57 protein-coding genes, 3 tRNA genes and 1 pseudogene (1 of these 61 running past the window's edge) are annotated in these 57671 nt (G+C 62.3%); 41 read left to right on the forward strand and 20 right to left on the reverse strand.

The window, feature by feature from the left end:
* Positions 1–452 precede the first annotated feature (452 nt).
* From N415_RS13540 to N415_RS13550, 3 genes are read left to right on the forward strand one after another with little or no spacing between them, the layout of a single operon-like run.
* A complete protein-coding gene (locus N415_RS13540) occupies positions 453–1202 on the forward strand; it encodes a hypothetical protein (RefSeq protein ID WP_068182304.1) in 750 nt (249 codons plus the stop codon).
* Entirely contained in the window at positions 1199–2041 is an 843-nt protein-coding gene (locus tag N415_RS13545) for a uracil-DNA glycosylase family protein (RefSeq protein ID WP_204366823.1), read from the forward strand. Before N415_RS13540 ends, N415_RS13545 begins: the two co-directional genes overlap by 4 nt.
* 27 nt (positions 2042–2068) lie before the next feature.
* On the forward strand, positions 2069–3658 hold the full coding sequence (locus N415_RS13550) for an amidohydrolase family protein (protein WP_068182307.1): 1590 nt from the start codon (positions 2069–2071) through the stop codon (positions 3656–3658).
* A gap of 80 nt (positions 3659–3738) precedes the next feature.
* Here N415_RS13550 and N415_RS13555 read toward each other — a convergent pair.
* Both N415_RS13555 and N415_RS13560 read right to left on the reverse strand, forming a co-directional pair.
* Positions 3739–3811 (reverse strand) — tRNA-Arg (locus tag N415_RS13555).
* 32 nt (positions 3812–3843) lie between these two features.
* Positions 3844–3935 (reverse strand) — tRNA-Ser (locus N415_RS13560).
* 89 nt (positions 3936–4024) lie between these two features.
* Between N415_RS13560 and hisC the strand changes: the two genes are divergently transcribed.
* Positions 4025–5101, forward strand: a complete 1077-nt coding sequence (gene hisC / locus N415_RS13565) for a histidinol-phosphate transaminase (protein ID WP_068182311.1) — start codon at positions 4025–4027, stop codon at positions 5099–5101.
* Positions 5098–5559, forward strand: a complete 462-nt coding sequence (locus tag N415_RS13570; protein WP_068182313.1) for a DUF4334 domain-containing protein — start codon at positions 5098–5100, stop codon at positions 5557–5559. Before hisC ends, N415_RS13570 begins: the two co-directional genes overlap by 4 nt.
* 54 nt (positions 5560–5613) lie before the next feature.
* On the opposite strand, the gene N415_RS13575 is transcribed toward N415_RS13570, so the two are convergent.
* Positions 5614–6198, reverse strand: coding sequence for a TIGR03086 family metal-binding protein (locus N415_RS13575; RefSeq protein ID WP_193376449.1), 585 nt, complete (start codon positions 6196–6198; stop codon positions 5614–5616).
* A gap of 23 nt (positions 6199–6221) precedes the next feature.
* Between N415_RS13575 and N415_RS13580 the strand changes: the two genes are divergently transcribed.
* From N415_RS13580 to N415_RS13600, 6 genes are all read left to right on the forward strand, one after another.
* Complete coding sequence (locus N415_RS13580) at positions 6222–7046, forward strand: crotonase/enoyl-CoA hydratase family protein (protein WP_068182317.1); 825 nt, start codon at positions 6222–6224, stop codon at positions 7044–7046.
* Positions 7047–7071: 25 nt separating this feature from the next.
* Positions 7072–8310, forward strand: coding sequence for a lipase LipE (gene lipE, locus N415_RS13585; protein WP_068182318.1), 1239 nt, complete (start codon positions 7072–7074; stop codon positions 8308–8310).
* A gap of 30 nt (positions 8311–8340) precedes the next feature.
* A complete protein-coding gene (locus N415_RS13590) occupies positions 8341–8532 on the forward strand; it encodes a hypothetical protein (protein WP_068102529.1) in 192 nt (63 codons plus the stop codon).
* 35 nt (positions 8533–8567) lie between these two features.
* Positions 8568–9674: a hypothetical protein gene (locus N415_RS13595; protein WP_068182321.1), complete on the forward strand. Its 1107-nt coding sequence runs from the start codon at positions 8568–8570 to the stop codon at positions 9672–9674.
* 229 nt (positions 9675–9903) lie between these two features.
* Positions 9904–10839: a hypothetical protein gene (locus N415_RS31455; protein WP_152531374.1), complete on the forward strand. Its 936-nt coding sequence runs from the start codon at positions 9904–9906 to the stop codon at positions 10837–10839.
* A 91-nt stretch (positions 10840–10930) separates the two neighbouring features.
* Entirely contained in the window at positions 10931–11629 is a 699-nt protein-coding gene (locus tag N415_RS13600; RefSeq protein ID WP_239645540.1) for a hypothetical protein, read from the forward strand.
* Between the two features lie 503 nt (positions 11630–12132).
* Here N415_RS13600 and N415_RS13605 read toward each other — a convergent pair.
* Complete coding sequence (locus tag N415_RS13605) at positions 12133–12432, reverse strand: MarR family transcriptional regulator (protein WP_068182323.1); 300 nt, start codon at positions 12430–12432, stop codon at positions 12133–12135.
* A gap of 123 nt (positions 12433–12555) precedes the next feature.
* On the opposite strand from N415_RS13605, the gene N415_RS31460 reads away from it, so the two are divergent.
* The 3 genes from N415_RS31460 to N415_RS13615 all read left to right on the forward strand — a co-directional run bounded on the left by N415_RS31460 (position 12556) and on the right by N415_RS13615 (position 14291).
* Entirely contained in the window at positions 12556–13011 is a 456-nt protein-coding gene (locus tag N415_RS31460) for a hypothetical protein (protein ID WP_152531375.1), read from the forward strand.
* A 57-nt stretch (positions 13012–13068) separates the two neighbouring features.
* Positions 13069–13416: a hypothetical protein gene (locus N415_RS13610; protein ID WP_068182327.1), complete on the forward strand. Its 348-nt coding sequence runs from the start codon at positions 13069–13071 to the stop codon at positions 13414–13416.
* Positions 13417–13697: 281 nt separating this feature from the next.
* Complete coding sequence (locus N415_RS13615; protein WP_068182329.1) at positions 13698–14291, forward strand: hypothetical protein; 594 nt, start codon at positions 13698–13700, stop codon at positions 14289–14291.
* A 53-nt stretch (positions 14292–14344) separates the two neighbouring features.
* On the opposite strand, the gene N415_RS13620 is transcribed toward N415_RS13615, so the two are convergent.
* The 6 genes and pseudogenes from N415_RS13620 to N415_RS32675 form a co-directional block, all read right to left on the reverse strand.
* The gene (locus N415_RS13620) at positions 14345–15073 is read right to left on the reverse strand and encodes a GIY-YIG nuclease family protein (protein WP_068182332.1); all 729 of its coding nucleotides are present in this window, start codon (positions 15071–15073) and stop codon (positions 14345–14347) included.
* 17 nt (positions 15074–15090) lie between these two features.
* A complete protein-coding gene (locus N415_RS13625) occupies positions 15091–15348 on the reverse strand; it encodes an AbrB/MazE/SpoVT family DNA-binding domain-containing protein (protein ID WP_068182335.1) in 258 nt (85 codons plus the stop codon).
* A 508-nt stretch (positions 15349–15856) separates the two neighbouring features.
* A complete protein-coding gene (locus tag N415_RS30645; protein WP_081665233.1) occupies positions 15857–17494 on the reverse strand; it encodes an SIR2 family protein in 1638 nt (545 codons plus the stop codon).
* Positions 17495–17778: 284 nt separating this feature from the next.
* Complete coding sequence (locus N415_RS13630) at positions 17779–19488, reverse strand: ATP-dependent helicase (protein WP_068182336.1); 1710 nt, start codon at positions 19486–19488, stop codon at positions 17779–17781.
* Positions 19485–21326, reverse strand: a complete 1842-nt coding sequence (locus N415_RS13635) for an AAA family ATPase (protein WP_068182337.1) — start codon at positions 21324–21326, stop codon at positions 19485–19487. The genes N415_RS13630 and N415_RS13635 overlap by 4 nt, the downstream gene beginning before the upstream one ends.
* 927 nt (positions 21327–22253) lie before the next feature.
* Positions 22254–22391 (reverse strand): annotated as a pseudogene (locus N415_RS32675) (translation initiation factor IF-2 N-terminal domain-containing protein); the annotation flags it as partial.
* 177 nt (positions 22392–22568) lie between these two features.
* Between N415_RS32675 and N415_RS13645 the strand changes: the two are divergent.
* Positions 22569–22868: a hypothetical protein gene (locus tag N415_RS13645; RefSeq protein ID WP_239645542.1), complete on the forward strand. Its 300-nt coding sequence runs from the start codon at positions 22569–22571 to the stop codon at positions 22866–22868.
* 358 nt (positions 22869–23226) lie between these two features.
* On the opposite strand, the gene N415_RS13650 is transcribed toward N415_RS13645, so the two are convergent.
* The 4 genes from N415_RS13650 to N415_RS13665 all read right to left on the reverse strand — a co-directional run bounded on the left by N415_RS13650 (position 23227) and on the right by N415_RS13665 (position 27584).
* The gene (locus tag N415_RS13650; RefSeq protein WP_068182340.1) at positions 23227–24336 is read right to left on the reverse strand and encodes a DUF5925 domain-containing protein; all 1110 of its coding nucleotides are present in this window, start codon (positions 24334–24336) and stop codon (positions 23227–23229) included.
* A 1123-nt stretch (positions 24337–25459) separates the two neighbouring features.
* Positions 25460–26572, reverse strand: a complete 1113-nt coding sequence (gene arsB / locus N415_RS13655; RefSeq protein WP_068182342.1) for an ACR3 family arsenite efflux transporter — start codon at positions 26570–26572, stop codon at positions 25460–25462.
* A gap of 46 nt (positions 26573–26618) precedes the next feature.
* Positions 26619–26993, reverse strand: coding sequence for a metalloregulator ArsR/SmtB family transcription factor (locus tag N415_RS13660; RefSeq protein WP_068182344.1), 375 nt, complete (start codon positions 26991–26993; stop codon positions 26619–26621).
* Positions 26994–27110: 117 nt separating this feature from the next.
* On the reverse strand, positions 27111–27584 hold the full coding sequence (locus N415_RS13665; RefSeq protein ID WP_068182350.1) for an ArsI/CadI family heavy metal resistance metalloenzyme: 474 nt from the start codon (positions 27582–27584) through the stop codon (positions 27111–27113).
* A gap of 104 nt (positions 27585–27688) precedes the next feature.
* Between N415_RS13665 and N415_RS13670 the strand changes: the two genes are divergently transcribed.
* The 6 genes from N415_RS13670 (at position 27689) to dgt (ending at position 34709) form a co-directional block, all read left to right on the forward strand.
* Positions 27689–28048 (forward strand): Rv2640c family ArsR-like transcriptional regulator, encoded by a 360-nt coding sequence (locus tag N415_RS13670; protein ID WP_068182362.1) that lies wholly within the window; start codon positions 27689–27691, stop codon positions 28046–28048.
* A gap of 148 nt (positions 28049–28196) precedes the next feature.
* Positions 28197–28901 carry an ArsR family transcriptional regulator gene (locus tag N415_RS13675; protein WP_068182366.1) on the forward strand — a complete coding sequence of 235 codons (705 nt, stop codon included), beginning with the start codon at positions 28197–28199 and terminating at the stop codon, positions 28899–28901.
* A 43-nt stretch (positions 28902–28944) separates the two neighbouring features.
* Entirely contained in the window at positions 28945–30033 is a 1089-nt protein-coding gene (gene pstS, locus N415_RS13680) for a phosphate ABC transporter substrate-binding protein PstS (RefSeq protein ID WP_068182499.1), read from the forward strand.
* Positions 30034–30104: 71 nt separating this feature from the next.
* Positions 30105–31559 carry an FAD-dependent oxidoreductase gene (locus N415_RS13685; RefSeq protein WP_068182369.1) on the forward strand — a complete coding sequence of 485 codons (1455 nt, stop codon included), beginning with the start codon at positions 30105–30107 and terminating at the stop codon, positions 31557–31559.
* A gap of 238 nt (positions 31560–31797) precedes the next feature.
* On the forward strand, positions 31798–32346 hold the full coding sequence (locus N415_RS30660; protein WP_204366824.1) for a CYTH domain-containing protein: 549 nt from the start codon (positions 31798–31800) through the stop codon (positions 32344–32346).
* An 845-nt stretch (positions 32347–33191) separates the two neighbouring features.
* A complete protein-coding gene (gene dgt / locus N415_RS30665; protein ID WP_081665238.1) occupies positions 33192–34709 on the forward strand; it encodes a dGTP triphosphohydrolase in 1518 nt (505 codons plus the stop codon).
* 68 nt (positions 34710–34777) lie between these two features.
* Here the strand turns inward: dgt and N415_RS13695 are convergent, their stop codons facing one another.
* The gene (locus N415_RS13695; protein WP_152531376.1) at positions 34778–35059 is read right to left on the reverse strand and encodes a hypothetical protein; all 282 of its coding nucleotides are present in this window, start codon (positions 35057–35059) and stop codon (positions 34778–34780) included.
* 452 nt (positions 35060–35511) lie between these two features.
* Positions 35512–36030 (reverse strand): hypothetical protein, encoded by a 519-nt coding sequence (locus tag N415_RS13700; protein WP_068182374.1) that lies wholly within the window; start codon positions 36028–36030, stop codon positions 35512–35514.
* 125 nt (positions 36031–36155) lie between these two features.
* On the opposite strand from N415_RS13700, the gene N415_RS13705 reads away from it, so the two are divergent.
* The 9 genes from N415_RS13705 (at position 36156) to N415_RS30675 (ending at position 43461) form a co-directional block, all read left to right on the forward strand.
* The gene (locus tag N415_RS13705; protein WP_068182375.1) at positions 36156–36524 is read left to right on the forward strand and encodes a hypothetical protein; all 369 of its coding nucleotides are present in this window, start codon (positions 36156–36158) and stop codon (positions 36522–36524) included.
* The gene (locus tag N415_RS13710; protein WP_068182376.1) at positions 36524–36775 is read left to right on the forward strand and encodes a hypothetical protein; all 252 of its coding nucleotides are present in this window, start codon (positions 36524–36526) and stop codon (positions 36773–36775) included. Before N415_RS13705 ends, N415_RS13710 begins: the two co-directional genes overlap by 1 nt.
* Positions 36776–36830: 55 nt before the next feature.
* The gene (locus N415_RS13715; protein ID WP_068182378.1) at positions 36831–37040 is read left to right on the forward strand and encodes a hypothetical protein; all 210 of its coding nucleotides are present in this window, start codon (positions 36831–36833) and stop codon (positions 37038–37040) included.
* A 420-nt stretch (positions 37041–37460) separates the two neighbouring features.
* Positions 37461–39662, forward strand: coding sequence for a type IV secretory system conjugative DNA transfer family protein (locus tag N415_RS13720; protein ID WP_068182380.1), 2202 nt, complete (start codon positions 37461–37463; stop codon positions 39660–39662).
* Positions 39659–40636: a replication-relaxation family protein gene (locus tag N415_RS13725; protein ID WP_068182382.1), complete on the forward strand. Its 978-nt coding sequence runs from the start codon at positions 39659–39661 to the stop codon at positions 40634–40636. Before N415_RS13720 ends, N415_RS13725 begins: the two co-directional genes overlap by 4 nt.
* The gene (locus N415_RS13730; RefSeq protein ID WP_068182384.1) at positions 40633–41661 is read left to right on the forward strand and encodes a site-specific DNA-methyltransferase; all 1029 of its coding nucleotides are present in this window, start codon (positions 40633–40635) and stop codon (positions 41659–41661) included. Before N415_RS13725 ends, N415_RS13730 begins: the two co-directional genes overlap by 4 nt.
* A gap of 86 nt (positions 41662–41747) precedes the next feature.
* The gene (locus N415_RS30670; protein WP_081665239.1) at positions 41748–42101 is read left to right on the forward strand and encodes a hypothetical protein; all 354 of its coding nucleotides are present in this window, start codon (positions 41748–41750) and stop codon (positions 42099–42101) included.
* A gap of 280 nt (positions 42102–42381) precedes the next feature.
* On the forward strand, positions 42382–42771 hold the full coding sequence (locus N415_RS13735) for a helix-turn-helix domain-containing protein (protein WP_068182393.1): 390 nt from the start codon (positions 42382–42384) through the stop codon (positions 42769–42771).
* A gap of 54 nt (positions 42772–42825) precedes the next feature.
* Positions 42826–43461 carry an ImmA/IrrE family metallo-endopeptidase gene (locus tag N415_RS30675; RefSeq protein WP_081665240.1) on the forward strand — a complete coding sequence of 212 codons (636 nt, stop codon included), beginning with the start codon at positions 42826–42828 and terminating at the stop codon, positions 43459–43461.
* A gap of 680 nt (positions 43462–44141) precedes the next feature.
* Here the strand turns inward: N415_RS30675 and N415_RS31905 are convergent.
* Positions 44142–44303: a hypothetical protein gene (locus N415_RS31905; protein ID WP_161630306.1), complete on the reverse strand. Its 162-nt coding sequence runs from the start codon at positions 44301–44303 to the stop codon at positions 44142–44144.
* 997 nt (positions 44304–45300) lie between these two features.
* Positions 45301–45390 (reverse strand) — tRNA-Ser (locus N415_RS13750).
* Between the two features lie 37 nt (positions 45391–45427).
* Between N415_RS13750 and N415_RS13755 the strand changes: the two genes are divergently transcribed.
* Entirely contained in the window at positions 45428–46396 is a 969-nt protein-coding gene (locus N415_RS13755) for an NAD(P)H-quinone oxidoreductase (protein WP_068182402.1), read from the forward strand.
* A gap of 114 nt (positions 46397–46510) precedes the next feature.
* Here the strand turns inward: N415_RS13755 and N415_RS13760 are convergent, their stop codons facing one another.
* On the reverse strand, positions 46511–47707 hold the full coding sequence (locus N415_RS13760) for a cysteine desulfurase-like protein (RefSeq protein WP_068182403.1): 1197 nt from the start codon (positions 47705–47707) through the stop codon (positions 46511–46513).
* A 122-nt stretch (positions 47708–47829) separates the two neighbouring features.
* Between N415_RS13760 and N415_RS13765 the strand changes: the two genes are divergently transcribed.
* Genes N415_RS13765 through N415_RS13790 form a run of 6 tightly spaced genes read left to right on the forward strand, consistent with a single transcriptional unit; the run spans position 47830 to position 53296 of the window.
* A complete protein-coding gene (locus N415_RS13765) occupies positions 47830–49800 on the forward strand; it encodes a DUF6541 family protein (protein WP_068182410.1) in 1971 nt (656 codons plus the stop codon).
* A 12-nt stretch (positions 49801–49812) separates the two neighbouring features.
* Complete coding sequence (locus N415_RS13770) at positions 49813–50358, forward strand: bacterial proteasome activator family protein (protein WP_152531377.1); 546 nt, start codon at positions 49813–49815, stop codon at positions 50356–50358.
* A 4-nt stretch (positions 50359–50362) separates the two neighbouring features.
* Positions 50363–51172, forward strand: coding sequence for an ABC transporter ATP-binding protein (locus tag N415_RS13775; RefSeq protein ID WP_068102519.1), 810 nt, complete (start codon positions 50363–50365; stop codon positions 51170–51172).
* Positions 51169–52095: a glycosyltransferase family 2 protein gene (locus N415_RS13780; protein ID WP_068182414.1), complete on the forward strand. Its 927-nt coding sequence runs from the start codon at positions 51169–51171 to the stop codon at positions 52093–52095. The genes N415_RS13775 and N415_RS13780 overlap by 4 nt, the downstream gene beginning before the upstream one ends.
* The gene (locus tag N415_RS13785) at positions 52092–52922 is read left to right on the forward strand and encodes an ABC transporter permease (RefSeq protein ID WP_068182417.1); all 831 of its coding nucleotides are present in this window, start codon (positions 52092–52094) and stop codon (positions 52920–52922) included. Before N415_RS13780 ends, N415_RS13785 begins: the two co-directional genes overlap by 4 nt.
* Positions 52923–52966: 44 nt before the next feature.
* Positions 52967–53296, forward strand: coding sequence for a hypothetical protein (locus N415_RS13790; protein ID WP_068182420.1), 330 nt, complete (start codon positions 52967–52969; stop codon positions 53294–53296).
* 165 nt (positions 53297–53461) lie between these two features.
* Here N415_RS13790 and N415_RS33220 read toward each other — a convergent pair whose 3' ends face one another.
* Positions 53462–54442 (reverse strand): DivIVA domain-containing protein, encoded by a 981-nt coding sequence (locus N415_RS33220; RefSeq protein WP_275450755.1) that lies wholly within the window; start codon positions 54440–54442, stop codon positions 53462–53464.
* Between the two features lie 470 nt (positions 54443–54912).
* Here N415_RS33220 and N415_RS30695 point away from each other — a divergent pair, with 470 nt between their 5' ends.
* From N415_RS30695 to N415_RS13810, 4 genes are all read left to right on the forward strand, one after another.
* Positions 54913–55452: a 6-carboxytetrahydropterin synthase gene (locus N415_RS30695; protein ID WP_161630307.1), complete on the forward strand. Its 540-nt coding sequence runs from the start codon at positions 54913–54915 to the stop codon at positions 55450–55452.
* A 171-nt stretch (positions 55453–55623) separates the two neighbouring features.
* Positions 55624–56103, forward strand: coding sequence for a GreA/GreB family elongation factor (locus N415_RS13800; protein ID WP_068182422.1), 480 nt, complete (start codon positions 55624–55626; stop codon positions 56101–56103).
* Positions 56104–56205: 102 nt separating this feature from the next.
* Positions 56206–56571: a GtrA family protein gene (locus N415_RS13805; RefSeq protein WP_152531379.1), complete on the forward strand. Its 366-nt coding sequence runs from the start codon at positions 56206–56208 to the stop codon at positions 56569–56571.
* An 88-nt stretch (positions 56572–56659) separates the two neighbouring features.
* Positions 56660–57671: the 5' portion of an FAD-binding oxidoreductase gene (locus tag N415_RS13810; RefSeq protein WP_068182426.1), read on the forward strand. 353 nt of this gene lie beyond the right edge of the window; the window shows 1012 of its 1365 coding nt (coding positions 1–1012); the start codon lies at positions 56660–56662; the stop codon falls past the right edge of the window.

Genomic DNA, 57671 nt, shown 5'->3' on the forward strand with positions numbered 1-57671 from the left:
CGCGCCGCCGCCGAGGCGACCACCCGCGCCACCGCCCACGCGGCCACCCGCGCCACCGCCGAGGCGACCACCCGCACCACCCCCGACACGTCCACCGGCGCCGCCACCCACGAAGCCGCCACCGCCACCACCGATTCGCGCAATGCTGTTAGTCATGTGCGGAAGTTAGCGCCGAAACCCCGCACCCACAAGGAACTGAATGTTAACGATTCAAATCGTTTTGGAAGGTTGAGCGCACCCCGCGACCGCGCCCCCACTCCGCCCAGATGCCGACGGAAGTGGGGTAGCGCACTACGCATGTGCTCCGCGTGACCCCGCGTAATAGTTCTGACACCGCATCGGTGCAACCGAAACGAGCAAATTGTTCGATGGTGTCTCGGTCCGCTCGACGGACCACGACGTGGACGCCTTGCGGTCGCGCCGTTTGCTTTTCAAATTCCAAGGAGAAACTGATGGCAAGCCAGACCCACATCGTCCGCAAGCGACTCGCCGAGACGGTCGTGCAAACTCGGCGCCTGGGACGACACATCGAACACGACCCGCGGTCGCGTGACTTCCCGGCCGAGAGGGCGCAGGCCATAGTCTCGGTCGACCATCGCGCGACCGGCTTGCCACTCGACCAGGGCAAGATCGGCTCCTGCACCGCAAATGCATTGTGCGGGGCGCTAAATTCCGCGCCCGACTACACCGGCGCTAAGTCCTACACCGAATCCGATGCGGTCATGCTCTACGAATTGGAAACCAAACTCGAGGGCCAGCCGTATCCGCCCAATGACCCCGGCGGCTCGGGGCTCATGGTGTGCAAGGCCGCCCAACAGCTTGGCTGGATCTCCTCGTACCGGCACGCATTTGGGCTGCAACACGCTTTGACGGCGCTGGTGATCCAGCCGGTGATCACCGGCTTCAACTGGTACACCAGCTTCGACGAGCCCGACCCGGACACCGGCCTGGTCACGATCACTGACGATGCCACCGTGCGCGGCGGCCACGAGGTGGTGGTCGACGGCATCGACGCCGACAACCAATTGATCTGGTTATGGAATAGCTGGGGGACCAACTTCGGTCGCAGCGGACGGTTCTGCATGTCGTTTGGCACCTGGGAACAACTACTCGCCGAGAGCGGCGACGTCACTGTCCCGGTCACTGCTTCCCAGACGCCCGCGACATCGCCCAACACCCGGCAAGAACGGGGCAACCAGTGACGCTCAGCCTGATGCCCCAGACCTTTGATCCCGGTTACGTCGGCGAGCCGTTCCTGACCCTCTGCGATCAGGCGCCGGCGGCGCCGGTGTATCCCTACGACGCATTCCGCGTCGAATGGGGCCCGATCTTCCATCGCGGCCGGCTCGACGGTACGGCGCGTCTCCTCTGCATCGGCCAGGATCCGGCCCAGCACGAGGCGGTGGTCCGCCGGATCCTGGTCGGCACGGCGGGACATCGCGTCCAGGGCTTTCTGGCGAAGCTCGGCCTCGATCGAAGCTATGTGATGGTCAATACCTTCCTCTACAGCGTCTACGGTCAGAGTGGCGGTAACCAGCATGTCAGCGACCCGCCCATCGTCCAGTACCGCAACCGGTGGCTCTCCGCGCTGCTGGCCCAGGGGGCGATAGAAGCGGTCGTGGCGTTCGGCTCCCTCGCGGATCAAGCCTGGCGTGACTTTCTTCAGGATCCGGCCAATGCGGCCTACAAGGCACTCGCGTATCAGCATGTGCCCCACCCGACCTCGCCGGAGGGCACGGGCGGGACGCCGGCACAGATCGCCGCCGCGACCACGGCCATGCTGGTCCAATGGAACGCGGCGCTGCAGGTTCTCCGCAGCGCCGTCACCCAGCCCGACGCGGCACGCCAGTTCGTTGCCTATGGCGCCACATTCCTTGCGGCCGAACTGCCGCCCATTCCGGCATTCGATCTGCCGGCGGGAACGCCGGCCTGGATGCAGGGCGATAGCGGATGGGCGACGCGTACCGGCACGACGGCGGCGCTGAAGCGGCGCACCATTACCGTCCAGGTCCCCGACGGCATCGTCCCGGCCACCCCTTAAGGCGACCCTCCCGGAGGGAGTAGACCCATGAAATTCATCCTGCACGGCTCTGTGGTCACAATGAACGCTGCCTTCGATACCTGGCCGAACGGTGCGGTCTACATCGACGGCAACCAGATCGTTTCGGCCGGCGACCGTGGCGCCACGGCGCCCCACGGGTTCGCCGGAGCCCCGGTCATCGAGACGGGCGGGTTCATTTTCCCGGGACTGATCGAGCTGCACAATCACCTGAGCTACGACGCCTTGCCGATGTGGCAGGTCCCGAAGCTCTACACGAACCGCGGCCAATGGCAGAACGACAAGGACTATGTCCGCTCGGTGTCCGCCCCGATGACGACAATCGCGAATTCCAAGGACCCGCACCTGCTTGCGGCGGTCGCGCGCTACGCCGAAACCAAGTGCCTGCTCGGGGGTGTCACCACCAGCGAGGGCATCTCGCTCAAGTCCGACCAGTTGCAGGCGTACTACCACGGCGCCCTACGGGCGGTCGACGATCCCAACGACGCCGCGTTTCATCGAGCCACGACGCACATTCCCGACGTGGCAGCGTCGCAATGGGCGCAATTCAAGAAGGAGGTCGACAAGGCCTCCTGTCTGCTGCTCCACCTGAGCGAAGGCCTGGACGACGCAGCGCGCAACGCCTTCCTCGCGCTGAAAAATGGCACGCAATGGGCGATCGGTCCGGCACTGGCCGGCATCCATTGCGCCGCGCTCAAACCAGAGGACTTCGCCGTGCTGGCCCAGAACCAGGCGTCGATGGTGTGGTCGCCATTGAGCAACCTTCTGCTCTACGGCGGCACCGCCAACGTCAAGTCCGCCCGCGCCGCCGGAGTGCCCGTCGCCCTCGGCTCGGACTGGTCGCCCTCGGGCAGCAAGAGCCTGCTGAACGAGCTCAAGGTTGCCAAGATCGTCAATGAGATCGATCAGATAGGACTCTCCGACCGCGACATTGTCGCGATGGCGACGAGCGCACCGGCAGCGATCGTGAAATGGGGCGGTTTGATCGGCAGCATCGAGCCCCCCAAGCGCGCCGACGTCACCGTGATTGCGGCGGCGCCCTCGGCCGATCCTTATGCGGCCTTGATCGACGCCAAGGAAACCGACGTCGTGCTGGTGCTGGTCGACGGGCGCCCGGTCATCGGAACCAAGGACCTCATGTCCGGATTCGGCGTCACCGGCGAGGCGTTGGCGCTCGGGACCGATACGCGCGTGGTGGACTATGGGCCGCCTGATCCGAAGGTCCCGCCCATCACTTTTGCCGACGCCCGGGCCGCATTGACCGACGCGTTGCAGCGGTTGCCGACCCTGCTCGCGGACGAAAACCGCGGGCAGGGTGTCGCCGGGCGAACCCTGACGGCCGCGGCGAAACCCGAGATGCGCCTGGCACTCGATGAGGAGCACTTGAGCGGGTTTGCCCTCCGTCCCAGCCTGCCCCTTGCCGGGCAGCAGACGGGGCCGGACGCGCGGTTGCCGGCGTTGGCGGCAGCGCCACTTCCGCCCAAGTCGCTCAGCCTCGACCCCGTGTGCGTGGCGGTTGACGCCGCGTACGGCGACGGCCTGCAAGGCCAGCTGAATCTGCCCGCTGAGGTCAAGCTGGCTCTGAAGGCCTACTACTGACCCACCGTGGCACAGCGCTGAATTGTGACTGAATGTGAAGGCCACGCGTCGCTTTCACCGGCATCCGATGCGGAAATGGGCGCGCCCGAAGGGATTCGAACCCCTAACCTTCTGATCCGTAGTCAGATGCTCTATCCGTTGAGCTACGGGCGCCTGTCTTCAGTTGTCTCGCCCCCGAAAGGACGTGGCGGAGGCGAGAGGATTTGAACCTCCGGTCCCCTTTGAGGGGGACAACTCATTAGCAGTGAGCCCCATTCGGCCGCTCTGGCACGCCTCCATCGGACTTCCTGAGGGTACCCGAACCCTTACAGCCGTCCCTGAACCGCCGGAGGCATAGCGTACACAGCGCCGACATATGCTGTCGAAGTGACCGCCCGCCTGCGACCCGAGCTGGCGGGGCTTCCCGTCTACGTTCCCGGCAAGACGGTGCCGGGTTCGATCAAACTGGCCAGCAACGAAACGGTGCACGGGCCGCTGCCCAGCGTCCGCGCCGCGATCGAACGGGCCACCGACACCATCCACCGCTACCCGGACAGCGCGAACCTGCAGCTCAAGGCGGCGCTGGCCAAGCACCTCAGCTCGGCAAGCGCCGCGGACTTCGCGCCGGAGCAGATCGCGGTGAGCTGCGGTTCGGTCAGCCTGTGCCAGCAGGTCATCCAGATCACCGCCGCCGCGGGCGACGAGGTGGTGATGGGGTGGCACAGCTTCGAGCTGTATCCGCCCATGGTTCAGGTGGCCGGCGCCGTCGCCGTCAAGGTGCCCTTGACCGACCACACGCACGACCTGTACGCGATGCTTGCCGCGGTCACCGAGCGCACCCGGCTGATCTTCGTGTGCAACCCCAACAATCCGACGTCGACGGTCGTCGAACCGGACGCGTTGGCCCGTTTCGTCGAGGCCGTGCCGCCGCACATCCTGATCGCCATCGACGAGGCCTACGTCGAGTACATCCGCGACGGCATGCTGCCCGACAGCCTGCAGCTGGCCCGCACCCACAGCAATGTGGTTGTGCTGCGGACGTTTTCGAAGGCCTATGGGTTGGCGGGCCTGCGGGTCGGCTACGCCGTCGGGCATCCCGACGTGATCACCGCGCTGGACCAGGTTTATGTGCCGTTCGCGGTGACGAGCATCTCTCAGGCCGCCGCCATCGCCTCGCTGGACGCCGCCGACGAGCTGCTGGCTCGCACCGACGCCGTGGTCGCCGAGCGTGCCCGCGTCAGCGCCGCGTTGCGGGACGCCGGGTTCGCCCTGCCACCCTCACAGGCCAACTTCGTCTGGCTGCCCTTGGGGACACGGACACAGGACTTCGTGACGCGGGCGGCCGAGGCGCGCATCGTCGTCCGCCCGTTCGCGCCGGACGGGGTGCGGGTCACCATCGGGGCGCCGGAGGAAAACGACGCGCTGCTGCGGTTTGCCCGCGACTGGATCAAGGAGAACCAATGAGCCTGGCCCGCAAGAAGTTCACCGAATTCAAGGAACGCGCCGGCGACATCGCCGATGCCGAGCTCGACGACTTCTGGGCGACGCTGGAGCCGGCCGCCGTCGACGAGATGATGGGCGAGTGGAAGGGCGGCGAGTTCGTCACCGGCCACAAGATGAACGGCCAGTTGGAAAAGGCCGGCTGGTACGGCAAGACCTTCAAGTCGGCCAGCGACGTGCAGCCACTGGTGTGCCTGGACGCCGACGGGAACAAGTTCTCCAACAAGGAGATGGGCAAGGGCGAGGCCAGCCTGTGGCTGGAGGAGTTCCGCGGCGAAGTCACCGCGACGATGGTCTATGACGGGCAGCCCGTCCACGACCACTTCAAGAAGATCGACGACGACGCGGTGATGGGCATCATGAACGGCAAGGGCGTGCGGGACGCCGGCCGGTACTACTACTTCTACCTCGAGCGGGTGTAGCTCCTACAGCCTCGATCGTGCGGCTGGCCGCACGCTCGACGTTTCGGCGGAAAGCTAGCGCGCCGGGTCGCGGCCCGTGAACGCGATCAGCTGCTCGAGGGCGCCGGCGTCGGCCGGCACGTCGACGGGCTCGTCGAACCCGGCGCGGCTGCGTTGCTCCGGGCGGATGATCTGGTGCGCCAGGCCCAGCACGTATTCGGCCAACGGCTCCGGGGCGTCGATATCGTGTCCCACGGCCTTGGCGTAATCCCAGGCGTGAACCAGGAATTCGAGCGACAGGATGCCGCACGCGCCCCTGGCCGGCATCTCGCCCTTGCCGAACGGCACGGTGCCGTCCAGGCCGTGGCGATGCCACGCATCCAGGGCCGGGCGCGCGGCGGCGACGACCTGCCGCTCCACCGAATCGCTGGCGTCGCGCTCCGGAAGTTCCGCGCCCACCATGCCGCCGAGTCCCTTGATCGAGGTCAGCAGGTGGTCGGTCAGCCGTGTCACGTCGAATTCGCGGCATGGCGTCTGCCGGGTCAGGTCGTCGGTCGCGATGGGATGCAGGACTCGCTGCAAGACCGCCAGCGTGTTCTCGGCGCTGCGCAGCTCGTCGGTGGGTGGCGAATCAGGGCCGGGTCGCAAGTCAGGAGCCATATTTGCCACGCTACGGTCTCGATATGGGCGAGACATACGAATCCGTCACCATCGAGACCAAAGACAACGTCGCTCAGGTCACGCTGGTCGGCCCCGGCAAGGGCAACGCCATGGGGCCGGCGTTCTGGTCGGAGATGCCCGAGGTGTTCGCGGCGCTGGACGCCGATCCCGACGTGCGGGCCATCGTGATCACCGGATCGGGCAAGAACTTCAGCTATGGCCTGGACGTGCCCGCGATGGGCGGTTCGTTCACCCCGCTTTTGTCGGGCGACGCGCTGGCCGGGCCCCGCGCGGTGTTCCACCGCGAGATCAAGCGCATGCAGGGCGCGATCAGCGCCGTCGCCGACTGCCGCACCCCCACCATCGCGTCGGTACACGGCTGGTGCATCGGCGGCGGGGTCGACCTGATCTCCGCGGTCGACATCCGCTACGCCAGCGCCGACGCCAAGTTCTCGGTGCGGGAGGTCAAGCTGGCGATCGTGGCCGACGTGGGCAGCCTCGCCCGGCTGCCGCTGATCCTCAATGATGGGCACCTGCGCGAGCTCGCGTTGACCGGCAAAGATATCGACGCGGCCCGGGCCGAAAAGATCGGCCTGGTCAACGACGTGTACGACGACGCCGACGCCACGCTGGCGGCCGCCCACGCCACCGCGGCCGAGATCGCCGCCAACCCGCCGCTGACCGTCCACGGCGTCAAGGACGTCCTCGACCAGCAGCGCATCGCCGCCGTCTCGGACAGCCTGCGGTACGTCGCCGCGTGGAACGCCGCCTTCCTGCCGTCCAAGGACCTGACCGAAGGCATCGCCGCGACGTTCGAGAAGCGTCCGCCGCAGTTCACCGGGGAGTAGCGCGCCCTTGGCTACGCTCGCTGAGGTGACCACCACCGACGGAAGAATCCGCGTCCCGGCCGACCTGGACTCCGTGACGGCGATCGGCGCAGAGGATCACTCAGAGATCGACGGCGCGGCGGTCGAACGGATCTGGCAGGCCGCGCGGCACTGGTATGAGGCCGGCCTGCACCCGGCGATCCAGGTGTGCGTCCGCCAGCACGGGCGCGTCGTGCTCAACCGCGCGATCGGCCACGGCTGGGGCAACGCGCCCACCGACCCGCCCGACGCCGAGAAGGTCCCCGTCACCACGGACACACCCTTCTGCGTGTACTCGGCGGCCAAGGGCATCACCGCGACCGTCGTGCACATGCTCGTCGAGCGGGGCGTCTTCTCGCTGGACGACCGGGTCTGCGAATACCTGCCCACCTTCACCAGCCACGGCAAGGACCGCATCACGATCCGGCACGTGATGACCCACAGCGCGGGCCTGCCCTTCCCCACCGGGCCCAGGCCCGACGTCAAGCGCGCCGACGACCACGAGTACGCGCAGCAGAAGCTCGGTGAACTGCGGCCCCTCTACCGCCCCGGCCTGGTGCACATGTATCACGCGCTGACGTGGGGTCCGCTGATGCGCGAGATCATCTACGCGGCCACCGGCAAGGAGATTCGCGAAATCCTCGCCACGGAGATCCTCGACCCGCTGGGCTTCCGGTGGACCAACTTCGGCGTCGCCAAGCAAGACGTTCCGCTGGTAGCACCCAGTCACCCCACCGGCCGCACCCTGCCGCCGGTGATCGCCCAGATCTTCCGCAAGGCGATCGGCGGAACCGTGCACGAGATCATCCCGTACACGAACACCCCGATGTTCCTCACCACGATCGTCCCGTCGTCCAACACCATTTCGACCGCCGACGAGCTGTCTCGGTTCGCCGAAATCTGGCGCCGCGGAGGCGAACTCGACGGCGTGCGGGTGATGAGCCCAGAGACGATGCGGGGCGCGGCCGCCGAATGCCGGCGCTTGCGACCGGATTTCGCGATCGGCCTGATGCCGGCCCGCTGGGGTACCGGATTCATCCTGGGAACCAAGCGGTTCGGACCGTTCGGCCGCAACGCGACGGCTGCGTTCGGTCACCTGGGTCTGACGAACGTCGCCGTCTGGGCCGACCCGGAGCGCGACATGGCCGCTGGCGTGATCAGCAGCGGCAAGCCAGGCCGCGACCCGGAAGTCCGCCGATACACCGCACTGATGGACACCATCGCCGCGGAGATTCGCACCGGTTGAGGCCGCGCGGCGGTGGGAACACTGCCACGCATGGCTACATATCGAGTGCTCAACCCGAAGGGCGAGGTCGTCGCCACCGAGGACATCGAAAGCGCCGACAAGGCGCACGCGTGGTTCGTCGACAACAAAGTCGAGGGCAACGAACTCGGCTGGCGCATGGAAGTCGAGCACGACGGCGAATGGCACTTCTTCGACGACAGCGAGGGTGATCGAAGCTACTAGTTTTGCCTTCCGACGGGCGGGGCAACCAACTACGTATGCAATCTGAACGCTTCCGCAAGCTGCTGGACGCACCGGGGCCGTTCGCCTCGGTCTACTTCGAGGACTCGCACGACACCCACGACGCCGAGGCCCAACTCGAGCTCAAGTGGCGCGCGGCGCGCGAGGAGCTCGAGCAGAAGGGCGCCGCCCAAGCGGTGATCGACGAGATCGAAGCCGCCGTCATGGACCTGCGGCCGCCGATCGGCCGCAGCGGGCGCGCGGTTGTCGCCAGCGCCGACGGCGTGGTGATCAACGAGCATCTGGCGCGGCCCACCGCGACGTCCGTCGTCCGTGTGTCCGAATTACCTTATCTGGTACCGATTCTCGAGCAGAGCTTCGATCACCCGGACTACGTGTTGGTGGTCGTCGACCACAGCGGCGCCGACATCACCACCCAACTCGGCGGCACGCTGCATTCGGAAACGGTCGACGGCGGTGGCCACCCCGTGCACAAGGCCGCCGGCGCCGAGAACGCGGGTTACGGCGACCCGCAGTTGCGCACCGAAGAGGCCGCCCGCAAGAACATGCGCGCGGTCGCCGACCGCGTCGGCGAACTCGTCGATGACAAGGGCATCGACGTGATCTTCGTCGTCGGCGAGGTGCGGTCGCGCTCGGACCTGCTCGCGGCGTTGCCGGAACGGTTGCGCGACCGCGCGGTCCCGCTCGAGGTCGGGGCGCGGCACAGCGGTCATGACTTCGGCGAAATCGAGCAGGCCATTGAGGACGAATTCGTCAACCGCCAGTTGCGCACGATCGACGCCGCCGCGCAGCGGTTCAGCGCCGAGATCGGCCGCGAATCCGGCCTGGCCGCCGAGGGATTGGGCCCGGTCTGCTCCGCGCTGCGCCAGGGCGCGGTCGAGACCCTGATCATCGGCGAAATCGGGGACGCCACCGTCGTCGCCGACGAAGGCCTGACGACGGTCGCCCCCGACGAGAACGTGCTGTCCGAGCAGGGCGCCGCTCCCGACAAAACCTTGCGTGCCGACGAGGCGCTGCCCATGTTCGCGGTTTCGGTCGGGGCGTCGCTGGTGCGCACCGACGAACGGATCACCCCGGCCGACGGCGTCGGCGCCGTGCTGCGCTACGCGCCGACCCTGCACTGATTGGCGGTGGCGGAGGGATTTGAACCCTAGTCAGCCACCTGGTCAGGGCGTGAAAACGCCCTCTAGCTGCTAAAAGACATCACGGTCGTTCACACTAGTTATCTCTGACTGCGCGCGAATTGTGCTCACGGGCGCGCGCAAGGGGTACAGGGCGGCAGGCATTCCATCAACTTCCTAGGTGCCAGCCCTTGATCTCCTTGCGCGAGGTTGACCCAAAATGAGTAGCAACATGACCGACTCATTCGAGGTTTGGGATGTCTCCCGATGGGAGGTAGCCGCATACGAGACGGGTGGCCAAGAAGAAAAGCTATGGCTCATCGAGCCCGATACCGAGGTGAGGTGGCTTTTCAAACCCCCAACCGTCAAGAACGGATTTCGGCACGGAGAGGATTGGGCGGAAAAAGTCAGCAGCCATCTCGCGCAACTGATCGGCGTGCCATGTGCCGAAGTGCAGTTCGCAGCCCGCTATCAAGAACAGCGGGGAAGCTTGTCGCGCAACCTGTTGCCCCCAGATTGGGAGATGCAATCAGGAGCTTTGCTGCTGGCCGCGGCCGACCCTTCCTATCGGCCCGGGTACATGAAGGTAAGAGGCCGGCCGGGCCACTCACTCGAGCGCATCGCTCTCGTGCTCGCTGGTGCGGGCGCGCCTCCCAACGCGGTTACGCCGCAAGGTTTCGATGCTTTCGACGTTTTCGCTGGCTACATGCTCTTCGACGCATGGATTGCCAATCGCGACAGGCACGACGAGAATTGGTCGATCCTCTTGCCACCGCCAGGTTTCGCAAGCGGCCGGCGCCTTTGCGGTAGCTATGACCACGCCGGAGCGCTCGGATACAACGTTCAAGAAGCCGCCTGTGCTCAACGTCTTTGCGATCACGCAGGCGTCCTAAAATGGACAAGAAAGGGGACTGCACACCGGTTTGAGCACTCCATCGAAGCAGGCCCGGTCACGTTAGTGGATCACGCCATCGCGGCTCTAGCCCTGACAAGCGCGTCGGTCCGCCAGTTTTGGTTGGAGCAGTTGGGGCAAGTGACGCAAGACACAGTGGTGGGCCTACTCGGCAGAGTGCCAAACTTGTCGGATCATTGCCGTAACTTCGCTGGTGAAGTACTACGGACAAATCAGGGGAGGTTGCTTGATGCTAGTCAGTCACGCTTCCACTGAATCAACCCCCGCCGGGTCTCCCCCGCGCAGCGAGCGCCTGTTAGTCGTCACATGGCAGCATCCAGTCGAGCGACGGATCTACCCCGTGGGAATGCTCAAGTTCGACGGGCAGACCTATACGTTTCATTACATTCGCGAGGCTGCCAAAGTCCTTGATTTCCGGCCGTTCCTTGGCTTTCCAAGGCTGGATGGACGGTACGAGTCTGACAACCTGTTCCCTCTTTTCGCCCAACGTGCGATGGCTCCCCGTCGGCCAGACTTCCAGCGATGGGTCACGCGCCTGGGCCTGACGGAAGATTCGACACCGTGGGAGCAAATCGCCCGCTCGGAGGGACGCCGGGAAGGTGACCAGATCCAACTGTTCCCAGTGCCTGTTATCCGGGACGGGCAGATGGATTGCGACTTTCTGGTTCACGGCGTACGTCATGTGTTCGAGCACGAGATTCAAATGGAGCATGCGGCCGTTCGGGTAACTCGTGATGAGCTCGAGCAGCAACTAGGGAACTTGAGGGTTGGGGACCGACTTGCGCTGCTCGACGAACCTTCGAATCACATCAACCCGCGTGCAATTCTCACAACGACGACTGGCGGTTTCCCGCTGGGGTGGGTGCCCGACCTACTGGTCGACGAAGTTCATCGCATCCCTCGAGATCAGACACAAGTCACCCTTCGAGCAGTGAACGGGCCCACTGCGGGTTGGCACCTCCGGCTGTTGGCACACCTGACAGCTCGCGTTCCGGCCGATTTCCAAGTCTTCCAAGGCGACCGCTGGCAATCCCTAGCAGAGTGACCGCCATCAAGGTCCGTACGCACCAACCCCCTGTCGCAGACAACGACCGGATGGAAAGAATTCCACACCGTCTCGTCTACTGAGTTGCTGTGAGCCCTGCGCGAGTGGTTCTGTCGGGAGACATGTTCCGGTAACAGGGGAGATCTGGATTCTTGAAGATATGTGGTTGAACACTAACCCTTTTGGCCCCGCCCCCATGGAGCCTCGGTCGGCGTCGCGCGCGACATGTCGATGATCACGGTGCGGTCCTCAACGAAACTGAACTGCCTTATGCCCAGAAACGCTGCGTGCTTACACGGTCGGCCGCCGGCTTTCCGTACTATTCGCCGCAGTGTGCGCAGGTGGCGGGGACTAGGCCGGAGGAGCACGCTCCGTGGCGCGCCCAAGTGCGGGCAGGACTGAAGTCGGCGCAGAGGTCCCTATCGGAGAACATCGACCGGATACGGGCGCTCATCGAGGAGGGTCAACGGTTATGCGAATGAACTGGGAGACCTGCGGACCTCTTAGTCACGAACCCAGAGATCACCCGCGAGTTCCCGCGCCCACGACCAGGCCGCGCTCTTCCTCCGACGATAGAGCTTTGTGCGGTGGCGCCTTGAAATCAGCTCCAGGAGACCAACTTTCGTAAGACGCTTCCATGCCGACTGAACCTGCGAAGTCGTCAGTCCTAACGATGCGGCAACCTCGCTCATGTTCACCGACCCTTTGGTGTCGAAGATCTCAAGCATGACTTCTAGCTGGTAGTCCTGACCGAAAGCATCGCGCGAACGCTCCCGAAGCGCATCCACATCGGTCGTCGACACGCGATCAAGAATACAAAATATTCGTAATCAATATCTCGTATGATTGTGGACACGCGCAGGGCTACTGAACGATTGAGCAGGGGAGTTTCTGACGGCCCGTGATAACGACAAGGTGTACCGGCCATGAACCAGGATGAAGAAGGTCGCGACCAAGTAGGGCGGCCAAACCGACATGACCGAGATGCCGCCGCGATTCACGGCACAACAAACTCCGGCTTAATCGACCTCAGCGTTTCCGCTGAGGAAGGGCTTGCACTGCTGAGGTCACGCCGCTTCGCCTCTATCGAAGTGCGATACGGTCACGACGTCACCGTTCATCGCGGCGTTCTTCGGTGGATAAGCCAGCACCTATCGGGCCGGAATCCGATGGCCAGCAACGATGGGCCCCGGGTATTAGTCCGATTCGCGCTCGGTGAGAACGAGCCGGACGCCAACCAGATGGTGCAGAGCTTCGCCCTTTCGATTGCTACGGCTCTGTGCAATGACCCGACCGCCGTCGAAGACGTCCGGATCCTGTCCTTCGACACAAGCGACATTGATCATCACCTTCTGCCAGAACACAGACCCAAAAGTGTCTGATTCTTCAGCCGGTAATCGAGCAGTTATCCGATATTCTTGATCGCAAGGAGGACTGCTATGGGAGCGGCTGACGAGCAGGAGCTTGAAGAAGCGTCCATGTGCTACGCGATCCTCAGCGACTTCCATGAGCTGAGCGAACCCGCCCAAAGGGCAATGTTGGCGGACGTCGGCGTCGATCGGCTGGGAGTAGCGACCATTCTCTTGCTCCCCCGACCTGAGCGGGAACGCCTACATCTTGCGATCCGTCGTGAACTCGCTATTGGCGAGAAGCATTTTCCCCGTCAGACGAACCGGGCGAAGCGGCAGCCGGGTCGCGGTGGCTTCAGTGACGGCGTTGGCGAGAATATCTGCAGCTGGGGTTACATGGGGTACTGGCCGCCAGGCGGCGAGGCCGTGCCCGGGTAACGTCCCGCGCCGCCGACATGTGCGACGACTTAGACGCCGTCGCGACGACGCACATAGCAACGACTAACGCAAAAGTGCGCGCAAGGTGTGCTCACCAGGGTGTAAGGCGCAGAGTCAGCAAACCGAGAAAACGTAGTTGACCTGCCGTCTCTCGCTGGTCGTTCTTGGCGGCCCTTTTGATACAACGTTGGAACACTGATCTGTGGAGTGCTGTGGCCAAGGTTCTTGGTGAATAGCTTGCGGGACGCAATCCCGTCCGTCCGACGTGTCACCATCGCATAATGATTCTTGATCTGATCCAAACGGTGGCTGCGGTTTCGGTGCCCATCGTGGTAGCCGTCATTGGCTACAAGCTGAACCACCGACTCAAACTCTACGAAGCCAGCCAGTGGCGCAACCAAGAGTTGATCAAGGCGCGGTTGCAGTACTTTGGGCAACTCGCGCCGATGTTGAACGATCTGATGTGTTACTTGACTTTCATCGGCCGATGGAAGGAGCTGACGCCGCCGGATCTGATCGCGATCAAGCGGGACACCGACCGCTTGTTCTACTCGGTCGCTCCGCTGTTCAGCCTGGCCGCCGTCACGGCGTATCAGGACTTCCTTGGAGCGTGCTTCACCACGCACACCGGCTGGGGCACCGACGCGCGCATCTGCAGCGGATTTGTGCGACGCCGTGAAGCCTCGCGAGAGCCGTGGCTTGCCGAGTGGGGACAGCTATTTACCCACCAGGACGGCGACGCCATCCCAGAGAGCAGCATGACCGCGGTGCGCGCCACCTACGACAAGCTGCTGGCAACTCTGGTGGAAGATGTCGAACTCCTGCAACCACGCGATCGATATGCCGATAGCAACCTCGTCGCCAACGCTCGCTAATCGTTCGCCGAACATGTTGCCGCTTCATGGCTTCAGGAGAATCCCGGCTCTGGCTACATAAACTTGCGCCGGCGTTTGAATGCCGCAACATCGGCAGCAGTGAGCAAGAACCACTCGCCGTTTCGGCGCCGGTCGCTAAAGCGCTGGTGCCAGTAGCGCTCGATGCCTGCAGGGTCATCAGTAGCGAATGAGTGGACTAACTCGACCCGCTCCGGGAGCTGCAACCCAACCTCGTACTCCCGCCGACCGACATGGCTGGCATGCCCGACCTTGCAGTACTTACCCGACCTGATCATGTACACGTAGCCGTGCCCGTCGTCAGGCGCTATCGGTGTGACCGCTTCATCGTCGACCAGTTCATCGGTAAGGATCTCAAGAACGTCGGCGAAGCCCTTTGTGGACTGTACGAACGCTCGGAGACGCGCAACCTGGTTCGCCTTCTTTCCCAGCCGATTGGCAAAAACCTTCTCGCTAGGAAACTCTGGATTGTTGTGCCGTTCCATCCTGAGGTGAGCATCAGTCGGGAATCGGCCAAGTTTGCGCGTAACTATGGCCATCTGAAGGAGGAGACCGTCGTCATCAACCTTCCTGGCGTTCATCGCATTTGGTGAGAAGCCAGCCTCAGCTACAGCTTCACTCCATGTGACCCAGTACCGGCCGCGCCATGAACTGTCCGAGATGCCGGTCTCGGCCACGAAACGTTGGCGGCCGGGAGGCTTGCCGCCGCTAGCAGCCGCGAGCTCCCGGATCCTGATGAGGATCAGGTCTTTGTCGACAGCCATGGCGGTGATTGTAGGGATCAGCCGCGATCTTGCGGTGACTCATCCGTAGTTGTTTCTGCCCGCTGTTCGCGCATCGTGCGCTCCGCATCTTCGCCACGACGTAGCTGACGAAGGACCACCGATTCGAGAACAACCTTCATCACTTCTGGGTCGTCGTCTGAGAGGCGGAACATCACGTAGTCGCCCTTATCCCATCCAAGGCTGTCCATCAGACGCTTTGGCAGGGCCACTTGGCGACTGTCGCTGATCTTTGACGGCCCTTCCAGCGCGTCCATCCTACAAATATTACAAATACTTGTACCCTGGGTGAGGCGTGAAGGAAATCTAGAGGGAACTGACAGCCATGGGCCCGCGTTCACTACTTGTCAAGGCGACACGCCGACTGGGAGGATGGTGGAGTTCGCCTTCGGCGATGGACTTTGAAATCCTTAAAAGCGCAGGTCAGGGCTTGTTTTTGGAGGCGCAGTGCAGTTAACTGGGTGCAGTGGAACAAATGAATACCGGCACTATGAACGAGCCCGAACCGTCACCAACGCCGGGCGGTCGCTCACCGCTACGCTTTCCGACCCACCTACGGAGCGTTGATATGTCAATTGACGAAACAGGCTCGGTTCCTGAGACGTACGCTCCCGTGCGCTACGTTCCATCCGGCGCCGAGTCGGACTTGACGGTAACTTCCGTCGATGAACTCGTTGTGTATCGAGGCCCCACACCCCAATCATCGGGTTGGCTTCTGTCAGCCCTCAAGCGGGTCGATGACGCAAAGATGGACAGGGTCTAGGCTCAGTCGACCCAAGGCTCTGGTGTCAAGATCTTTTCACCTAGTTTCGATATCTCTTTTACCCACGGGGTCGCGTTCGCCCGAAGGTAATTGAGACATTCATCTGACGTCGCTGCGCCAGATTCATGCAATAGGATCTCCAAGGCTCCGACTGGTAAGCCTAGCCAAGGCTCACCGTCAAGAAAGACCGGCACAGTTAAGCAGTGCGTCCAACGACGATCTGCGCTGCCGGGTGTCTTATTGATGACTGTTCCCCTACTTGAGAAAGCCATGACCGCGTTCTGCTTGCTGAGTGGCCGAATTAGCGTCGTATGCGGCCAAGCGTCAGGCCTCCACGTGCTTTGCGATGAACACCAGCGTCTCATGGTCCGATCATCTGGCTCACAGCGCGCCCAGACCTCGACCTTGCAGTGATCAAATTGCGGCAAGGCTTCGAACTTGACAGCCAAGTGCCTGCAGGCAGTCTCAATGTTGCCTCGCATCCCTGGTTCGTCGCTCTCACGCACGGTAGACCAAGCAACGGCCCATTGCCTAATTCTTGCGCGGTATTCAACATAGGCTGTACCAGGATTTATCCTCGATGATACGTTTACACCTAACTCTTGTAGAAATTGAAAGACTTGGCCGTAGAAATCTGGCCTCAATATCGACACCCCGAATATGAATCCTCGACGCGCGGCCATCTCAACGAATGGCATCCAGTACTTTTCGGCGATATTTTTGTCCGAAAGGTACTTGAACTCAGACTCCGAGGGCATCAACGCGTACCGAGGCTCGTTGTTGGATCTCGTTCCGTCTCTCAAACGAGCGACTATGTTGTTGTCTCGTAGCGAAGCGCCGATCGTTAGCAGACCACCTGATTGAACTCTATTGGTCAGATATGTCCGGAAGTCGCCAGTCTCCCAGTCTATGTAGTCGACTTCAGAGAATACGATCTTTCCCTCGATGGGGTTGTGCCCTGCTGCCGCATATCCGCTGGGCGCTCGAAGCAACCCATGTATGTGAACCACGGGAATATCGCCCTCGTCAAGGTCACCGGCCTCAGGTGGAGATTCTGCGAACAGCACGAGCCGAAGCCTCTCGGTAGACATAATGGAGAATAAGGGCTCATGCAGTGCTGCTTCCTCGAATGCATTGTCGTAGTTTGTGGTCACAATATGTACATCAACTCCTGCACGACGCAACAGGATCGCAAGTTCGAGCATTTTGCCGACCAGGGTCGGCCCTACCGTAATATCGCCGAATCTATCACGCTTGTAGAGGCTTTTCCGAAGTCGCTCATTTCGGGTGGATAGCATTTTCGCATGGATAGTGCTGCGAGCGGGCCTTCCGGATAGTGATGCACGCGCCTCGTCGAAAAGCAGCGAATCGATAACTGACGCAGCGGGTACTTGGAAAAGTTGATTTACGAGCTCTGCACAGATGGTTTCGACTGGGCTATCAGGCCCAAAATTTGCTGAAATTGTGTCCTTTAGAAGATCTGAAACCAGAGCTGACCACGTCGGTAGGTTAAGATCGAGTGAGGCGCCTGCCCCAACAAAGAAAGTAAGACGGTTGCAGGCAGCGAGCTTGACCACGGCCTCTCTCGTAAGTTGGTCGTCAAAGAACCCAACGTTGGGGTCACGCACTAAACCGGTCATTTCGCCTCATCGTCTCCGTATCGAGCAGCCGTGTCAAACGAACTGTCGCTCGGCAACTGTAGTCATCCGGGCGCTCGGAGCCACGCGGATCAGGTCGGTTGTGCTCGGCTGGAAAGCATACTCGGGGACGCACGGGTGAGCCGCTTAGCGGCACCTGCACTGTCGAAATGCCGCTGCGAGTTCAACCGATAGAAATTGCCACGAGCATGGAGAGGCGTGTCTCGATTGCGCGGGCGAAGGCAGCTTGCTCCTGGACATCTTGCTGTTGCTGTATACCGCGAGTACTACGGGCTCGCTAGTGGGGGTGCCCTTTTGGGCCGCACAATGATGACTTTGTGGCGCGCGCGAGTAATCCCTACACGAAGCAGTCTTCGGCTCGACATATGCGGTGGTTCCTCGCGTCCATCAAACAGGACTCCTTTGTACTGAGCTTCAACGATGAGGACTCCGTCAAATTCCTTGCCTTTGGACTTGTGGATATTCATCAATACGCAGCCCTGCGGTTCACGTAGCTCTGTGACCAGTCGTCCTTGATCGAGCGCTCGACGCACCAGTTCGACGGCGTTGTCGTAGCCGCCAGAGCGATCCCATTGTTCAGAAAGTCGTCCACCGATTTCGTCCGTTGCGCCAAACAATCTGATAAACCGCGCTGCTTGGACGATCTCCTTAAGCGCATCAGCTCCTGCGAGTATGTCTCGGGCAGTCTTCCAGTCAGCAGCGGGATCGCCGCCGTACGCCGACATGGCTGGGTACTGCTCAACGAGATGCTTCGCGGCCTTTAGACGGACAGTGCCGCCACCGGTCAGCGAATCGGCATTCGCGCGGTAGCTATCTCTTGCCCTGACGGCACTAGCTATCGGCGTGTTGTTGATCGCGTTCTTGACGTCATAGAAGTTCGCGACCGCATTCAATGTCTGGGCCACCGCACGCCCCGCATCGTGTAAGGGCCATTCGAGGATGGATGCGACGATCTGAGCTGCCGCGGCCGAGAGTTCCACGTCCCATAAGACATCATGGGCAACGGGCTTGAGTTCGGATCCGTTGTAGGTTCGCGCAGTCGACAACCAATCGGAAACGTCGGAGACCAATCCATTCGCGCGGGCAAGCACGGCAATGCTAGGGCGTTGTATGCCTTGCTTCCGGAGCCGTGAATACAGCCAACGAACAGCGGCGTGGGCTGTCGATTCCAGTGCTCTTGGGTATACGGATATCACCTGGACATCGTCTGTTTCGGGTAGTGCGCGGTTGCGCAGGACCGCATCTGCGAACTGAAGAATCCCGGCGTCGGGGCTTCGATGGTTTTCCCCAACCAAGTCAAACTCCGCCGGCTTGAGCACCTCCCTGACCTGATTGAGTCGGTTCGGGTCAACGTTATCGTCGTACTCAAAGATTCGCTGGTCCGCGTCGGCCAAGATGATTACGGTGCTTCGGACAGCAAGTGCCTGGACGAGTTCCCATTGCGAATCGCTCGTGTCTTGGAACTCATCCAGAATGATAACGGGGAATCTGTCGGCGACTAGTTCAGCGACTTTCGCCACGTCGCCTATCAAACGGGCTGCGCCGCTTGCGAAGTGGTCGAAGACGTAGATGCTTTCCTCGGTCGCGAGCCGATCGCGTTCGGTGTTCCAGTCTCCCTCAAACCCCGCCTTGGCCACCTTCTCGCGATCCGGGAACAGGATTCGCGCTGGCCTGCCGGTAAGAAGGCGACCATGAGCACGGAGAATGCCCATACAGAATGCGTGGTACGTCTGGACCGAGATTCGATCGCGCTCAGGCGCGGAGAGGACGTCGCGACACCGCAGCACCACCTGTCGGACAGCAGCACGCGAGAAGCTTAGGAACAAGACATCTTGTTCAGGCTCGAGAGACGACAGCAAGCGCTTGGCTTTGAGTAGTGCAAGGGTGGTCTTGCCAGAGCCAGGGCCACCAAGCACCATGACGCGGCCGTCTTGCTCGTAGGCGTCCTTTGCCTTGCCAGCCAGCTTGAAAGTCATTCGCCCTCTGTTGATTCCGACGCTGACTCAGGTTCGATTGGCTCCTCCGGCTCAGCACGCAATTCATCATCGATCGTGATCAGAATCGTGATGAGTTCCGGCGGCAGGTCCGCCTCGGTCTCGCACTGTTCTATGAGCACCGCGGCGTAGGCAAAGGCCTCACCCTTGCGCGCTTTCAGAACTTTGAACGCGAGCGCAGGAACATCATCGTCCGACATGGCCGGGTTGTACGGATGAGCGGCTGGGTAGTCCCCTCTCGCTGATACGGCGTCGAGGAACTTACGGAGTATTTCGACTGGGATGCCCCTGACGAGGACGTGCTCGATTCCGGACTCTGCCGACTCCCAGAAATGATCAAAAGCTGCGCGGTTGGCCATCACGTCTGCCGAAGGAGCGGTGTTCGGCTTGTCGCATGCGCCGTAGGACTTCTTGCCAAGTGCCGTGAAGATTGGGCCGAACCGGTCGACGTCGCCATCACCGGAACAAGCAAACATCGAGACACCAGCAAAGTCGAGATGGGTGTATCCAGCTCTGACACGCTCCAGGACCGACGAAATAGCAGGGAACACAACAGCTTCCGTCGATCCCTCAACGACAAGTACACCGCGAGCAAGAATCGCCTCTGCGAACTGGCGACGATTTGTTAGGTAGGTCTTGCGCTTGATTTTGGTCAGGTCGATCGGCGCTCCCGCAAGCTTCGTTCCGTCACGGTGGAGCATGACGATGCTCTCAGGTTCGAACTGCTCGATGACTGGAGCCGAGTGCGATGTGACGATCGACTGCCCCATTTGTTGGAGGACGTATCGAGTAACACGTCGCTGCGTATGCGGGGGCAGCGCGATCTCGGGCTCCTCCATCGCGAAGATCACCGACTGAGACCCCTTCAGGTCAGCGATGATGGTCAAGAGTGCGAAGACCAACAGATTGATCGAGCCTGTGCCCTGCCGCACGTAGGGAACAAGGTGCTCACTGGGCTGCGTGGCCACAAAAAGGCGGACGACTTCACGCAGATGTTGCCTCGTCAGATCGGAAGCGAAGAAGGCCGCAGAGTGCTCGCCTGGTGCAAGATTGACGAAAGCGCCAAGCCTCTTCCTGAGGAGTTCACGCACTGTCTCAAGTTGGGGCACGTCCCCGATCGCTGGCTCGAGCGTCGACAGATGATTGAGCGTGTCCTTCCACATCTCCGCTGAGCCTTCGCCACCCAACTGAAGAATGGTGTCCAGGAGGGACCCGCGCTGGAGACTGAGCGCACGTGATCCCGTACGCAGTGCTCGCAGGTATACGTAGCCCGCGAGCCGTTTATGTGTGCGGCGGAAGACGGCTCTGCCACCGCCGAGTGATGCAATCTGATCTACGTCAAGCTCATCCTGTACCGGCTCGGGATGGCAAAAGAAGGTTTCACCAACGAAGTCGTCTTCCTCCTTGTCATACCGACCAATGAAACAGACTGGAAGGCCCCACTCCACGCTCTCGGCGTCCGCAAGCTCCGAACCGCCGGCTTCCTCGTCAATGAAGGAGTCAGTCTTGTTGTCCCAGAGGCGTAAATGTTGATCACCGAAACGACGACGCTCTTCACTCGTCAGATCGGTGAGGACGAGATCGATCCGTACATCGAGCGGGCTGTCGTCTTCATCCAAGTACTTGCCGTGATAGAAGTCGTGCTCATCGATAACCGGCCTGCGGTAGAGGCGTTCTGGCCCAAGTACAAGATCCATAGCTTCGCAGATGGTGGACTTGCCGACGTTATTGCCACCGACCAGGAGCGTATGGGGTTGAAAGGACACGCGGCCATCTTCGATCCCGCGAAAATTCTGGATGTGCAGATAGCAGGCCTTCATTCGCGTGACCTCGGCTCACGCATGACATCACCGGGGCCGAATGGGCAGATGAGGGTCACCGCGACCACTCCTCGTGCGCGAGCGGCGCGTCGTTCAGCTGGTCACGGCGGCTACACCAGTCCGGCAAGTAGTTGTCGATTAAGGCCACAGGCAGGGCTCCGTATTCGTTATTGATAATGTATTCGTTATTGATAATCGTTCTCGATTATAGCATTTGCGCAGGTCAGAGAACGTTTTTACGAATAGCGAGCCGTCCCTCACTCACACAACAGGAGCGTAAATGAGGAGAGTGAAAACGCGATGCAAATCGCCGCTCTCGCGATGTCACGCGAGTCGCGACGGAGCATCACGTGCCACGCAGTGCGTCACCACATATCGAGCGGTGGCGTCGACACCACCTCTGCGGTATCAGGATCCGGTAGCTTGCGAACGTCGGAACTCCTGCACCTGACGCACAGCGTCGTTGACTCTGAGGTGGCCCCTAATGACCCGCATGATGATGGTGTCGCGGGTGGGATCGATCCGGCCGAAACTGATGCGGAGCTCCGCGTCGGCCGCAGTCAACCCGGCGCGCGACAACTGCGCTGCAACATCCGGGTGCTCGCCGCCAGTCAGCCGGATCCAGTCGACCATGTCGTCCAGCCACGTTGCGACCCATCGTTTGAGCAGACGCTCTGCGTGGTGACATTCCTCAGGCGCGTAGCGACCGCGCCGAGTGCGGCGAGGATCGATCGCATGCTGATAGATGGCGCTTTCGATTTCACCTGGCGCGTGGCGTGTGGATGAACCTGGACGGCTTTGTCGCTGGGCCTTTCTCAGTGCGTCCCCGAGTCCTCCATCGTCAGCCAAAATCGGATGATTGATGTCGGCCGAAACGCCGTACGCCTGAGCATCAATACGGCGCGAAGGAGTGCCTGCGAACTTGCGCCGCAAGCGATTGGCGACGTTCTCGTCTATCGTGCTGCTAGCCGACTTGACGAACTCGCCAAGCGCATTAAATTCGGCTAGGACTTGCCTGGCAGTGAGCCCCAGTTCTTTCGCTAGCTCGTGAACGCGAATATCCATATCCACAGGCTATGTGGCGGGGCCGACACATCGGGGTATCTCAGGCCGCCACGCCTGCAGCCGGGCATCGCGCAGGGTGCATGCAACCGTTGGACTCGGGCGCTCGCGCTGCACACGGTAGGTACACCACCACTGATCGGGATAAGAATCGCATCCTCTCCACGTACCGTAGCGACGGTGAAGGCCCGCAGATCGCCGTGGATGGACGACAAGGCAGCACGTCTGCTGTCTTGTCTCGCTGAGTACGAACTGACCCTGCCGGAAGACGTGGCCCGCCAGCTGATATCCGACCGCCTCGACGGAATTGCCAAACGCATGCGGATCGGCCGCCAGGCGGCGCGCTCCTACGTCACCAACGACGTGATTCAATCGCTCGCGGACGAGGTCGTTGGTTCCAGATCCGGCACTGATGATGAAGCCAGCAATGTCGTTTCGCTGTCGGACAGGCGCCGGAGTCGCCGGAGCAATCGCCGCTAGCGACTTTGCGATCGGACGGCGCTGACAACTTCCCAGAGAATCTCGGTCTGCACTTAGTACATTCCTCTTACTATCTGCAATGACAACAGCAAAGGAGTGATTCAAGATGCCGAGTACTACGGGGTGGTTCATGCTCAGGAAGGCAACCGACGGCCAGTATTACTTCAATCTTGAAGCAGAGAACGACAAAGTAATCGCGACGAGCGAGCTATATCGAGACAAGTCTGGGGCACTTAACGGCATTGAGGCAGTCAGACGAGTCGCTCCAACTGCGCGATTACTCGACATGACGGAGTAGCGGTCATCGCTGACTAGGTGGGTTACAGTGGCCGCAGGGCCGGTTGCGGAACTGGAACTTCTAGAGATACGCCCCGATATTCGTCACTGGCGCGATGCCGGTAGCGATTTGCTTTGTCGCGTCACGATGCTCGATCAGCTCGGCAAGCGTCTTCGGTTCTGACACTCGGGCGTGGTTCTCGGGGAGCCAGCGGTTCGCCTCGGCAGCTGGAAATCGCGTGAATTCGACCTGCGCCAGGCAACGGCCCGGCCGGACCACTGCCGGGTGAAGCCGGTCCAGCCGTTCATTGGTCGTGAGCAGGATGAGGGTGTTCGAGCCCTGGCCCAAGATCCCGTCAGAGAGGTTGAGCAGTCGCCCCAGCGCGGCGCCGGCTTCTCTGCGCGCCGAAACACGTAAGAACTCGTCGCTGTCTTCAGCGATGAGGAGACGCCATCGCGCAGTGTTGGAGTCCTGCAACTCATCGGAGCTGGTCTTGGCGATCACTTCAAGCAGATAGCCAGTATCAAAGAACAGCCTTTCGGGATCGGCCACGTAATCGATTGAGCACCAGTCCTTCCATTCGCGGCTCAACGCGCGGAGTGCTGTCGTCTTCCCGGTGCCCGGTTCGCCGTGCCAGAGGATGAGCTTGCCGTAGCCGTGGGGTCGTACGGTCGTGAATAGATCGTTGAGAGGCTCGGCGACTGCGCCAGGATAGTTCCGACGAATGTCTGCCCAGGACGGTACCCGGATACTCTTGAGGCTCGGTGATGCGCCGCGGGCGCCCGAATGCCAGACTGTTACTCCCACAGTGTCTTTCGGCGGCGCTGCCTCGGGTATCCGTGACGTGATCTGGTTAGCGATGGCGGTCGCGTGGTTATGATCGGAAGCGCTGACATAGACCTCGAGCCGTTGCTCCGTGGCGTATTCGAGAAAAACAGTTTCCGCATCTCCCGAAAAGAGCAGGACCTCGGTGCCGCGACTCGAAACTCGGCGGCTCACCTGGAGATGCTCGGGAACAAGAGCCAAGACATCGAGAGTCGCACTGGTGCGTATGATGCGCCGAGCGACATACGGTTGCGAACCGTCGAGTTGGGACTGGTTGAAGGCGGCGTACACAACCGACTCCGGCTTAACCCGGTAGTCCGTCAGGATGAGTTGCGAAATGTGTGACGGGAGTTTTCGAGTGGACATAGGCGGCGTCTCAGTCGATTGGCCGGGCGTGGACAACGACGACATTTCTTTCAAAACAGTCTTCGCAAACTGACTGGGTCTGCGGCCATAACACGGTTAGCCACATGGCATTTTGGCAGATCAGGTACACGCAGCCGCAACTTGCGCTGGCGACGTACGTGGCTGCGTGCGGGACCGGATAGCTACAGTCGCACTCGACGTGGGGCGTGAAGTCCAGATCAGCGATGACCAGATCGCTGCGTGACACGGTCGATCGAAAGGTGCGATTTCGTATCGTCATTGGTGACTCCTCAGTCGAATTGCCCATTCTGACTTGGGAATTGATCGCGATTTCGATTAATTCCGTCGTCCGGCCAGGCCGAGGACCTTACATCCGATTCGGACGGTCAATCAACGGTATTTGGCAACGAGAGTATTTGTTAGCACAGCCTTCAATTACTTTGATGCACCGACGAATTCACGTACGTGCACTTTCGATCAGGGCAAGAGGGATGCTCCGCGTGACGGTGGTTTCACCAGCCGTTCGCCTGTAATGCCCGGCGTACAGTCACTACTCGTGTGTACTTGGAACCAGGTTCTTCGCAGCGTCCAGGGGAACAGACGCGCCCTCAGAGGATCGAACTTTCACGATTCCTTTGGTCCCGTACTTACGAATTCGTTTGATGTGCGCGACCTCACCCGAGTTGTAGCCCGATTCTTGCGTGAAGAGTTCGTCACCCATGGTGGATTCCCGGGAAGATACGAGCAACACGAGCGACCGCCAAAGTCGGCAGGTTCGCTTGGGGGGCGGTAGATCCAATGCGTGCCCGGTTTGGGGACGCCGATCGGTAGTCTGGTTGACGGTATGAAATTGTTCCACTGTGCCCCAGTTAACAACGTTGCTCCTTTAAAAACAAGGCCCGACCTGCGCTTTTGGGAGTCTTAAGAGGCATCACCGAGGGTGAACTCCACCATCCTCTCAGTCGAATACTCATCTGCGACTTGGGGATTGACCGCGATTGCGATCAATCCCGCCGTCCGGCCAGGCTGAGGACCCTACATCCGATTCGGACGGTCAATCAACGGTACGGCGACGAGAATATTTGTTAGCGCAGCCTTCAATTACCTTGACGCACTGACAAATTCACCCGACGGAAATTGTGGCTGTACCTGACGGCCACGTCAGCCGCCGGTGCAGCCACAAGGCCACGTAGACGAGGCCGAGCAGCACGGGTACCTCGATGAGGGGGCCGACAACCCCCGCCAAGGCTTGGCCGGAGGTGGCTCCAAACACGCCGATGGCGACGGCGATTGCTAGCTCGAAGTCGTTGCTCGCAGCGGAGAACGCGAGGGCCGCCGTCCGGGCGTAGGTAAGGTGTAGCCATCGGCCGGCGGCAAACCCACCGACCCACATCACGGCGAAGTAGACGAGCAGCGGCAGTGCGATCCGGGCAACATTCAGCGGTTGGGATGTGATCGTTTTGCCTTGCAGCGCAAAGAGAACGACCACAGTGAACAGCAGCCCATACAACGCGATAGGCGCTATGCGTGGCAGCAGCTTGCTCTCGTACCACTCTTGGCCGCGGGCGCGTTCGCCGAGGGTTCTAGTGAGGTATCCGGCGAGCAGTGGGATGCCCAGGAAGACCACGACAGTGACGGCGATGGCGGCGAAGGAGACGTGCAGGCTCTGGGTCGGTAGGTGCAGCCACGCGGGCAGCACGTTGAGGTAGAAGACGCCCAGGCCGGCGTAGGCCAGCACTTGGAAAATAGCGTTGAGCGCGACGAGTACGGCGGCCATTTCGCGGTCGCCGCACGCGAGGTCGGTCCAGATCAGCACCATGGCGATGCAGCGGGCGAGCCCGACCAGGATCACGCCGGTACGGTAGGCGGGCAGGTCGGGCAGCAGCAGCCAGGCGAGTGCGAACATGATGGCCGGGCCGATGATCCAGTTGAAAATCAGCGATACGGCGATCATGCGGCGGTCGGCGGTGATTCTGCCGATTTCCTTGTAGCGGACTTTGGCGAGGACCGGATACATCATCAACAGCAGCCCGATGGCGATCGGCAGGCTCGTGCCATGGATCGACACGGCATTGAGCCAGTCGGACAGTGCCGGGATCAGGCGGCCCAGCAGCAGCCCGGCTGCCATGGCTAGGCCGATCCATAAGGGCAGGAATCGGTCGACAGTGGACAACCGGGCCGCGGCGTGGGTGTCGTCCGACGTCGGTGCGCTGGTGGTGCTTGGGTTGTGGGTCATTTGTTCGATCCCATTCACTTGGTTGCGCTGGTCGCGGGGACGGTATTCATACGCGGGTCGCTGAGCTGAGTGCTTCGGGTTCCAAGAGTTGCGAGAGTTGCTGCAGCACAGCCTGGTTCACTCGGTAGTACACCCATGAGGCGCGGCGTTCGCTGTCGAGTAAACCAGCGGTGCGGAGCACCTTGAGGTGATGCGAGATGGTGGGCTGGGTCAGTTCGATCCCTGCTGACAAGTCGCAGACGCAGGCTTCGCCCCCGTGGTGGCTGGCCACGATGCTGAGCAGGCGCAAACGGACCGGGTCCGATAGCGCCTTGAGCTTGGTCGCCAACTGGATGGCCGCTTCAGCCGAGAGCGGCTCCCGCACCAACGGGACGAAGGCGCACCCCGACGCGTCGGTCACCGGCAGGCGCGACTTCGACATGCGTCGATATTGACGGGCATCGAATCCATATTCAAGCGAACAATGTATGAACCTGCGAAATTGGCGGAGTCGGCGGGCGGGATGACGTCGGTTCCCGCCCGCCAGTTGTCGTCGCGGTTAGCAGCAGGAGGTCGCCTTCTCCGCGTCGGTGTCAGCCGGCGATCCGCCGCAGCAGACAGTGCCTTCGGTGTCGTCATCGGTGTGCTGGGGGCTTGAGCCGAACGTGTCAGAGTCGGCCAGCACCGTGTAGACCTCCCACTTCTCGCCAGCTGGCCCGGTTACCCAGACCTTGTCTTGAGTGGCGAAGCAACAGGTCGTTCCGATCTCCTCGTCGGTAAACAGGCCTTCGCCCTGCAGCCGGGCGATTTCTTCGTGCACCGTCTCGCTTGACTGGACCTCCACGCCCAGGTGGTTGAGGGTGCCGCCCTGACCGGGGTTCTCGAGGAGCACCAACTTCAGGGGCGGGTCAGCGATAGCGAAGTTGGCGTAGCCGGGCTTGCGCTTGGCCGGCTCGGTGTTGAACAGCTTGGAGTAGAACGTGATTGCCTCGTCGAGGTTGTCGACGTTGAGGGCGAGTTGCGCGCGGGACATGAGAGCGGACCTCCAGACCTGTGAGACATATATCGAAATAGTCGAACACCCGTCAGCATGCCACCTTTTCGATATATGTCAAACTTGTGTGGCAGAATGATCCCATGCCCAAGACACTGCCCCTGGTCGATATCGCAGCGCCGGCATGCTGCGCGCCGCTGGCCGCCGGGCCGATGAGCGATCACGACGCTCTGCAGGTCGCCTTACGCCTCAAAGCACTCGCTGACCCAGCGCGCGTCAAGATCATGTCGCTGCTGTTCAACTCAGCGGCCGCCGAAGAGACCACCGGAGAACTTGCCGCGGTCCTGCGCCTATCGGAATCAACCGTAAGCCACCACCTCGGCCAACTTCGCAAGGCCGGCTTGGTGGAGTCAGACCGCCGTGGCATGAGCGTTTATCACCGTCCGCACGGGGATGCCATGGCCGCTCTCTGCGCGATCCTCGACCCCAACTGCTGCAGCTGATTTCACGTCGTGCCCAGCAAGTCAATCAACGCCCGAGGCCTGTGTCGCGGACGGATGCCGTCTTACACGTGAGCGACAAACACCGGCACCAACCGAATCCGCGTTAGGGTCTTGACCTTCTTCGGATAACTCAGTAGTAATTGAGTTAATGGCTATTGAGCTATCTCCTGATGCAGTGCGACGGGTGCAGATCCACGCCGCTTTGGCCGATCCGGGCCGGCTGGTGATCGTCGATCGGCTGCTGCTCGCCGACGCATCGCCGTCGGAGCTGCAATCCGCGCTGTCGATGTCGTCGAGTCTGATTGCCCACCATCTGGGGGTGCTTGAAGGTGCGGGCATCGTGCGTCGGGTTCGATCCGAAGGAGACCGCCGCCGTAGCTATCTGCAGCTGATCCCCGAGTCGCTGGATCTGCTGGTGCCCTCGGCCGAATGGCGTGCCGAGCGGGTGGTGTTTGTCTGCACCCACAATTCGGCGCGCAGCCAGTTGGCGGTGGCGGTGTGGAATCGGCGCAGCTCGCTGCCGGCCACCTCGGCCGGGACCCATCCCGCGGCTGAGGTACACCCGAAGGCAGTGGCCGCCGCAGCGCGCCGCAAGCTGCCGATGCACCCGCACACCCCGCGCCATCTCGACGACGTCGTCAAGCCCACCGACGTGGTCATCGCCGTCTGCGATAACGCCCACGAAGAACTGCCCGCCGACGGTCGGCGCCTGCATTGGTCCATCCCCGACCCGGTGCGCACCGGCGGCAGTGATGCCTTTGACCGGGCCCTTGATGAGCTGACCGTGCGTATTGATCACCTGGCCCCCACGCTCGAACCAGCTAGCACCCGAGCCAACCTCGCCGAGCAGTAGCGCATTGCATCTACCAACGGAGGTAACAACCATGCGCAGTTCACTGAAGTTGTCCGTGGCCGCAGTGGTCTTGCTCGCAGCCACCGGGCTGGTTTTTGCCGCATGCGCCAAAGAAAAAGACCTCCCCTCGTACGCCAGTGGGGCGAAAGTGCAGTGCGGTGGCAAACAAACGTTGAAGGCCAGCGGCTCGACCGCCCAGGCCAATGCGATGACACGGTTCGTCAACGCTTACCAAAAAGCCTGCCCCGGCCAGACACTCAACTACACATCGAATGGCTCGGGTGCCGGGGTGAGCGAATTCCTCGCGGGCCAGACCGATTTCGGCGGCTCCGACTCGCCGCTCGCCGGAGACGAGTACGCCAAGGCCAAGGAGCGGTGCGGCTCGGATGCCTGGAATCTGCCCGTGGTGTTCGGCCCGTTAGCGATCACCTACAACCTACAAGCCGTTGACCGGCTGGTGCTCGATGCCTCAACGTTGGCCAAGATCTTCAATGGCCAGATCACCCGCTGGGACGACCCGGCGATTAAGGCACTCAACGGCGAGGAGATGCCCTCAGAACCCATCCACGTGGTGTACCGCAGCGACGCTTCAGGCACCACCGACAACTTCCAGCTCTACCTCGACGCCGCCGCCGGCGGCATGTGGGGCAAGGGAGCAGGCAAGGCGTTCAACGGCGGGACCGGCCAAGGCGCCTCAGGCAACGAGGGCACGTCCGCCATGGTGAAGAACACCGAGGGCGCGATCAGCTACAACGAATACTCGTTCGCCCAACAGCAGCGGCTATTCGCCGCCCGAATCGTGACCTCGGCCGGGCCGAATCCGGTGGCCATTAACAAGGACACGGTCGGCAAGGCCATCACCAGCGCCACCATCGCCGGTCAGGGCAACAACCTGGTGTTGAACATCTCGTCGTTCTACAAGCCCACCCAGACCGACACCTACCCGATCATGCTGGCGAGCTACGAACTGGTCTGCTCGAAATACGGTGACCCGCAAACCGCGACGGCCGTGCGGGCATTTCTGCAATCCACTCTTGGGCCGGGCCAGGCCGACCTGGAAGACTACGGATACTTCCCGTTGCCAGACCAATTTCAGCCGAAGGTGCTCAGCGCCGCCAACGCCATCAGCTAACACGTCACAATTGCCCGGCGCATCGCTGCGCCGCAACCGTGCCGCCCGACATATCAGGAGCCAAACCCCTTATGACCGTTCGTCATATCGTCGCCGTCGGTGGCAGCGACGCTGGCATCAGCGCGGCGCTGCGCGCCCGTGAACTCGACCCCACCACAGAGGTCACCGTGGTCGTCGCCGACGCCTATCCCAACTTCTCCATCTGCGGCATCCCCTACTACGTCTCCGGGGAAGTCACCCACTGGACCAACTTGGCCCATCGCACCGCCGCCGACCTGGCCGCCACCGGCATGCGAGTATTTACCGACACGCGCGCCACCGGCATCAACGTCGAGGACCACACCCTCGACGTCCTCGATCCCACCGGTGCCCCAGAGCAGCTGTCCTACGACGCGCTGATCGTGGGCACCGGCGCCATCAGTGTCCGCCCGCCCATCGCGGGGATTAGTGGCCCTGACGCGCTGGGCACCGTCGACGGCGTGCACCTGCTGCACTCCATGGGCGACACCTTCGCCGTCATGGACTCCTTGCAGCAACGCGACCCGGCCACCGCGGTGATCGTCGGTGCCGGCTACATCGGTCTAGAGATGGCCGAAGCCCTGACCACCCGCGGCATCCGCGTCACCCAGATCGAAGCGCTGCCCGAAGTCCTGCCCACCGTCGACCCCGAACTCGGGACCCTCGTGCACGCGGAACTCGAACGCAATGGTGTGGAAGTCCTCACCAACACCGCCGTTTCCGCCATCACCCGCACCGACACCGGCGCACTAAGCGTCATCGCCACACATGACGGCCAAACCATCTCGCGCACAGTCGATTTCGTCCTCGTCGTGGTCGGCGTACGACCCGACACCGAACTCGCCGCCGACGCCGGCGCCGAACTCGGCGTTAAGGGTGCCGTTGTCGTCGACGAAGCCATGCGCACGAACCTGCCCGATATCTTCGCGGCTGGTGACTGCGTGCACACCCACCACCGACTCCTCGGGATCACCTGGCTGCCGCTGGGCACCACCGCCCACAAGCAAGGTCGCGTCGCCGGGGAAAACGCACTTGGAGGACAGGCCCACTTCGCAGGCAGTTTGGGCACCCAGGTTGTCAAGGTCTTCGACGTAGTCGCGGCCCGGACGGGTCTCCGCGAGCACGAAGCGCTCGCCGCCAATCGCGGCTGGACTCCCGTGAGCAGCCAATCAAGCCCCGACGACCACAAGGCCTACTACCCAGGCGCAACTCCGGTCCATATCCGCATCACCGGCGACCTACACAGCGGTCGGCTCCTCGGTGCGCAACTTGTCGGCCACCGCAGCGCCGAAATCGCCAAACGCGTCGACACCTATGCCACCGCCCTCTACCACGAGATGACCGTCGGCGGCCTGAGCGAACTCGACTTGTCCTACACCCCACCACTCGGATCTCCTTGGGACGCCATCCAAATGGCAGCTCAAACATGGGCACGCCACCACCAGCCCGCCACAGCAACAGCGGCCTCACAACCGGGAACACGGCGGAATCTTGCTGCGCCCAATTAGGTGAAATGCGCGCCAATCACCATAAGAAGGAACACGCTAAGCGTGGCCTGCGGGCGGACGTCGAGGGTAGGTGTGACCGAACGCCTCGGGGTTGGCGGGCGGATCAGCCTTAGTTCTCCGGTCGACTGGTAGCGGGGGCAGCCGCGCAGATGCGACCGCAGAGGAAATTCATGATCGGCGAGGACTCAACGTGGCAAAATCTCGACAGAACCTAAAAAATTGAAGTGGAGGTTAGATGGTGACTCGACGAGACCCAGAATACGCGGGCGACCCGGCACATACGCCAAAAGAAGTCGAGCGGAAATTTCTAATTAATCCCAAGCAGGTTCCCGCCGATTTGCGCGACAGAGTTGAGCGCGAGTTGGCGCTGAAGCAGGGCTATATCGCGGTCGCAGCGGATGGTTCAGAGCTGCGAATACGGAGCACGAATGCTGAAGGATTTGAACTAACTGTAAAGTCAAGCGGCGATATGGTTCGGGGCGAGTCGAACATTGAAATTACTCCAGAGATGTTCGCAGCTCTATGGCCTAAGACTGAAGGCGCACGAGTCGAAAAGACACGCCTGCAGATACCATATGGACCACAGACGATAGAGGTTGATATCTATGACGGAGAGCTCGAGGGTCTAGTTGTCGCCGAAGTAGAATTTCATGGTAACGAAGAGTTAGGTGTGAGCCCAGAGCGACATGCGGAAGATTTTGTACCACCTGATTGGTTTGATAAAGAAGTCACATTTGACAAGGCTTATAAAAACAAAAATTTGGCAACCAGAGGTCTGCCCAGTTGAGTGGCCGACCGGGCTGCTTTCGGCGCGCGAGTGGGAATTCCTCAGCGGCTAGCCGCGTGTACGTCCTGCCGCTTCAACGCCGTCACCCTTGGATGTCAAGACGCCCAGGGATCGATGTCATCGGCTGCGGCGTCGACCGACATGAGACGGCAGGCCTCCAAGATGAAGTCCAAGACCAAGCGAGCCCCCAGCAGTGGCATACACATCCAACATCCGCCAAGAACTTGCCGCCTGAGGTGACCCGAGGGGTCGACGCTGTCGGTCTAGGCCGGTAATCTCACGCGTGTAAGTAGCCAACAGGGTACAGGGCGTCTACGGCCCCTCAGGCTGGCAACTCGGGGTCGCCACCAACCCGGACGCTTGAGCCCTGCGACTGCAGACACACCGATCCTGGGATGGGAGACGTCGGTGAGGAGCGACACGCCGTGCGCTTGGGGGAAAACGTGCAGAGCCGCGCATCTTGTCTGACACAATGGCACGCATACGAAGCGCCGCTCTCCGCAGGGCGTTGTAACTTCCACCATATGCGCGCGAAGAGGACGAGGAGATAATTAATTAGAAAGGCAAAGAATACAAGCGTTGAGAGAGAAATTTATCCATTCATATATAGGCAAAGGAGCGTACGTGTCAATTCTTGAGTTGTCCCCGTCCGAGGGCACCAAGCGCATGCAGCAGATCGAGGACACCATAGTTTCATCCGTGACAGAAGCACCCATGTCGATGGATCAACTATATCATAAAACGACTGACCTTACCGAATGCTCAGAGGACGACTTTTATCTCGTCCTCTCCAGGATCGACTACAGCGTCGATGACGAGAATATAGTACATCTTAAGTAAGCAACGTGGCAACCAAGCCATCGCTTGAATCGCGCGTGCATGCCATTATTCCGAATGATCCGGATCAGGCGGCAAAACGCTCGACGCGTCCGTATGCAAAGCCTAAAAGCGGCGGTGATGCGCGATCCGAGGGCCAGCGCGACCGAGATAGGGTGCTGTATTCGACAGCATGGCGCCGATTAGGTGGAGTTACTCAGGTTGTAACTCCATTTAGTGAGTTGCCGCTGCTACACAACCGGCTAACACACTCCGAGAAAGTCGCACAAGTTGCACGGAGCATCGCGGAGGCGAAGATCCTCAGCGCTAACGAGACGACACAAAAACTGGTGCAGAAACTTGGCGGATTTGACCTGGACGTGTGTGAGGCGGCCGCGCTTGCGCATGACCTTGGTCATCCCCCGTTTGGGCACATTGGTGAAAAAATCCTCGATGATGTCGCACGGAATAAAGAAATCCTGGACTTAGACGACGGCTTCGAAGGCAATGCCCAGAGCCTGCGGATTCTAGTTATCGGCAAGATTAGAAGCAACAAATACGAAGGAAATAACCCTACGTATGCCACCATAGCCGCGGTATCTAAATATCCCTGGAAGCGGGCAGGTAAACGGGCGGATCACGACGAAATAATAGATACCGATTCGGAATATCGTAAGCACTGGAAGAAATTCAGTGCTTACGACCCGCAATACGAGCTCCTGACGCAGGCAAGAGAGTTCCTTCCGCCTTGCATCAGCGAGAAGGAAATACAGTCACTCGAAGCTTCCGTGATGGATGTCGCCGATGACATCACATATGCGGTCCATGACCTCGAAGACTTCTACTTGGCCGGGATTCTCGACGTCTCGTGGATACGCGAAGATCTGGAAAAGTACATACGAGGAGAGCAAAAGACTGGTGATGTTTTCTTCGAACTCGCGAGCCGCCTAGGCGTGGATTATTCCGGCTGGTTCAATGACGATGAAATGATCCGTGCTGCAGAGTGGGCAGAGCGGGAACTGAAGTCTGGATTCAACCGTCGGCAGGTTAACTACAGTGAGGTGGAAGCGCAAGCACGCAAACGCGGCTCTGACTTCATCGACACGTTTATAAATGCGATTGAAGTGCGTGATGAGCCCTTCTGGACGGGCGGACCGTATGTCGGGCTTGACGAGCGCAACTGGCACCGCGTTCAAATCCTCAAAGAGATTACACGATCGTATGTTGTGCAGCGCCCAGACATTGCGCTTCTTCAACGGGGGCAACAGGAGGTGCTCGAAAAATTCGTGAAGCTGCTGTACGAATGGAGCGAAAACGATCGAGCTCGCCTTCCTGCGCGGCTGAAGCGTGAGATTGAAATCGCGGAAGAACAGCTTGATGGAGGTTCGACAATTGGTTATGGAAAAGACCAGCATGCACCAAGAGGCAAGAATAAGAATCGCGCCATTCTCGACTACATATGTACTCTGACTGATTTGGAATGCCTGCAAATATACTACAAATTAAGCGGCATCCAGGTACATCGACCAGGTATGGTTAGCTTCTGAGGCAACGGTACTTTCGTGTTTCACCAATAACCAGCGCTGTAATCGCAAGTACTCCATAGCCAAGGTCCCTAGGGGTAAATAGCAAAGACGTCGTTCTCGTCCACAGTGTGCTTCACATGGGTCAATGCCAGATCCACTTCCGCAGGTTTGAATTGGCTCTCGTTCTCGAGCTCCGCATGAAGATCATCGCGGCTGATGGGACCCTTATCCTGGAGTAATCTCCTCACAGCTAGCACAATAGACTGAAGTCGCAAGATGCCATCGACAGGGCGCATCTCATAAATGGTCATGGTTGGGGTTGCCATTTCTCCTTCACCTGCTTCTTCGATTGTTTTCGGATTCTGCTCCATATATTCAAATCGCTATACTGTTTTCTCAATTTATCTGGCATTAATTATCAGGTTTAATCGGTGTGAAAGATAGGGTGAAAAATACAACGCCACGCCGAAGTACGCCACGCGTGCCGCGACGGTGCGGGTAGCGAGGGGCAATCACCTTTGACCCACACAGGCCAACCGTAATGGAGACCACCGACATTGGGACTGCCTCGACGCATCGTTGACATGTGTGTTCGCTGGGCTATGCCTCTACGCACGCCGTACTCGCTGTGCCGCTTTCACGTCGCCTTTCGTGTACTCGCCCTGGCACAGAACGAGCCCTCCCCAGCTGAGGCGACGACCCGATTGACGACCTACCGCGCTCCCGACTCCGAACTCGCCTGGGTGCTCCCATCATCACCGCACGTCCGCGCCAGATCAGTGCATGACCTGGCGATACATCGACAGCCGAGCCGGGCCTTTGCTCAGCTCATTTGGGATCCGGCAGCGAATAGCTGCCGTACGCGCCGAGTGAGCTCCCAATACTCGGGGATGGTCAGTTCCGTGATCAACGACATGATGTGATCGATCTTGTTCACATCAGCCGGCTTCTGACTATTGGCGTCGACCGCAAGCCGATGCAATAGATCGGCGAAATACGCAATTGCGTTGTACTCCGGCCGCTTTCGGAACGTTTCGACCGAGTCATAGCCGAGCCGCTTCGCCGCGACCTCGCGTAGGACAGAGGGTCTCGCACCGCGACGTCCTATTTCAAGGCCGAACAAGATGCCGATAGCCGTGCCCTGCGCGCCCTCGGCATACGACGTGAAAGCGTGTCGAAGCATCCGCTCGATGTCGTCAGCGCTGCCAGCCCCCATCGTCGCCGTCGCGAGCTTGGACAGCTCGGGCAGTTCATCGATGCGCTCCCGCAGCCGGTGCAGGCCGGTCTTGCGAACGATCTTCAGCTCATTGATGAGTGCTCCGCGTCGCTCTTGTTCCGGCATAACCCGATTCTGCCCTGATATCTACCATTCTACGCCCAGAAAATGCGACATCAGCGGGAGGACCATGGATGACGAGGGGATATCGCATTCACTGATGGCCCGAAGTTGACCAGAAAGGACTCACAATGACGTACGAACTGGAGCCGATGAAGCAGCGCAGGCCAGAGTTACCCCCCGCACTACCGCCGTTCTCAAAGGAAGCGCGACAGGTGGCGCAGATGGACCGCCAGTCCATCGTCCGTGCCCGCGAGGACTTCAACCGGGTGCGGGAGCACCTACACCAGCTCGAGCTCAGTCGGCTAGCTGAGAATGCCGAGGCGGACATGCGTGAGGAGTGCACCATCCATGCCATGCGTAACGCACGGGAGGTTGATGACGCCGCGCGACACTTCGAAGGCGGCCGCGAAGGCCTCGCCATGACCATCCGGGAAATGCAGGCGGCCTACAACACCGGCGAGATCGCACACATCGCGATGCGGGGATGTCACCGGTAATGGCTGCGCTTCCCTGCTTCGAGGATCTGTGGAACGGCGTGACCTGCCTGGCGGCCGCACCTCCACCGGTTGACCCGCTGATCGAGCGCCTGCGCCAGATCAGCCAACAGCTCGTCGAGGAAAAGCGGGCGATGGACCGTCGTGCCCAGCAGGTGATCCGTGCGATGCAAGCCGTCGCGTCGGCCGCCGGACAGGACGGGTCGACGGTTCAAGACGATACGAGCGTCGAGCGGTGGGTCGTGACCGAATGATTCCCTACTGCGCAGCCAGTCGAAATGAAGCGGTTCCGAATCATCGGGGTGGACCGTGAATAGCTCGGGACCGGGTCACTTCGTCGACCGGCTCATCGGCTGGTGCTTCAGCATCCTGGCCGCAGCGATCGCGCTCTACTGCGCAGTCAAGCTGCTCGCGGACATCTTGCCGGCGCTGGTTGTTGTGGTCGGCGCGCTCACGCTCATCAGCCTGGTCGTCGGGGCGGGAATCGTTGTGTTCCGCACAATACGAAACCGTTGGTGATTTCATGACATTTCGTATCAAGAACGTCTGTTCCTTTCGGTGTTGTGTTATGTACCAAAGTCATTGAGCGTTGCATCGAAGCAACGCATAGTAGGAATGTGCGCCCGTTGATTTGATTCAACGCTAAGCGCCATTCACCAACTCACCGAATTTACAAAGGGAGGATAGCCATGTCTAAAACAGGACGATCAAACCAACGCCGCGGACCACGCGGCACACGAAAAGCGCAGCGACGCACTGTCGTTCTCGGGGTCAGACGGAAGCCTCCCGATCTGCCCAAGCTCAGTCGGGCAGTCATCGCCATAGCCATGCGCGAGGCCGAAGCAGACGCTGAGGTCAAAGCGGCCATAGCCGACTGGGCGCCGGACGAACTACAAGACGAAGACAATCCTTCAAAAGGATCAGACGTGGAGGTCGGTCATGACTGACCAACTAGACGTTCCGCTCACCGCCGACTCGCTATTCTGGCAGCAGTTCTTCTTTCAGCAGCCGTTCCAGGAAGCGAAAGCCGTTGGTCTGCTCAGGCATTGGGCGGCTCAAGACCATGCACCCCAACTCATCCTTGAGGCTCGTTCGGATGTCACCGGTGTTGAGTACTTAGTTGGCAGCCAACTGCGGCACGCACAACAGGTACGCCGGTCAGTCGAGGACCTCGTTGAGGGCTCGATCGTGACGAGTTACGAACCGGGCGATCGAGAGCAGATCAGCACTGCGCGTCGGCTGCAACTGACCACCACCACGCGACCGCTTGAACCATCAGACCCGGTGGCGGCGGGCCGGTCAATCCTCCACGCCCTCACCGCAGTTCAGCGCGGCGAGCGCATGGTCATTCAAATCGTGCTCGGTCCGCGCTACCAGCCATTGCTCGGTCCCCCAGCGCCAAACCGCGCCGATCAACCGGTTCTTTCGAAGGTGCTCCACGGCGTCCTCCCCGAGCAACGACCTGATTCCCGGCAGGCGTTGGCCCACAAGCTGGGCCAACACGGCTTCCGAGCGGCACTGCGGATTGGCGTCGATGCTGCCACGGCTGACCGGCGTCGTACGTTACTGCTTGGCCTGGCGGCGGCAATCCGGACTGCGGAAGCACCAGGCGTGCACCTAAAGCTCAGACCTGAGAAGCCGCGGGAAATCAACGCCCCACGTTCAACGTGGTCGATGTTCACTCGCTCGCAGCATCTGACAGTGACGGAGGTTGCGCGACTCACCGGTTGGCCCGTGTCCGATCGCGATGAGCCGTTTCCGGGCCAGCCACCACGGCATCCGAAACCTGTGCGACCGAGCGGGGCCGTGCAAACGGGTGAACGCGTTGTGGCAACAGCCAATGCGCCAGGCGCTGAAGGCCCAGTCGGCTACAGCGTCACTGATGCACTCCGGCACACGTGGGTGATCGGTCCCAACGGTGTTGGCAAATCGACGCTCCTGCTCAACCTGATCGTCCAAGACCTTGAGGCCGGTCGGCCGATTGTCGTCGTCGAGCCAAAGGATTTGGTCCGCGACATCTTGGCCCGCGTCCCCGAGCACCGCAAGGAAGACATCGTGCTTGTCGACCCCTTTGACGTGGCGCCAGTCGGCATCAACCCGCTCGACAGCCGCTACCGTGATGGACGCCAACCTGAGGTCGTTGCCGACGCGCTGTTTGGCACCTTTAAGGCAATCCATGGCGACAGCCTCGGTCCGCGTAGTGCCGACATTCTTCGCAATTCGCTCGACGTGCTCGCGCGGCGCGACGACGCGTCGCTGGTGATGCTGCCGCTGCTGCTGACTAATCCCGGCTTTCGCCGCTCGCTCACGCAGCACACCATGCGCGACGACCCCTATGCGGCCGGGCCCTTTTGGCAATGGTTCGACAGCCTTTCGCCGGAAGCCATCGCGACGACCGTCGCACCGCTGAGCAACAAGCTGCGACCGCTCCTGACCAAACAGCTCCGCGCGGTGCTGGCTCAGCGTTCACCGAAGTTCAACATCCGCCAAGTCCTGACCGAGAACAAGGTGCTACTGGTGCCGCTGCAAAAGGGCGTCATCGGCCCCGAAAGCGCGCAACTCTTGGGGGCACTAGTCGTAGCCGAACTCTGGCAAGCCATCCGCGAACGAGCCGGAACATCGGAAGGGACCCGCACGCCGCTCATGGTCTATATCGACGAAGTCCAGGATTACCTGCGCCTGCCAACCGACCTTGGTGATGCACTCGCCACGGCTCGCGGCCTTGGCGCCGGCTTCCACCTGGCGCACCAGTACGAGAAGCAGCTGCCGCCGGCCATGCTGGATGCCTTCCGCAACAACGCCCGTTCCCGCATCTGCTTTCAGCTGCGGCCCGGCGATGCCAAGGAGATGGTGGCCGGTCAATCGGTGCTGAGCGTCGAGGACTTCGGCATGCTGCCCGCGTACCACGTCTACGCGAGCCTGGTACGCGACAACGCCGTGCAGCCGTGGGCTTCCGGTATCACCAGCGCACCGCCGCCCAAAACCAGCGACCCGGACGAGATCCGGCGACTGAGCCGGGAGCGCTATGGCCAACCACTCGATGACATCGAAACCGGCTTCTCCGAACTCCTCAGTGGTGCAGCCAAAGCGGAGAAATCAGATGAGATGGGCGGACCGAAACGGCGACGGAGGCAGGCATGAGACGAGAAGACAACCACGATCATGCCGGTCCAATCGGTGATCCGATCCGCTTGAGTAACAAACCGCCCCTGACCTCAATAAATGACAAGTCAGGGTTGGCGAATGATGGTGCCCATACGGGCACCACACCCCCGAAGCAGACGAAGAAGCGCCGGACCCAGTCCCACGACATTGAGGCATTGCGGGAACGACTGAGCGAACGCGACCTAGCAATACTGCGATCCGTTGCAGAGCACCAATTCCTAACTGTTCGCCAAATCGAAGCCTTCTACTTCGCCGATCACCCATCGGCAACTGGTGGACGACTGGCCCGGCGAGCATTGGCGCGGATGCGTAATCTGCGCCTCCTCGGTGCCACCAACCGGCGGGTTGGTGGCGTCCGCAGCGGGTCCGCGGGCATGGTGCACTACATCGATGTTGTGGGCGATCAGCTGCTCGACGGGCGGTCAGGCAGGGGGTCGCGCCGCTTCTTCAACTGGTCGCAACGATTCGTGCACCACCGCCTGGCGATCGCTGACACTCATCTGGCGCTGATCGAGGCTGATCGGCAAGCGCAGCTTGAACTCGTTGAGTGCTTGGTCGAGCCAGCATCCTGGCGCCGGTTTGTTGGCCTCGGCGGTGCTCGCCTCGCCCTGAAGGCCGATCTTTACATCGAGATCGCGACCACGCCGGGTAGCGACTTCGTCAATCCTTGGTTTGTCGAATTGGATCTCGGGACAGAGAGCATCGCGACGGTGCTGAAGAAATGCCGCGACTACGAGGCCTACCGCCGGACGGGAACTGAGCAAGCTGACGGCAGCGGCTTTCCGCTCGTCGCGTGGAGCATGACCCATCCCGACCCGACCAAGGCCGAGCGGCGGCGGCTTGCCCTCCGTGATGCCATCGACAACGACCGCAATCTGCCCGCTGCACTATTCCGCATCATCGCGCCAGACAAGCTGATCCCGTTGCTAACGCGTGGAGGCGCCGTATGAGTGCCTTCCCCCCAACACAAGTCCCTCGCCGCGAGCTGCTGGTGGGTGACGCCCTCGACCGCCTCCGCGAGCTTCCGGACAGCTCAATCGACATGGCGCTGACCAGTCCGCCGTATTTCCGGCTGCGCAACTACGGGGAGGACGGGCAGATAGGGCTTGAACAACATGTCGATCAGTGGGCCGATCGGCTCGCAGCGATCAGCGCCGAGATTCACCGCGTGCTGGTGCCCACGGGCACCTTCTGGCTCAACCTTGGCGACACTTATGCGACGCACCCCTCACAAGGAGCCGACCGCAAAAGTCTGCTGATGGCCCCGGAGCGGCTCGCGTTGCGGCTGCAGCGAGCTGGTTGGACTGTCCGCAACAAGGTGGTGTGGGCCAAGACCAATCCAATGCCGACCAGCATCAAGGACCGGCTCAACTGCACCTATGAGTTCGTCTATGTCTTCGCGAAACAGCCCAGCTATTTCTTCGACCTTGACGCGGTTCGCCAACCGCACCGCTCGTCCCTGAGGAAGCCGTACGTCGCTGAGCGGCGCGACGCTGAACTATGGCGCGGACCGAATAGCGACACCGCTACCGGCCTCGACGCCATCAAAGCCGCTGGCCGCGTCGGGCATCCACTAGGCAAGAACCCGGGCGACGTCTGGCTGCTTCCCAGCAGTAGCTTCCGCGGTGCCCATCACGCGACCTTCCCAGTTCGGTTGGCCAGCCGAGCGATTCAGGCTGGCTGTCCCGAGGCCCGCTGCACCCGATGCCGGCTGCCGTGGCGACGACGAGTCATCCGCGCCATCGGCGGAACCGCTATCCGAGCAGCGCTGGTACCAACGTGCGAGTGCCGTACTACGAGCGAGCCTGGTCTTGTGCTTGACCCGTTCATTGGCAGCGGCACTACCGCCATCGCCGCCGAGGAGCTTGCACGCGATTGGCTAGGCATCGAGCTCAATCCAGACTTCGCCGCCATGGCAGAGCGTCGGATTCTCGACGCGCGAGGGCGTCGACAGCCGGAAGAAAAAGCAGCATGACAAGCCACAGGCCTCATCGGTGTCATGCGGTCGTTCCCGTAAGCGCACCACGCGCTTACCGGCCGCACAGCACCGAGGAGGTCGCTATGTCCACACCCGATGAGTCAGCCAAAGGCGTGAAGACCCTTGGCATCCGGCTCCAACCCGATGTACATGCGCAATTGAGCTTCATTGCTCAACTGCGTGAGGGCACTATCACCGACGAGATCCAGATCGCCATCACCGGGCACATCGCTCGGTCGAAGGAAGATCCGGAACTCCGAGGCCGCGCCGACGCGGCACGCGCTGAAATCGAGCGTGAAGCCGCCGCAAGGCAGAAGGCCATCGCCAGCCTGTTCACGACGGAACCACCTGGATCTAGCGGTGATTCCGACGACACGGCAGGACAGTCACGGCCGGCACGTCGCGGTCAGAAAGGTGATAGCCCGCCGGAGAACTGATCGGCCTGAACCGAATCAGCACCCCTCCGGAATCCGGGCCGGGGAGCAGATCGAGCCCGATGCTCACTGCTCCCCGGTCCGCACAACCACAAGCCGATAGCCGTAAGGGGCATCGTGGACTGTTTCACAACGAGCGCAACTGCCCGGTCACCCATAGACGCGAGAGAAGGAAATCCTGTCCTTTGCAACAAATTTCGCGTCCAGGCGACGCGGCATTCCGTTGCCCCGATGCAACGAAAATTATAAAATAGAATAGTAAATGCAAAGAGAGACAACGGAAATGAAGCCACAGCAGATAACACGGCTTGCAATACTCATCACTTCAAAGCGAGTGGCTGCTGGTCTTAGTACCAGCGAAGTCGCCCGCCGCGCACACGTCGACAAAGCGACCGTATCCCGCATCGAGCATGGACAAATCTTGAGCCCGAAAGCCAAAAGCCTGCAAGCCATCGGCCACGTGTTGGGCATCCCCGCGAGCGAGCTGTTCGCGATTGCCCCATGGGTGACGCCCCAAGAACTGCCGACCATCCGCCCATACCTGCGTACTAAATACCGAGAGTTACCTCCCGCCGCAGTGCAAGAAATTGAGACCTACTTCAACGACGTCGCGCGCAAGCATGGAATCAGCTTCGATCCCAACGATGGCCCGCTCGACGGCGAAGACGAATAACGATATAGCGCAACGTAATTACCCCGCACCACATAGCGGAAAGGAGGTGGGATCATGTCGCATCAAACTAATCAACGACGCTCGGCCAACGTACTCGGCGCACTTCGAGCCATCATCCCAAACCGGGACAACATCACCTACGCCGAGGCCCTGCGAATCGCCGAACTCCAAGCCAACAAGCTTCTCAACCTGAGCAGGATCACTGAACCTTCTGTGCCATCAGAGGTCATCACGACACTGCCAAATGTGAAGATCGAATTAATCAAGAGCGTCGCCTCGGGCGCCAGCTTCTGGGACAAGCAGCGGCGGACGTGGGTAATCCACTTGTCGCGGTCCGACTCACGCTGCCGCTGCCGTTTCACTCTGGCTCATGAGTTCAAGCACATCATCGACCACGGCAGCCGGCGCATGCTCTATCGCGGTAGCCGAAGAACGAGCGCTGAGACCCAGGCAGAGCGCGTTGCCGACTACTTCGCCGGTTGCCTGCTCGTTCCGCGCCGGTTACTCACGCGTGCCTGGCACAACGGAGTACACAAGACCTGCGACCTCGCAAAGCTGTTCTGTGTCAGCGAGCAGGCAATTAGTGTGCGGCTTCGCCAAACACGGCTGGTTCAGAGAACACCATGCCCGCCCGTCGCGGACAGCACTAACACACCGGAGCCGGAAACATCGCCAGAGGAGACAGCATAGTGAGCGGTCCTGATGTCGTAAACGTTGACAATGCGGTCCTCGATAACGGCGAGGCTCAGGGCGTCAAACGCGCCATCATCTACCTCCGTGTCTCCACTGCGCGCCAAGCATCGAAAGATGGTGAAGCCGAAGGCTATTCCATCCCGGCCCAGCGCACAGCTTGCATCAAGAAGGCCGGTGAGCTCGGGTCTGTTGCGGTCGAGGAGTATGTGGATGCTGGCGCGTCGGCTCGCTCGGCAGATCGGGACGGGTTGCAAGCGATGCTGGCACGTCTGGCGGACGGCTCCTTGCCATCCGTGGACTACGTCATCGTGCACAAGCTGGACCGCCTCGCTCGTGACCGTGCCGACGACGTTGCCATCCTGCTGGGCATCCGTAAGGCCGGTGCGACCCTGGTCTCCGTCTCGGAGCAAATCGACGAAACCCCTGCTGGGACACTGATGCACGGCATTGTGGCGTCATTTGCCGAGTTCTACTCAAAGAATCTGTCTACAGAGGCTCGTAAAGGGCTTGAGGAGAAGGTCCGACGCGGAGGGACGCCCGGCTGGGCGCCAATCGGGTACCTCAATACAACGCAGCGGATCGATGGGAAGGAGATCAAGAGCGTCGTAATCGACGAGGATCGCGCACCGCACGTCCAGTGGGCTTTTGCTCGGTACGCCACCGGAGAGTGGAGCATTTCAGCTCTGCGCGATGCCTTGGAAGAACGAGGACTCAAGACCAAAGACACGACCAAATATGCCGGCCAGCCTTTGAGCCACGCCCAGGTCCACCGCATGCTCACCCAGCCGTACTACCGCGGGCAGATCCGCTTCAAGGGTCTTCTCTTCGACGGCAAGCATCCGACATTAGTAGATGAGATCACCTGGCAGAAAGTGCAAGAAGTCCTTGCTTGCCGGCGCATCGCCGGAGACCGCTCCTGGCGGCATACGCACTACCTCAAAGGCAGTCTGCTCTGCGCACGTTGTGGCGGGAAGATCGGCTATGGCTGGTCCAAAGGCAAGGGCGGCCAGTACGAATATTTCTTTTGCCTAGGACGGCACACGGGCCGCACAGACTGCGACCTGCCCTATCTGCCGGTGAAGGCCATCGAGAAGAAGATTGCGGCCATTTGGTCTGGTATTCGCTTCGCCAGCACCGACCTCGACGGCATCAGGAACCGGGTGACCGAGGACTTCGATCTCATGCTTGCCGAGCAGGAAAGGCTCGCTGCAGAACAGCGGCGCCGACTCATCCAACTGGAACGCCAGAAGAAGAAACTCATTGACGCGTACATGGCGGATGCTATGCCGGTGGAGGACCTCAGACAGCGGCAGACTGCCGTGGCGGCTGAAATCGCTGATGCCAGACGGTTGATCGCGGCATCAGATATACAGAGGGGCATAATCCTAAAGCGACTCGACGGCGTCTTAGCGCTACTTCGAAAGGCCAGAACGACCTACGACAAGGCCGTACCGCAAGAGCGGCAACTCCTAAACACTGCAATGTTCGAGCGGTTCGAGGTAGACAGCCGCGATGACGGCCCAACACGCAACGGCTGGACACCGCAGGAACCTCTCGTTGAGAAAGCAGAACTCACCGAGGTGGTGGATGCGGTCCTCGGCTACCACCCCGACGTTGCCTTGTGTGGGGTCGGCACACCGACGAACGGGACCACCTTAACGACCACGTTGGGCGGCCTGGGACAGTTCAGACGACGGGACCTGGCCGGTATCGTTCGGACGCCGCCGGGACGCCCCAATCGCGCCAAGATCGCCCAGAATCGTCGAAATAATCGGCGGGATCATGCAAGAACCCCCGTCGAACTTACGTTCGTCGGGGGTTCCAACGTGACTCATCTGGCGGTGGCGGAGGGATTTGAACCCCCGGACGGTTTTAGCCGTCTCTCGCTTTCAAGGCGAGTGCATTAGGCCGCTCTGCCACGCCACCGCCCATAAGGGTAACGGGGACTAGTAACGTCGCCGTCATGCGCGCGATTGTCGCCGAATCCCCCGACCAACTGTCCTGGCAAGAGGTGCCCGATGTCACCGCCGGCCCGGGCGAGGTGCTGATCAAGGTCACCGCGGCCGGCGTCAACCGCGCCGACGTGCTGCAGGCGGCCGGCAAGTACCCGCCCCCGCCGGGGGCCAGCGAGATCATCGGCATGGAGGTGTCCGGCGTCGTCGCCGACGCCGGCTCGGGTGTGACGGAATGGCCGGTCGGACAAGAGGTTTGCGCGCTGCTGGCGGGCGGCGGCTACGCCGAATACGTCGCCGTGCCCGCCGGCCAGGTGATGCCCGTCCCCGACGGGGTGGACCTGGTCGACGCCGCGGGGTTGCCGGAGGTGGCGTGCACGGTGTGGTCGAACCTGGTGATGGTCGCGCACCTGGGCAAGGGGCAGCTGCTGCTGATGCATGGCGGAGCCAGCGGCATCGGCACCCACGCGATCCAGGTCGCGCGGGCGCTGGGGGCCCGGGTGGCCGTCACCGCCGGGTCGGCGGAGAAGCTGGAGTTCTGCCGGCAGCTGGGCGCCGAGATCACCATCAACTACCGCGACGAGGACTTCGTCGCGCGCCTGCAGGAAAACGGCGGAGCTGACGTAATTTTCGACATCATGGGCGCCGCGTACCTGGACCGCAACATCGACGCGCTGGCCACCGACGGCCAGCTGGTCATCATCGGCATGCAGGGCGGCATCAAGGGCGAGCTCAACATCGGCAAGCTGCTGGCCAAGCGGGCGCGGGTGATCGGCACCACGCTGCGGGCCCGGCCGGTGACCGGACCGAACAGCAAGACCGAGATCGTGCAGGCGGTGACGGCGTCGGTGTGGCCGATGATCGCCGAGGGCAAGGTCCGGGAGATCATCGGCGCGCGCATGCCCATCCAGCAGGCCGGTGAGGCGCACCAGCAGTTGGTGGCGGGCAAGGTGACCGGAAAGATCGTGCTGACCGTCTAGTCACGGCATTGCGAGTGAGTCCAGGGCGTCGCGTGTGCGCTCACGGCGACGACACGCCGACGAGGGCCGCGCAGTGTGCACACGGAAAAGCCGTGAGTGCACACGAAAAGCCGCTCAGCCCAGCGACGCCAGCGCCCGCACCAGCTGGTCAACCTCGGCCGTCGTCGAGTAATGCGCCAGGCCGACGGTGACGGCGCCGCCGACGTCGTTGACCCCCAGCACGTCCAGCGCGCGGGAGCTCTCGTTGGTGACGGCGAGAATGCCGTTGTCCGCCAAGCGTTGCACCACCCGCTCGGCGGGGACGTCCTGCAACGCGAAGCTGACGACCGGGATCTGCGACTCGGGCCGGCCGATCACCATCACCAGCGGCAGCGACCGCAACGACACCATCAGGTAGTCGAACACCCGGTTCAGGTACGCGGTGGCCGACTGCGTCGAAACGGACAGGCGTTCGCGCCGGCTGCCGCGGGCCGACTCGTCGAGCGACGCGAGGTACTCGATGCTGGCGACCAACCCGGCCAGCAGGCCGAACTGATGGGCGCCGACCTCGAGGCGCGCCGGGCCGACGGCCTGGGGGTCGGACGAGACGGCGCTGAACGAGTTGATCAGCGCTGGGTCGCGAAAGACCATCGCGCCGATCGGGGGACCGCCCCAAGCCAGGGCGTTGACCGCGACGACGTCGGCATCGGTCTCCTTGACGTCGAGCAGTCGGTACGGCGCCGCGGCGGAATGGTCGACCACCACCAGCCCGCCCACTTCGTGCACCAGCTTGGTCATCGCCCGCAGATCGGTGACCGTGCCCAGCGTCGCCGACGCCGACGCGACGGCGACCAGCCGCGTCGACTTCCCGATCAGGCTCTCCCACTGCCAGGTCGGCAGCTCACCGGTCTCGATGTCGATCTCGGCCCATTTCACCTTGGCGCCGTAGCGGTGTGCCGCGCGCAGCCAGGGCGCGATGTTGGCCTCGTCGTCCAGCCGGCTGACGATCACCTCGTAGCCTAGGCCGGCCCGCGACGACGACGCCTCGGCCAATGACGACAGCAGGATGGCGCGATCGGCGCCCAGCACGACACCCGCCGGGTCCGCGTTGAACAGGTCGGCGACGGCCGCTCGCGCGGCCTCCAGCACGGCGGCGCTGCGCCGTGCCGACGGGTGCGCCCCCACCATGGTGGCGGCGGACCGGCGGAACGCCGTCGACACCGTCGTCGCCACGGAATCCGGGATGAGCATGCCGACCGGCGCGTCGAAGTGCACCCACCCGTCACCCAGCGACGGATGCAGTCCGCGCACCCGGGCGACGTCGTAAGCCATGACAGCCACCTTAAGGCTTCCGCAATTTCGCGAAAATTGTGACGGTAGCGGGTGCCCCCTCGGCGATCCAAGCCGCATGGTGGCTTGGCGAGCCGAGTCACCCGGGCGGCCATACTAGTCCAGTGGGACTGTGGACCGGAACGCTGATCGCACTGTTCTTGCTGATCGCGCCGGGTGTGATAGTCGCGCGCATCACGCAGCTGACATGGCCGGTGGCCATCGCGGTTGGTCCTGCGCTGACGTACGGCGTTGTGGCGCTGGCGATTATCCCGCTCGGTGCGCTCGGCATCCCGTGGAACGGATGGACCGCGCTCGCCGCGCTGGCGGTGGTGTGTGTGGTGGCGACGGGTTTGCAGCTGGCGCTCGCCCGCTACCGCGACCCCGAGGCCGAGGCTCGCGGCGTCAGCCGATGGCCCGCGGTGACGGTGGCCGCCGGTGTGCTGTTGGGCGCGGCGCTGATCATGTGGGCCGGCTATCGCGGCCTCACGCACTGGCAGTCCATCCCCAGCACCTGGGACGCCGTCTGGCACGCCAACGAGGTGCGCTTCATGCTCGACACCGGTCAGGCGTCCTCGACCCACATGGGCGAACTCCGCAACGTCGAGACCCACCAACCGCTCTACTACCCGTCGGTGTTCCACGCGCTGACCGCGGTCTACTGTCAGCTCACCGGCGCGGCGCCCACCACCGGCTACACCCTGAACTCGCTGGCCGCGTCGGTCTGGCTGTTTCCCTCCAGCGCGGCCACCCTCACCTGGTTCCTGCTGCGCCCCATCAGCAGCCAGTGGCGCGCCGCAAGCGTGTCCGCCACCGCCGCCGCGCTGTCGGCGTCGTTCACCTCGGTGCCCTACGTCGAGTTCGGCGTCGCGGCGATGCCCAACCTGGCCGCGTACGGCGTCGCGATCCCGACGTTCGTGCTGATCGCCTCGACGCTGCGGCACCGCGACCGCATCCCGGCGGCCGTGCTGGCGCTGGTGGGCGTCCTTTCGGTGCACCTGACCGGGGGGTTCATCGTCATCCTCTTCCTGCTGGCCTGGTGGCTGCTGGACGCGCTGTGGCATCCGGTGCGCGGCCGTCTCACCGACGCGCTGACCCTGGCCGCCGTGGCCGTGCCCACCGCGGCGATCCTGGCGCCGCAATTCCTCGGCGTGCTGCGGCAGGCCGACATCATCGCCGGGCACGCGTTCCCCAGCTTCAAGAGCGTGAAGCAAGGGGTGATCGACGCGCTGCTGCTGCACACCCGCCACCTCAACGACTTCCCGACCCAATACAGCCTGGTGTTTCTGGCGTTCATCGGCATGGCGATACTGCTGTACAAGAGGATCTGGTGGCCACCCGCCGTCTGGGTGGTGCTGACCGTGGCGACGATCTATTCCGGGGCGCCGTTTCGCAATCCGCTCGGCCGCGCGATCGAGGTGTTCAGCCAGTTCTTCTACAACGACCCGCGCCGGCTCTCGGCGGTGGTGACGATGCTGGTGACGCCGATGGCGGGCATCGCGCTGTTCGCGATCGTCGTGGGCTTCGTCGCCCTCGCCAAGCGGCTCACCGAGCGGTTCACCCGCCTGCCCTCCCCGGTCTGGACCGCGGCGACGGCGTTCCTGCTGGTGGCGGCCGTCCTGGTCGCCGGCCGGCAATATCTCTACCGGCACCTGGTGTTGTTCGGCGACAAGTACGACTCGGTGATCATCGACCAGCGAGACCTGATGGCGATGGCGTATCTGGCCAAGCTGCCCGGCGCCCGCAACACCCTGATCGGCAACTCCAACGTCGACGGCACCGCGTGGATGTACGCGGTGGCCGACCTCCACCCGCTGTGGACCCACTACGACTTCCCACAGCAGACGGGTCCGGGCTACTACCGCTACATCTTCTGGATTGCGGCACGCAGGGGTGAATCCGATCCCAAGGTGGTCGAGGCGATTAAAGCGCTCAATATCAGGTACATCCTGACTAGCGCGCCCAACGTCAGAGGGTTTGCCACACCCGAAGGACTAGTGTCTCTGGATAAGTCGAAGTCGTGGACGATGATCTACGACAATGGCGGGGCTCGAATCTTCGAATGGCGCGACGACAGCGCGGCGCCGCCCCCGTAGACGCATAAGAGGATGGTGAACGGATTGACTAACGGCAACGACGGCGCGGACGCCGACGGCATCGAGGTGATCGGCGGCGTCGACCCGCGGATCATGGCGCTCCACGACGCCGACAGTGACGCTGACTCCGACGAGCGCTCCCTCACCGACCTCGTCGAGCAGCCCGCCAAGGTGATGCGGATCGGCACGATGATCAAACAGCTGCTGGAGGAGGTGCGCGCCGCGCCGCTGGACGAGGCCAGCCGCAACCGGCTACGCGACATCCACGCCACCAGCATCCGCGAGCTCGAAGACGGCCTGGCGCCGGAACTGCGTGAGGAGCTCGACCGGCTCACCCTGCCGTTCAACGAGGACGCCGCGCCGTCCGACGCCGAGTTGCGCATCGCGCAAGCGCAGCTGGTCGGGTGGCTGGAAGGGCTGTTCCACGGCATCCAGACCGCGCTGTTCGCCCAGCAGATGGCCGCCCGCGCGCAACTGGAGCAGATGCGCCAGGGGGCGCTCCCGCCGGGTATCAGGTCGGGCCACGGCCCGGGTTCGGGCACCGGCCAATACCTGTAAGCACATGACGCTGCCGGGGCCGGGTCCGCATATCGAGACGCGCGACGCGTGGGTGGAATTTCCCATCTTCGACGCCAAATCGCGGTCGCTGAAGAAGGCGTTCCTGGGCAAGGCGGGCGGCACGATCGGTCGTAACAGTTCCAACGTTGTCGTCGTCGAGGCGTTGCGCGACATCACGATGAAGCTCGAGCTCGGTGACCGGGTCGGTCTCGTCGGCCACAATGGCGCCGGGAAATCGACTCTGCTCCGCCTACTTTCGGGCATCTACGAGCCCACCCGCGGCTGGGCGAAGGTCACCGGCCGGGTCGCGCCGGTGTTCGACCTCGGGGTCGGCATGGACCCGGAGATCTCGGGCTACGAGAACATCATCATCCGCGGCCTGTTCCTCGGGCAGACCCGAAAGCAGATGATGTCCAAGGTCGACGAGATCGCCGAGTTCACCGAGCTCGGCGACTACCTATCGATGCCGCTGCGCACCTACTCCACCGGGATGCGGGTCCGCCTGGCGATGGGCGTGGTCACCAGCATCGACCCCGAGATCCTGCTACTCGACGAGGGCATCGGTGCGGTGGACGCCGACTTCCTGAAGAAGGCCCAGACCCGGCTGCAGCGCCTGGTCGAGCGCTCCGGAATCCTGGTGTTCGCAAGCCATTCCAACGAGTTCCTGGCCCGGCTGTGCAAGACGGCGATGTGGATCGACCACGGCGTCATCCGCATGTCGGGCGGCATCGAGGACGTGGTGCGCGCGTACGAGGGCGAGGACGCGGCCCGGCACGTGCGCGAGGTGCTGGCCGAAACCGCCGGGCAGCCATGAGCGACAGTGTCTTCGCCGTCGTGGTCACCCACCGGCGCCCCGACGAGCTCGCCAAATCGCTGGACGCGCTCAGTAGCCAGACCCGGCTGCCCGATCACCTGATCGTGGTCGACAATGATTTTTCCGGCGAAGGCGCCACGTCCGGCCGCGTCCGGGATCTGGTTGCCGGCCAACCCATTTCGACGACCTACCTGAGCTCGCGCCGAAACCTCGGCGGCGCGGGCGGTTTTGCGCTGGGCATGCTGCACGCGTTGGCGCAGGGCGCCGACTGGGTGTGGCTCGCCGACGACGACGGCCGGCCCCAGGACTCGCACGTGCTGGCGACGCTGCTGGCCTGCGCCGAGAAGTACGGCCTGGCCGAGGTGTCGCCGATGGTGTGCAACATGGAAGATCCGGAGCGGCTGGCGTTCCCGCTGCGGCGCGGCCTGGTATGGCGCAGGCGCACAAGCGAATTGCGCACCGAGGAAGGGCAGGATCTGCTGCGCGGGATCGCGTCGTTGTTCAACGGGGCGCTGTTCAAGGCGTCGACGCTGGAGTCGATCGGCGTGCCGGACCTGCGGCTGTTCGTGCGCGGCGACGAGGTGGAGATGCACCGCCGGCTGGTTCGCTCCGGCCTGCCGTTCGGCACCTGCCTGGACGCGGTCTACCTGCATCCGTGCGGATCGGACGAGTTCAAGCCGATCCTGGGCGGCCGGATGCACACGCAGTATCCCGACGACGCCACCAAGCGGTTCTTCACCTACCGCAACCGCGGCTACCTGATGGCGCAGCCGGGCCTGCGCAAGCTGCTGTTCCAGGAGTGGGTCCGATTCGGCTGGTTCTTCCTGGTGACCCGCCGCGACCCCAAGGGCCTGTTCGACTGGATTCGGTTGCGCCGCTTGGGGCGTCGCGAGCGCTTCGGCAAGCCGGGAGGGACCGCGTGACCTTCATTGACGCCGCCGCGCAGTCGCGGACCTTCACCCGCGCCCGCAACGACCTGGTCGACGGCTTCCGTCGCCACGAGCTGTGGCTGCACCTGGGCTGGCAGGACATCAAACAGCGCTACCGCCGCTCGGTGCTGGGACCGTTCTGGATCACCATCGCCACCGGGACGACGGCGGTCGCGATGGGTGGCCTGTATTCGAAGCTGTTCCACCTTGACCTGGCGGTCCACCTGCCCTACGTCACGCTCGGGCTGATCATCTGGAACCTGATCAACGCATCGATCCTGGAGGGCGCCGACGTGTTCGTCGCCAACGAGGGGCTGATCAAGCAGCTGCCCACGCCGCTCTCCGTGCACGTCTACCGGCTGGTGTGGCGGCAGATGCTGTTGTTCGCACACAACATCGTGATTTACGTCGTCGTCGCCATCATCTTTCCCAAGCCGTGGTCGTGGGCCGACCTGTCGGTCATCCCGGCTTTGGCGCTGATCGTGCTCAATTCCATTTGGGTGTCACTGTGTTTCGGCATCCTGGCCACCCGCTACCGCGACATCGGTCCGTTGTTGTTCTCGGTCGTGCAGTTGCTGTTCTTCATGACGCCGATCATCTGGAACGACGACACGTTGCGGCAGCAGGGCGCCGGACACTGGGCAAGCATCGTCGAACTCAACCCGCTGCTGCATTACCTCGACATCGTTCGCGCCCCGCTGCTGGGCGCCCACCAGGAACTGCGCCACTGGGTGGTTGTGTTGGCGCTGACGGTCATCGGCTGGCTGCTGGCAGCCTTCGGAATGCGGCAGTACCGCGCCCGGGTGCCGTACTGGGTTTAGTCTTTTTGCGATCGGTAGGCACCCGGTCGACGTTTGATGGCGGCATGAACACCAACGCTCACCGCATCAGGCGCGCAGCCGCCGGCACCCTGGTGTCGGGTGGTGCCGCGCTCGCCGCCCTTGGGCTCACCACGGGGACGGCGCACGCCTTCACCTATCCGAAATCGATATGCAACCACCACGCGTGCAGCTATATCTGGTGCCCTGACATGCCCTTGCCGCAGCCCAGCGGCGGGACGCCGGATTGGGACATGAACGCGTGCCACCACTTCATGTTCGGCATCATGAGCCCGAATTCCCAACCCTGGGTCAGCAACGGCGGAGTCAACCGGCAGGTGGCCCCGATGCTCATCGAGGGCGACCCAGGTCCGTAACCCCTTTTTCGCTGTTTGGTCGGACCCGGGCGGATACAGCGACCGACGCAGGCTGGGGAAGTGATCATCGACGCGGCGCGCGCAGATGTGGCCTGTGCGTGGGAGTTCGCGGCCATCGTTGAGTTGGATGCCAGAGGCGCGCCGGACGACGACGCCGATCGGTAGCTAACGTGTGCCGTCTAGTCGCCTGATTTCCGCTTCGACACGCACAAGGTAAGCGTCAACCTCGTCCTGGTTGTATCCACGATTTCCAGAGGGCGGCTTGCTGAACGCAAAGTTGTGGACGTCGGCTGCAGTGGGATAACCAATGCTTGGATTGAGCAGCCTCGTCTGGACGCGGTCAAGAAAAGCGTCAACCTCGTCTTGGTTATATCCGCGTCTTCCCAGGGGCGGCTTGCTAAATGCCACGCTGCGAACAGCGGAAGCCGTTAACCCGCCAAGCGCAGCGTTAGCCATGAACTCGGGTGCGCCCGCGGGCATGCTCGTACTGCGATTGGGCAAGGAGTCGTTGGGTGCTCGAATCGTCGGAGCGGCACGCGCACCGTCCTTTTCGCGGCGCCGAATCCAGACGTACGCCACCGAGAGGCCGGCCATAACGGTCCCGCCGATTAAGGGCCACTTTGCCCCGGTTGACGTAAAGGCTTCGTCGCCACGCACCCGAACATCGACCGACGAGCCGACTTGATAACCATAGCGGTCTCCGTGGATCTTGCCGGTGTGCGACTCTCCGCCGACGTTCCATTTGCCGACGCAATGTTCCCATTTTCGGATGAAGCTCTTACTCCGATTGTGAACTGTGCAGTCGATGACTCTCGCCGTCGTGGGTGTGCCGACACGATACCCGTAGACGTCGTGCGCGCCGAGTCCGAATAAGTACAGCGACGCCGCCCCGCTGATGGCCACAAGTAATAGTTCCCAGGATTTGAGCCGCCGTCGTTTGGGGCGCGGCGCAGCGTGGCTCGGTTGAGACTCAATTCCAGATGAGGCGCCGAAGCCCTGCGCGCGACTCCACCTCGGTCCGGTCGCCTGCCGCTTACCGGAGATATATGGCGGCTGCTGAACTGTGTGATCCTCGCCAGCGGCCACCGACTCAACCTGCTGACGTTCCAGATCGGTGATGCGCTCCTCGGGATCGTCCGCGTCCACAGGCATATGGTCGCACCGGCAGGCCGGGGCTGGGAAGAAATCGCAGGCACCGCCATCGGTCCTTGTGGGGCTGAAGTGTTCTTTAGCCGATCCGTCCCACCACCTGCTCAAAAACTTCTATGCCGGTGCAGTCGGGTGGCGGGATAGTCATGAGCCCGACGGCATCGTGGTGTGTACGCCCCCGTCGGGGCGAGAGTAAGCCACCAAACCCGTTGGCACGCTGCTGTTTCCGGCCCTCGCCGTCCCAACGGGAGCACTAATTGCTGCCGAAGAGTGCAGCGCCGGAGGGAGAACACCGCGGACCCATGATGCCCACCCGGCGACGAACCCGCGCCCAGGAGCGCGCCGCGAGGAACAGCTGGGAGCGCGGCGTGAACGAGGCGCATCGCCGCCAGCTACGAGCTACGGCCCTTCTGACGCGCCAAGAATCTTCCAAGAATCCGTCGAGGCGCCGACCCGACGCTGCACTCATGAATCACATCGCTTTCGACGACGACGTGTACGTCGCCACCATCCATCGCGCCGACACACCGATCGGCCGGGCGGCGCGGTTCCACATGCGCAAGCTGTTCCACGAGTTCCCGTGCTGCCATCGCTCGTGGGCCAATCGGGGCAAGCGTTTCTTCCTGCACGGCTACGAGCGGGCCTTCGAAATCGAATTCGCTTGCGCCGAGACCGAGCCCGGCACCGGCCTGGTGGTGGACGGCAGCGCGATCGCCGAAGTCCGGTCGGCACTGCGATACCAGTTCGACCACACCACCCTGATCGCACGAGACGACCCGCAGCGCGACCTGTTCGAACTGCTGGCCGAGCGGGGCGTCATCGACCTGCGAATCATGGAGAACACCGGCATGGAGGGCTCGGCGGCCTGGGTGTTCGAGACCGCCGAACGGATCGTTGCGCTGGCGACCGGCGGCCGGGTGTGGGTGTCACGGATCGAGGCGCGGGAAAGCCGCAACAACGTGGTCACCCTCACGGCAGGACCGATACGGGCCGCAGGCTGGGCGTGACCGCGCGAAATGAGCGCCCACCAGCAAACGAGGATAGATTCGCCGCACTACTGGGTATGTGTACAACAACCAAGTTTCCCTGCGCGTAAGGTGGCGGCTGCCCTGGTGGTGGTGCAACACTGTAGCGCTACAGGTCAGCAAGTGACGGCAGACAGGATCGGGTCGACTGACGTGAGCAAAAAAGCCAAGTCGGCGGCGGATGAGGCGCGGGAAAACCTCGCCGCGGAGCTGGACCGCCTCAAGCAGCGGCGTGATCGCCTCGAGGTCGAGGTCAAAAACGACCGCGGCATGGTCGGCGACCACGGAGACGCGGCCGAGGCGATACAACGCGCGGACGAGCTCGTCGTGCTCGGCGACCGGATCAACGAACTGGACCGCCGCTTGCGCAGCGGACCGTCGCCCGCGGACGACTCCGAAACGCTGCCCGGCGGCACCGAGGTCACGCTGCGGTTCCCCGACGGTGAAGTCGTCACCATGCACGTGATTTCCATCGTCGAAGAGACCCCCATCGGCCGCGAGGCCGAGACCTTGACCGCCCGCAGCCCGTTGGGGCAGGCCCTGGCGGGCCGCAAAGCCGGCGACACGGTGACTTACACGACGCCGCAAGGGGAAAACCAGGTCGAGCTCATCGCGGTGAAGCTGCCCCGTTAGCCCGCTGCGGGTGGCGCCGGCCCCGATAGACTCGCCGCAATGATCCCGCCGGACCCTGAAGCCGCCCCTGCGCGCCCACACGTGGGTTTGACGACGCAGGTGATGCGCTTCGTCGCTACCGGCGGTATGGCCGCAATCGTCGACTTCGGCCTCTACCTGGTGCTCTACAAGCTGGTGGGACTGCAGGTCGACCTGTCCAAGGCGACGAGCTTCATCATCGGCACCATCACCGCCTACCTGATCAACCGCCGATGGACGTTTCAGGCGGCGCCCAGCACCGCGCGATTCGTCGCGGTCATGGTCCTCTACGCGATCACGTTCTCGGTGCAGGTCGGCCTCAACCACCTCTGCCTGTCGCTTTTGCACTATCGCAGCTCGGCGATACCCGTCGCGTTCGTGATCGCGCAGGGCACGGCCACGGTGATCAACTTCATCGTGCAGCGAGCCGTTATCTTCCGCCTCCGCTGACCGACCTGGCCAGATCGGATGGTCCGCCTCCTCAGCGGGACGCAAGCGTCCCGCATCGTCGCCGAACCAGGCGGTACCCTCTTTGACGATGTTCACCACCAAGCGGCTCGCGGGCTGGGGGCGTACCGCGCCCTCTTTGGCGACGGTGCTTTCCACGCCGGACCCGGAGGAGATCGCGAAAGCCGTGGCCAACACGGCCGACGCCGGCGGGCGCGGCGTGATCGCCCGCGGGCTGGGCCGTTCCTACGGCGACAACGCGCAAAATGGCGGCGGCCTGGTGATCGACATGACCGAGCTGAACACCATTCACTCGATCAGCGCCGACACCAAGCTGGCCGACCTCGACGCCGGGGTCAACCTCGACCAGTTGATGAAGGCCGCGCTGCCGTTCGGCCTGTGGGTGCCGGTGCTGCCCGGCACCCGGCAGGTCACCATCGGCGGCGCGATCGCCTGCGACATCCACGGCAAGAACCATCACAGCGCGGGCAGCTTCGGCAACCACGTGCGCAGCCTGGACCTGCTGACCGCCGACGGCCAGGTCCGCCACCTCACTGGAACCGGTGAGGACTCCGAGCTGTTCTGGGCCACGGTCGGAGGCAACGGTCTAACCGGGATCATCCTGCGGGCCACCATCGAGATGACGCCGACGGAGACCGCTTATTTCATCGCCGACGGCGACGTCACCGCCAGCCTGGACGAAACCATCGCATTTCACAGCGACGGCAGCGAGGCCGACTACACCTATTCCAGCGCCTGGTTCGACTCGATCAGCGCGCCGCCGAAACTCGGCCGCGCGGCGATTTCGCGCGGCTCGCTGGCCAAGCTCGACCAGTTGCCGCCAAAGCTCCGGCGCAATCCGCTGAAATTCGATGCGCCGCAACTGCTTACGTTTCCCGACGCATTCCCGAACGGATTGGCCAACAAATACACGTTCGGGCCGATCGGCGAGTTGTGGTACCGCAAGTCCGGGAGCTACCGCGGCAAGGTGCAGAACCTGACGCAGTTCTACCACCCTCTGGACATGTTCGGCGAATGGAACCGGGCGTACGGTCCTGCTGGCTTCACTCAGTACCAATTCGTCGTGCCCACCACCGCCGTGG

It is taken from the genome of Mycobacterium sp. UM_CSW, assembly GCF_000455205.1.
Classification (GTDB): domain Bacteria; phylum Actinomycetota; class Actinomycetes; order Mycobacteriales; family Mycobacteriaceae; genus Mycobacterium.

Excerpts from the sequence above, each read along its gene's own strand:
- N415_RS13540 (WP_068182304.1), top strand. The coding sequence starts at position 453 with ATGGCAAGCCAGACCCACATCGTCCGCAAGCGACTCGCCGAGACGGTC.
- N415_RS13550 (WP_068182307.1), top strand. The coding sequence starts at position 2,069 with ATGAAATTCATCCTGCACGGCTCTGTGGTCACAATGAACGCTGCCTTC.
- N415_RS13570 (WP_068182313.1), top strand. The coding sequence starts at position 5,098 with ATGAGCCTGGCCCGCAAGAAGTTCACCGAATTCAAGGAACGCGCCGGC.
- N415_RS13575 (WP_193376449.1), bottom strand. The coding sequence starts at position 6,198 with ATGGCTCCTGACTTGCGACCCGGCCCTGATTCGCCACCCACCGACGAG.
- N415_RS13580 (WP_068182317.1), top strand. The coding sequence starts at position 6,222 with ATGGGCGAGACATACGAATCCGTCACCATCGAGACCAAAGACAACGTC.
- N415_RS13590 (WP_068102529.1), top strand. The coding sequence starts at position 8,341 with ATGGCTACATATCGAGTGCTCAACCCGAAGGGCGAGGTCGTCGCCACC.
- N415_RS13595 (WP_068182321.1), top strand. The coding sequence starts at position 8,568 with ATGCAATCTGAACGCTTCCGCAAGCTGCTGGACGCACCGGGGCCGTTC.
- N415_RS31455 (WP_152531374.1), top strand. The coding sequence starts at position 9,904 with ATGACCGACTCATTCGAGGTTTGGGATGTCTCCCGATGGGAGGTAGCC.
- N415_RS13600 (WP_239645540.1), top strand. The coding sequence starts at position 10,931 with ATGCTCAAGTTCGACGGGCAGACCTATACGTTTCATTACATTCGCGAG.
- N415_RS31460 (WP_152531375.1), top strand. The coding sequence starts at position 12,556 with ATGAACCAGGATGAAGAAGGTCGCGACCAAGTAGGGCGGCCAAACCGA.
- N415_RS13610 (WP_068182327.1), top strand. The coding sequence starts at position 13,069 with ATGGGAGCGGCTGACGAGCAGGAGCTTGAAGAAGCGTCCATGTGCTAC.
- N415_RS13615 (WP_068182329.1), top strand. The coding sequence starts at position 13,698 with ATGATTCTTGATCTGATCCAAACGGTGGCTGCGGTTTCGGTGCCCATC.
- N415_RS13620 (WP_068182332.1), bottom strand. The coding sequence starts at position 15,073 with ATGGCTGTCGACAAAGACCTGATCCTCATCAGGATCCGGGAGCTCGCG.
- N415_RS13625 (WP_068182335.1), bottom strand. The coding sequence starts at position 15,348 with ATGGACGCGCTGGAAGGGCCGTCAAAGATCAGCGACAGTCGCCAAGTG.
- N415_RS30645 (WP_081665233.1), bottom strand. The coding sequence starts at position 17,494 with ATGACCGGTTTAGTGCGTGACCCCAACGTTGGGTTCTTTGACGACCAA.
- N415_RS13630 (WP_068182336.1), bottom strand. The coding sequence starts at position 19,488 with ATGACTTTCAAGCTGGCTGGCAAGGCAAAGGACGCCTACGAGCAAGAC.
- N415_RS13635 (WP_068182337.1), bottom strand. The coding sequence starts at position 21,326 with ATGAAGGCCTGCTATCTGCACATCCAGAATTTTCGCGGGATCGAAGAT.
- N415_RS13650 (WP_068182340.1), bottom strand. The coding sequence starts at position 24,336 with ATGTCCACTCGAAAACTCCCGTCACACATTTCGCAACTCATCCTGACG.
- arsB (WP_068182342.1), bottom strand. The coding sequence starts at position 26,572 with ATGACCCACAACCCAAGCACCACCAGCGCACCGACGTCGGACGACACC.
- N415_RS13660 (WP_068182344.1), bottom strand. The coding sequence starts at position 26,993 with ATGTCGAAGTCGCGCCTGCCGGTGACCGACGCGTCGGGGTGCGCCTTC.
- N415_RS13665 (WP_068182350.1), bottom strand. The coding sequence starts at position 27,584 with ATGTCCCGCGCGCAACTCGCCCTCAACGTCGACAACCTCGACGAGGCA.
- N415_RS13670 (WP_068182362.1), top strand. The coding sequence starts at position 27,689 with ATGCCCAAGACACTGCCCCTGGTCGATATCGCAGCGCCGGCATGCTGC.
- N415_RS13675 (WP_068182366.1), top strand. The coding sequence starts at position 28,197 with ATGGCTATTGAGCTATCTCCTGATGCAGTGCGACGGGTGCAGATCCAC.
- N415_RS13685 (WP_068182369.1), top strand. The coding sequence starts at position 30,105 with ATGACCGTTCGTCATATCGTCGCCGTCGGTGGCAGCGACGCTGGCATC.
- N415_RS13695 (WP_152531376.1), bottom strand. The coding sequence starts at position 35,059 with ATGGAGCAGAATCCGAAAACAATCGAAGAAGCAGGTGAAGGAGAAATG.
- N415_RS13700 (WP_068182374.1), bottom strand. The coding sequence starts at position 36,030 with ATGCCGGAACAAGAGCGACGCGGAGCACTCATCAATGAGCTGAAGATC.
- N415_RS13705 (WP_068182375.1), top strand. The coding sequence starts at position 36,156 with ATGACGTACGAACTGGAGCCGATGAAGCAGCGCAGGCCAGAGTTACCC.
- N415_RS13710 (WP_068182376.1), top strand. The coding sequence starts at position 36,524 with ATGGCTGCGCTTCCCTGCTTCGAGGATCTGTGGAACGGCGTGACCTGC.
- N415_RS13720 (WP_068182380.1), top strand. The coding sequence starts at position 37,461 with ATGACTGACCAACTAGACGTTCCGCTCACCGCCGACTCGCTATTCTGG.
- N415_RS13725 (WP_068182382.1), top strand. The coding sequence starts at position 39,659 with ATGAGACGAGAAGACAACCACGATCATGCCGGTCCAATCGGTGATCCG.
- N415_RS13730 (WP_068182384.1), top strand. The coding sequence starts at position 40,633 with ATGAGTGCCTTCCCCCCAACACAAGTCCCTCGCCGCGAGCTGCTGGTG.
- N415_RS30670 (WP_081665239.1), top strand. The coding sequence starts at position 41,748 with ATGTCCACACCCGATGAGTCAGCCAAAGGCGTGAAGACCCTTGGCATC.
- N415_RS13735 (WP_068182393.1), top strand. The coding sequence starts at position 42,382 with ATGAAGCCACAGCAGATAACACGGCTTGCAATACTCATCACTTCAAAG.
- N415_RS30675 (WP_081665240.1), top strand. The coding sequence starts at position 42,826 with ATGTCGCATCAAACTAATCAACGACGCTCGGCCAACGTACTCGGCGCA.
- N415_RS31905 (WP_161630306.1), bottom strand. The coding sequence starts at position 44,303 with ATGCTTGCCGTCGAAGAGAAGACCCTTGAAGCGGATCTGCCCGCGGTA.
- N415_RS13755 (WP_068182402.1), top strand. The coding sequence starts at position 45,428 with ATGCGCGCGATTGTCGCCGAATCCCCCGACCAACTGTCCTGGCAAGAG.
- N415_RS13760 (WP_068182403.1), bottom strand. The coding sequence starts at position 47,707 with ATGGCTTACGACGTCGCCCGGGTGCGCGGACTGCATCCGTCGCTGGGT.
- N415_RS13770 (WP_152531377.1), top strand. The coding sequence starts at position 49,813 with ATGGTGAACGGATTGACTAACGGCAACGACGGCGCGGACGCCGACGGC.
- N415_RS13775 (WP_068102519.1), top strand. The coding sequence starts at position 50,363 with ATGACGCTGCCGGGGCCGGGTCCGCATATCGAGACGCGCGACGCGTGG.
- N415_RS13780 (WP_068182414.1), top strand. The coding sequence starts at position 51,169 with ATGAGCGACAGTGTCTTCGCCGTCGTGGTCACCCACCGGCGCCCCGAC.
- N415_RS13790 (WP_068182420.1), top strand. The coding sequence starts at position 52,967 with ATGAACACCAACGCTCACCGCATCAGGCGCGCAGCCGCCGGCACCCTG.
- N415_RS30695 (WP_161630307.1), top strand. The coding sequence starts at position 54,913 with ATGAATCACATCGCTTTCGACGACGACGTGTACGTCGCCACCATCCAT.
- N415_RS13805 (WP_152531379.1), top strand. The coding sequence starts at position 56,206 with ATGCGCTTCGTCGCTACCGGCGGTATGGCCGCAATCGTCGACTTCGGC.